This window comes from Kitasatospora sp. NPDC056731 (genome assembly GCF_040687675.1).
GTDB lineage: Bacteria > Actinomycetota > Actinomycetes > Streptomycetales > Streptomycetaceae > Kitasatospora.
This window is the reverse complement of the sequence record NZ_JBFBNR010000051.1, coordinates 1-49958: the sequence shown is the minus strand read 5'-3', so window position 1 is coordinate 49958 and position 49958 is coordinate 1. Positions and strand designations below refer to the sequence as shown.

At 74.0% G+C, this 49958-nt stretch carries 45 protein-coding genes, 2 pseudogenes and 1 riboswitch; of the genes and pseudogenes, 23 read left to right on the top strand and 24 right to left on the bottom strand.

Going from position 1 to position 49958, the window contains the following annotated elements; all coding sequences use genetic code 11:
• Positions 1-79: 79 nt before the first annotated feature.
• Positions 80-1027 carry an ROK family protein gene (locus AB0R04_RS33415; RefSeq protein ID WP_063348236.1) on the bottom strand — a complete coding sequence of 316 codons (948 nt, stop codon included), beginning with the start codon at positions 1025-1027 and terminating at the stop codon, positions 80-82.
• 293 nt (positions 1028-1320) lie between these two features.
• Between AB0R04_RS33415 and AB0R04_RS33410 the strand changes: the two genes are divergently transcribed.
• Complete coding sequence (locus AB0R04_RS33410; RefSeq protein WP_063348235.1) at positions 1321-2601, top strand: extracellular solute-binding protein; 1281 nt, start codon at positions 1321-1323, stop codon at positions 2599-2601.
• 64 nt (positions 2602-2665) lie between these two features.
• Here the strand turns inward: AB0R04_RS33410 and AB0R04_RS33405 are convergent, their stop codons facing one another.
• Complete coding sequence (locus tag AB0R04_RS33405) at positions 2666-3016, bottom strand: cupin domain-containing protein (protein WP_063348234.1); 351 nt, start codon at positions 3014-3016, stop codon at positions 2666-2668.
• 67 nt (positions 3017-3083) lie between these two features.
• Between AB0R04_RS33405 and AB0R04_RS33400 the strand changes: the two genes are divergently transcribed.
• On the top strand, positions 3084-3344 hold the full coding sequence (locus AB0R04_RS33400; protein WP_063348233.1) for a DUF3263 domain-containing protein: 261 nt from the start codon (positions 3084-3086) through the stop codon (positions 3342-3344).
• A gap of 30 nt (positions 3345-3374) precedes the next feature.
• Positions 3375-4214, top strand: a complete 840-nt coding sequence (otsB, locus tag AB0R04_RS33395; RefSeq protein ID WP_363377348.1) for a trehalose-phosphatase — start codon at positions 3375-3377, stop codon at positions 4212-4214.
• 69 nt (positions 4215-4283) lie between these two features.
• Here otsB and AB0R04_RS33390 read toward each other — a convergent pair whose 3' ends face one another.
• On the bottom strand, positions 4284-5750 hold the full coding sequence (locus tag AB0R04_RS33390) for a trehalose-6-phosphate synthase (RefSeq protein WP_363377347.1): 1467 nt from the start codon (positions 5748-5750) through the stop codon (positions 4284-4286).
• Between the two features lie 50 nt (positions 5751-5800).
• Positions 5801-6802 carry a glucosyl-3-phosphoglycerate synthase gene (locus tag AB0R04_RS33385; protein ID WP_244293389.1) on the bottom strand — a complete coding sequence of 334 codons (1002 nt, stop codon included), beginning with the start codon at positions 6800-6802 and terminating at the stop codon, positions 5801-5803.
• Positions 6803-6949: 147 nt separating this feature from the next.
• A riboswitch (SAM riboswitch) is annotated at positions 6950-7086 on the top strand.
• Positions 7087-7103: 17 nt separating this feature from the next.
• Between AB0R04_RS33385 and thrC the strand changes: the two genes are divergently transcribed.
• The 8 genes from thrC (at position 7104) to AB0R04_RS33345 (ending at position 14145) form a co-directional block, all read left to right on the top strand.
• Positions 7104-8384, top strand: a complete 1281-nt coding sequence (gene thrC / locus AB0R04_RS33380) for a threonine synthase (RefSeq protein ID WP_363377346.1) — start codon at positions 7104-7106, stop codon at positions 8382-8384.
• A 41-nt stretch (positions 8385-8425) separates the two neighbouring features.
• Complete coding sequence (locus AB0R04_RS33375) at positions 8426-8704, top strand: MoaD/ThiS family protein (protein WP_063348229.1); 279 nt, start codon at positions 8426-8428, stop codon at positions 8702-8704.
• 589 nt (positions 8705-9293) lie between these two features.
• Positions 9294-9497, top strand: coding sequence for a cold-shock protein (locus AB0R04_RS33370; RefSeq protein ID WP_030289665.1), 204 nt, complete (start codon positions 9294-9296; stop codon positions 9495-9497).
• Between the two features lie 346 nt (positions 9498-9843).
• A complete protein-coding gene (groL, locus tag AB0R04_RS33365; protein ID WP_363377345.1) occupies positions 9844-11466 on the top strand; it encodes a chaperonin GroEL in 1623 nt (540 codons plus the stop codon).
• Positions 11467-11561: 95 nt separating this feature from the next.
• Complete coding sequence (locus AB0R04_RS33360; protein WP_063348227.1) at positions 11562-11918, top strand: hypothetical protein; 357 nt, start codon at positions 11562-11564, stop codon at positions 11916-11918.
• 110 nt (positions 11919-12028) lie between these two features.
• Entirely contained in the window at positions 12029-12412 is a 384-nt protein-coding gene (locus tag AB0R04_RS33355) for a PadR family transcriptional regulator (RefSeq protein ID WP_079135692.1), read from the top strand.
• Complete coding sequence (locus AB0R04_RS33350) at positions 12409-13401, top strand: hypothetical protein (RefSeq protein WP_363377344.1); 993 nt, start codon at positions 12409-12411, stop codon at positions 13399-13401. Before AB0R04_RS33355 ends, AB0R04_RS33350 begins: the two co-directional genes overlap by 4 nt.
• Positions 13402-13458: 57 nt before the next feature.
• On the top strand, positions 13459-14145 hold the full coding sequence (locus AB0R04_RS33345) for a copper homeostasis protein CutC (protein WP_363377343.1): 687 nt from the start codon (positions 13459-13461) through the stop codon (positions 14143-14145).
• 57 nt (positions 14146-14202) lie between these two features.
• Here the strand turns inward: AB0R04_RS33345 and AB0R04_RS33340 are convergent, their stop codons facing one another.
• Positions 14203-16254: an ATP-binding domain-containing protein gene (locus tag AB0R04_RS33340; protein WP_363377342.1), complete on the bottom strand. Its 2052-nt coding sequence runs from the start codon at positions 16252-16254 to the stop codon at positions 14203-14205.
• A 325-nt stretch (positions 16255-16579) separates the two neighbouring features.
• On the bottom strand, positions 16580-18217 hold the full coding sequence (locus AB0R04_RS33335) for a DNA repair helicase XPB (RefSeq protein ID WP_363377341.1): 1638 nt from the start codon (positions 18215-18217) through the stop codon (positions 16580-16582).
• A 213-nt stretch (positions 18218-18430) separates the two neighbouring features.
• Here AB0R04_RS33335 and AB0R04_RS33330 point away from each other — a divergent pair, with 213 nt between their 5' ends.
• Complete coding sequence (locus tag AB0R04_RS33330; protein WP_063348222.1) at positions 18431-18682, top strand: hypothetical protein; 252 nt, start codon at positions 18431-18433, stop codon at positions 18680-18682.
• A 20-nt stretch (positions 18683-18702) separates the two neighbouring features.
• Here the strand turns inward: AB0R04_RS33330 and AB0R04_RS33325 are convergent, their stop codons facing one another.
• Positions 18703-21204 (bottom strand): helicase C-terminal domain-containing protein, encoded by a 2502-nt coding sequence (locus AB0R04_RS33325; protein WP_363377340.1) that lies wholly within the window; start codon positions 21202-21204, stop codon positions 18703-18705.
• A 342-nt stretch (positions 21205-21546) separates the two neighbouring features.
• Here AB0R04_RS33325 and AB0R04_RS33320 point away from each other — a divergent pair, with 342 nt between their 5' ends.
• Positions 21547-22374, top strand: coding sequence for a hypothetical protein (locus tag AB0R04_RS33320; RefSeq protein WP_363377339.1), 828 nt, complete (start codon positions 21547-21549; stop codon positions 22372-22374).
• On the opposite strand, the gene AB0R04_RS33315 is transcribed toward AB0R04_RS33320, so the two are convergent.
• A complete protein-coding gene (locus tag AB0R04_RS33315) occupies positions 22271-23005 on the bottom strand; it encodes a TetR/AcrR family transcriptional regulator (RefSeq protein ID WP_363377338.1) in 735 nt (244 codons plus the stop codon). The two genes, AB0R04_RS33320 and AB0R04_RS33315, sit on opposite strands and share 104 nt — an antisense overlap.
• Before the next feature lie 102 nt (positions 23006-23107).
• Here AB0R04_RS33315 and AB0R04_RS33310 point away from each other — a divergent pair, with 102 nt between their 5' ends.
• The gene (locus tag AB0R04_RS33310) at positions 23108-23758 is read left to right on the top strand and encodes a hypothetical protein (protein WP_363377337.1); all 651 of its coding nucleotides are present in this window, start codon (positions 23108-23110) and stop codon (positions 23756-23758) included.
• Positions 23759-23903: 145 nt separating this feature from the next.
• Here the strand turns inward: AB0R04_RS33310 and AB0R04_RS33305 are convergent, their stop codons facing one another.
• Entirely contained in the window at positions 23904-24266 is a 363-nt protein-coding gene (locus tag AB0R04_RS33305) for a nuclear transport factor 2 family protein (protein WP_363377336.1), read from the bottom strand.
• Positions 24267-24336: 70 nt separating this feature from the next.
• On the opposite strand from AB0R04_RS33305, the gene AB0R04_RS33300 reads away from it, so the two are divergent.
• Positions 24337-25215: a LysR family transcriptional regulator gene (locus AB0R04_RS33300; RefSeq protein WP_363377335.1), complete on the top strand. Its 879-nt coding sequence runs from the start codon at positions 24337-24339 to the stop codon at positions 25213-25215.
• Positions 25216-25259: 44 nt separating this feature from the next.
• On the opposite strand, the pseudogene AB0R04_RS33295 reads toward AB0R04_RS33300, so the two are convergent.
• The 5 genes and pseudogenes from AB0R04_RS33295 to AB0R04_RS33275 form a co-directional block, all read right to left on the bottom strand.
• A pseudogene (locus tag AB0R04_RS33295) lies at positions 25260-25358 on the bottom strand (TIGR03086 family protein); the annotation flags it as partial.
• Between the two features lie 278 nt (positions 25359-25636).
• Entirely contained in the window at positions 25637-26608 is a 972-nt protein-coding gene (locus AB0R04_RS33290) for an iron-siderophore ABC transporter substrate-binding protein (RefSeq protein ID WP_363377334.1), read from the bottom strand.
• A gap of 67 nt (positions 26609-26675) precedes the next feature.
• The gene (locus AB0R04_RS33285) at positions 26676-27482 is read right to left on the bottom strand and encodes an ABC transporter ATP-binding protein (RefSeq protein WP_063348212.1); all 807 of its coding nucleotides are present in this window, start codon (positions 27480-27482) and stop codon (positions 26676-26678) included.
• Positions 27482-28585, bottom strand: a complete 1104-nt coding sequence (locus AB0R04_RS33280; RefSeq protein WP_363377333.1) for an iron ABC transporter permease — start codon at positions 28583-28585, stop codon at positions 27482-27484. Before AB0R04_RS33280 ends, AB0R04_RS33285 begins: the two co-directional genes overlap by 1 nt.
• Positions 28582-29613: an iron ABC transporter permease gene (locus tag AB0R04_RS33275; protein ID WP_363377332.1), complete on the bottom strand. Its 1032-nt coding sequence runs from the start codon at positions 29611-29613 to the stop codon at positions 28582-28584. Before AB0R04_RS33275 ends, AB0R04_RS33280 begins: the two co-directional genes overlap by 4 nt.
• Positions 29614-29713: 100 nt before the next feature.
• Between AB0R04_RS33275 and AB0R04_RS33270 the strand changes: the two genes are divergently transcribed.
• Positions 29714-30340, top strand: a complete 627-nt coding sequence (locus AB0R04_RS33270; protein WP_363377331.1) for an HAD family hydrolase — start codon at positions 29714-29716, stop codon at positions 30338-30340.
• Between the two features lie 47 nt (positions 30341-30387).
• On the opposite strand, the gene AB0R04_RS33265 is transcribed toward AB0R04_RS33270, so the two are convergent.
• Positions 30388-30630 carry a hypothetical protein gene (locus tag AB0R04_RS33265; protein ID WP_063348208.1) on the bottom strand — a complete coding sequence of 81 codons (243 nt, stop codon included), beginning with the start codon at positions 30628-30630 and terminating at the stop codon, positions 30388-30390.
• Between the two features lie 472 nt (positions 30631-31102).
• Here AB0R04_RS33265 and AB0R04_RS33260 point away from each other — a divergent pair, with 472 nt between their 5' ends.
• Positions 31103-31486, top strand: coding sequence for a cold-shock protein (locus AB0R04_RS33260; protein ID WP_063348207.1), 384 nt, complete (start codon positions 31103-31105; stop codon positions 31484-31486).
• A 10-nt stretch (positions 31487-31496) separates the two neighbouring features.
• Here AB0R04_RS33260 and AB0R04_RS33255 read toward each other — a convergent pair whose 3' ends face one another.
• The 4 genes from AB0R04_RS33255 to AB0R04_RS33240 form a co-directional block, all read right to left on the bottom strand.
• Complete coding sequence (locus AB0R04_RS33255; RefSeq protein WP_363377330.1) at positions 31497-32348, bottom strand: 1,4-dihydroxy-6-naphthoate synthase; 852 nt, start codon at positions 32346-32348, stop codon at positions 31497-31499.
• Positions 32341-33105: a futalosine hydrolase gene (locus AB0R04_RS33250; RefSeq protein ID WP_363377329.1), complete on the bottom strand. Its 765-nt coding sequence runs from the start codon at positions 33103-33105 to the stop codon at positions 32341-32343. The genes AB0R04_RS33255 and AB0R04_RS33250 overlap by 8 nt, the downstream gene beginning before the upstream one ends.
• Before the next feature lie 10 nt (positions 33106-33115).
• Complete coding sequence (locus AB0R04_RS33245) at positions 33116-33646, bottom strand: hypothetical protein (protein WP_063348205.1); 531 nt, start codon at positions 33644-33646, stop codon at positions 33116-33118.
• Positions 33647-33718: 72 nt separating this feature from the next.
• Positions 33719-35020 carry an MFS transporter gene (locus AB0R04_RS33240; protein WP_363377349.1) on the bottom strand — a complete coding sequence of 434 codons (1302 nt, stop codon included), beginning with the start codon at positions 35018-35020 and terminating at the stop codon, positions 33719-33721.
• A 624-nt stretch (positions 35021-35644) separates the two neighbouring features.
• Between AB0R04_RS33240 and AB0R04_RS33235 the strand changes: the two genes are divergently transcribed.
• Both AB0R04_RS33235 and AB0R04_RS33230 read left to right on the top strand, forming a co-directional pair.
• A complete protein-coding gene (locus AB0R04_RS33235; protein ID WP_363377328.1) occupies positions 35645-36526 on the top strand; it encodes a DUF3027 domain-containing protein in 882 nt (293 codons plus the stop codon).
• Between the two features lie 169 nt (positions 36527-36695).
• On the top strand, positions 36696-39992 hold the full coding sequence (locus tag AB0R04_RS33230; RefSeq protein ID WP_079135690.1) for a molecular chaperone Hsp90: 3297 nt from the start codon (positions 36696-36698) through the stop codon (positions 39990-39992).
• Positions 39993-39996: 4 nt separating this feature from the next.
• Here AB0R04_RS33230 and AB0R04_RS33225 read toward each other — a convergent pair whose 3' ends face one another.
• The 3 genes from AB0R04_RS33225 to AB0R04_RS33215 all read right to left on the bottom strand — a co-directional run bounded on the left by AB0R04_RS33225 (position 39997) and on the right by AB0R04_RS33215 (position 43169).
• Positions 39997-40254, bottom strand: a complete 258-nt coding sequence (locus AB0R04_RS33225; protein ID WP_363377327.1) for a hypothetical protein — start codon at positions 40252-40254, stop codon at positions 39997-39999.
• An 85-nt stretch (positions 40255-40339) separates the two neighbouring features.
• A complete protein-coding gene (locus AB0R04_RS33220) occupies positions 40340-42814 on the bottom strand; it encodes an HAD-IC family P-type ATPase (RefSeq protein ID WP_363377326.1) in 2475 nt (824 codons plus the stop codon).
• A 52-nt stretch (positions 42815-42866) separates the two neighbouring features.
• On the bottom strand, positions 42867-43169 hold the full coding sequence (locus tag AB0R04_RS33215) for a DUF2530 domain-containing protein (RefSeq protein WP_363377325.1): 303 nt from the start codon (positions 43167-43169) through the stop codon (positions 42867-42869).
• A gap of 164 nt (positions 43170-43333) precedes the next feature.
• On the opposite strand from AB0R04_RS33215, the gene AB0R04_RS33210 reads away from it, so the two are divergent.
• The 3 genes from AB0R04_RS33210 to AB0R04_RS33200 all read left to right on the top strand — a co-directional run bounded on the left by AB0R04_RS33210 (position 43334) and on the right by AB0R04_RS33200 (position 47900).
• Entirely contained in the window at positions 43334-44794 is a 1461-nt protein-coding gene (locus AB0R04_RS33210; protein WP_363377324.1) for an NCS2 family permease, read from the top strand.
• Positions 44795-45003: 209 nt separating this feature from the next.
• Positions 45004-45927, top strand: a complete 924-nt coding sequence (locus tag AB0R04_RS33205; protein ID WP_063348198.1) for a DUF4231 domain-containing protein — start codon at positions 45004-45006, stop codon at positions 45925-45927.
• 260 nt (positions 45928-46187) lie between these two features.
• On the top strand, positions 46188-47900 hold the full coding sequence (locus tag AB0R04_RS33200; protein ID WP_363377323.1) for a hydrogenase maturation protein: 1713 nt from the start codon (positions 46188-46190) through the stop codon (positions 47898-47900).
• A gap of 114 nt (positions 47901-48014) precedes the next feature.
• On the opposite strand, the gene AB0R04_RS33195 is transcribed toward AB0R04_RS33200, so the two are convergent.
• Together AB0R04_RS33195 and AB0R04_RS33190 are read right to left on the bottom strand one after the other, a co-directional pair.
• Positions 48015-48830: an MHYT domain-containing protein gene (locus AB0R04_RS33195; RefSeq protein WP_363377322.1), complete on the bottom strand. Its 816-nt coding sequence runs from the start codon at positions 48828-48830 to the stop codon at positions 48015-48017.
• A gap of 323 nt (positions 48831-49153) precedes the next feature.
• The gene (locus tag AB0R04_RS33190) at positions 49154-49585 is read right to left on the bottom strand and encodes a VOC family protein (protein WP_363377321.1); all 432 of its coding nucleotides are present in this window, start codon (positions 49583-49585) and stop codon (positions 49154-49156) included.
• 151 nt (positions 49586-49736) lie between these two features.
• On the opposite strand from AB0R04_RS33190, the pseudogene AB0R04_RS33185 reads away from it, so the two are divergent.
• A pseudogene (locus AB0R04_RS33185) lies at positions 49737-49958 on the top strand (MarR family transcriptional regulator); the annotation flags it as partial.

The window sequence follows — 49958 nt, the reverse complement described above, 5'->3', positions numbered from 1 at the left end:
AGGCGGCCGCCCTCGACGACGCCGCCGGGCAGGACCAGCCGGGCGCCGGCCAGTGCGGTACGGTCACGGTCCGCGGTGGTCACGCGGTCACCTCCATGGAGAGCAGATCCCAGGCGAGCAGGCCCGCGCCCAGGGACGCGGCGGTGTCTTTGAGCATGGCGGGTACGACCTTCGGGGGCATCTGGAAGGTCAGGCGCTCGGTGACCGCCGTGCGCAGCGGGCCGAAGAGCGTGTCACCGGCCTCGGCCAGCCCGCCGCCGACGATCACCGTGGACGGGTCGAGCAGGCTCTGGGCGAGCACGATCCCGTCGGCGAGGGCGTCGACGGCGCCCTGCCAGACCGCGAGCGCGCGGTCGTCCCCGGCGTCCACCGCGGCGGCGCAGGATGCCGCGTCGGCGTCGGGGTCGCCGCTGGCCGCGGCCCAGGCACGGGACACGGCGGAGGCGGAGGCGAGCGTCTCCAGACAGCCGCGGGCGCCGCAGCCGCACTGCGGTCCGCCCGGGCGGACCACGACGTGGCCGATCTCGCCGCCGTAGCCGTGCGCGCCGGCCTCGATCCGGCCGCCGATGCCGATGGCACCGGCGATGCCGGTGCCCAGCGCGATGAACAGGAAGCGGTCGACGCCCCGGCCGGCGCCGAGCCGGCCCTCGGCCAGGCCGCCCGAGCGCACGTCGTGGCCGAGTGCGACGGGGATGGCGGCTCCGTCGGGCCCGGCCAGGCGCTCGCCCAGCAGCTTGCGCAGCGGGAGGTCCCGCCAGCCGAGGTTGGCCGAGTAGACCGCGATGCCGTTCCTCTCGTCGATCGTGCCCGGGACGGCGACGCCGGCCGCGAGCGGGGCGACGCCGAAGCGGCCCCGGCCCTCGTCCGCCAGGTCGGCGGCGAAGTCGAGGATGGCGGCGACCACGGCGTCCGTGCCGTGCTCCCGCCCGGTCGGTCGGCGTGCTTCGAACAGCACGGAGCCGTCCTGGGCGAGCAGCGCGGCCTTCATGCCGGTGCCGCCTACATCGAGTGCGATGACGTGCTTCACGGAGGACAGTTTCCCTTGGTCGGGTAGAAGAGGTCTAGTCCAGTTGTCGGATTGGTCTGGTCCAAAGTAGGTGAGCTTTGTCGCAGATGGGGTCGGTGTGAGCGGCTTTGCGTCGGGCGCCTTCCGTTCACCTTCTGTTGCGCATCGTGCAATGACGTCCGCACTTCGATAACTACTCGGCGGGCTCGGCACAGTGGTGTGGACCACCGCCCGGTGGGTTTGGCAGTGTTGCGCCTCCCCCCTCCCGGATTCCCCCGTCCGGTCGCAGTTCTCCCCTGAAGGCGGTACCCGCGTTGAACAGGCGCGCCCACGTTCCCACCCGCGTCCTCGGCACCGCGCTGGCCGGAGCACTGGTACTCACCGCCGTCAGCGCCTGCGGCGGGCAGAACGACGGGCCGGTCACCCTCAAACTGGTCGCCGCCGACTACGGGGAGAGCGCCGACACCAGCTCCAAGCTGTACTGGGACGAGATCGCGCACGGCTTCGAAGCCGCCAACCCCGGCATCAAGGTCGACGTCGAGGTGGACAGCTGGACCGACATCGGCAAGAAGGTCGACGACATGATCGCGGCCGGCAAGTCCCCCGACCTGCTGCAGACCGGCGGCTTCGCCGACCAGGTCGCGGCGGACCGGCTGTACCCGGCCGCCGATGTGCTCTCGATGGACACCCAGGCCAACTTCCTGGACACCTTCGCGCACGCCGGGCAGGTGCTCGGCACCCAGTACGGCATCCCGTTCGTCTCTTCCTCCCGGGTGCTCTTCTACAACAAGGCCGTCTTCCGCCAGGCCGGCATCACCCAGCCGCCGGCCACCTGGAACGAACTGCGCCAGGACGCCGAGAAGATCAAGGCCAAGGTGCCGGGCGTGACCCCGTACGGGCTGCCGCTCGGGCCGGAGGAGGCGCCGGCCGAGTCCATGCTGTGGACGCTGAGCGGCGGCGGCAGCCTCTCCGACGACGTCGGCAACTACACCATCGACAGCACCCAGAACCAGGCCACCTTCAGCTGGCTGAAGAACAACCTGGTGGCCACCGGGCTGACCTATCCGGACCCGGGCAAGATGAACCGCACCCCGGTGTTCCAGGACTTCGCGGCCGGGAAGGTCGCGATGCTGAACGGGCACCCGACGCTGCTGCGGATGGCCACCGCCGGGAAGATCGACTTCGGGACGGCGCCGATCCCCAAGAAGGACGGCGTGGGCAAGACCGGCAGCCTCGGCGTCGCGGACTGGATGATGGCGTTCAAGGCCAACGGGCACAAGAACGAGATCAAGAAGTTCCTGTCCTTCGCCTACTCCCGCGAGTTCCAGCTGAAGTTCGACGAGCAGTACAACCTGCTGCCGGTCACCCAGGACGCGTTCAACCAGATGACGTCCGACCCGAAGCACGAGGACCTCAAGCAGTTCGCGGTCGGGCTGACCAACGCCAGCTTCTACCCGTTCGGGGACCCGGCCTGGGGCGACGTCAGCAACCGGATCAAGGCCGGGATCGGGCAGGCCGTCACCGGGGACCCGAAGCAGGCGCTCGCCGGGCTGCAGGACGCGGCGGTCAAGGAGGCGGCCCGGGTCCGCAGGTGAACCCGGGCCGGGGCGCCCTCCAGGGGTGGGGTCGTCAGAGTCGGGCTCGTCAGGGTCGGGCTCGTCAGGGGAGCGTGATGGCGTAGGCCTTGCGGAGCGTCTCGTGGACCGTCCAGGTGGTCCGGTCGCCCTCGCGCAGCACGGCGCAGTCGCCCGGGCCGACCTCCAGGGTCGGGCCGCCCTCGACCTCGATGGTGGCCCGGCCGCTGAGCACCACGAACAGCTCGTCGGCCTCCACGTCGGTGACCACGCCCGGGGTGATCTGCCAGATGCCGCGCAGCTGGCGGCCGTCGGGGGACTCGGAGAGGACCAGGCCGGAGACCTCCGGGGTGCCGGAGACGATCTGGGCCGGGTCGAGCGGGTCGGGTTCGAGGTCGGCGGTGGGGATGTGCACGGCGAAGCTGGGCGTGGTCATACCGCCGACGCTAGCCGGGGCGGCCGGGCGCCGGAGGGCGCACAGTGTGTCCGGCTCACGCGGGAGAATGACACTCCGTAGTGATGGCGGAGGTGTCCTGGTGGGCGAGCTGAGTGAGCGGGACCTGGCGGTGCTGGCCCTGGAGGGGCGGCAGTGGCGGACGGCCGGGGCCAAGGAGCGGGCGATCCGGGAGGAGCTGGGGCTCTCCTCCACCCGGTACTACCAGCTGCTGAACGCGCTGCTGGACCGGCCGGAGGCACTGGCGCACGCCCCGGTGCTGGTGAACCGGCTGCGCCGGATCCGGGAGGCCCGGCGGTCCGCGCGGTAGCGGGAGGGGGCCGCGGGGTAGGGCTCGGGCATGGGCTTTGACGAGAAGTGGGCGCCGGTCACGGCTGCCGGGCGGGACGGGCTGCGGGCGATCCTGGCGGCGCCGGGCGAGGCGGTGATCGCGCTGGACTTCGACGGGACGCTGGCGCCGATCGTGGCGGACCCCGATCGGGCGCGGGCACATCCCGGGGCGGCGGCCGCGCTGCGGGCGCTGGTGCCGGCGGTGCGGGCCGTGGTGGTGGTGACCGGGCGGCCGGCCGCGCTGGCGGCGGAGTACGGCGGCCTGGACGGGCTGCCCGGGGTCGTGGTGCTGGGGCACTACGGCGCCGAGCGCTGGGAGGACGGCGAGGTGACCGCGCCGCCGGTGCACCCCGGGGTGGCCGGGGCGCGGGTGGCGCTGCCGGGCCTGCTGGCGGCGGCGGGGGCGCCCGAGGGGACGTGGCTGGAGGACAAGGGGCGCTCGCTGGCGGTGCACACCCGGCGCACGGCGGCGCCCGAGGAGGCGCTGGAGCTGCTGCGGGCGCCGGTCGGCGAGCTGGCGGCCGGGCACGGGCTGGTGGTGGAGCCCGGGCGGCTGGTGCTGGAGCTGCGGCCGCCGGGGGTGGACAAGGGCGCGGCGCTGACCGGCTTCCTGCGCGAGCGCGGGGCCGGCTCGGTGCTGTACGCGGGGGACGACCTGGGGGACGTGGCGGCCTTCGCGGCGGTGGAGAAGCTGCGCGGCGAGGGGGTGGCGGGGCTGCTGGTGTGCAGCGGCGCGGTGGGGGACGCGCCGGTGCGCGAGCTCGCCGACCGGGCGGACCTGGTGGTCGCGGGCCCGGCCGGCGTGGTGGAACTGCTCGCGGCGCTCGGCGCGGCCGTCGGCGCTGGCTGAGCCGGGCGGCAGCGCGCGGTCGGGCCGGTTCAGCGCGCGTCGAGCCGGCTCAGAGCGCGCCGAGCCGGTTCACAGCGCGTTGAGCTGGTCGAGGAACCACTGCTGCGGTGGCAGCGCGGTGGCCGCCGCCGCGAGGCGCTTGGTGCGGTCGGCGCGCTCCTCCTCGGGCATGGTGAGGCCGGCGTGCAGGGCGTCGGCGGTGGCGATGACGTCGTACGGGTTGACGGTGAGCGCGTCCTCGGCGAGTTCGGCGTACGCGCCGGCCTCGCGGGAGAGCACCAGGGCGCAGCCGTGGTCGGACACCACCGGAACCTCCTTGGCGACCAGGTTCATGCCGTCCCGGATCGGGTTGACCAGGGCCACGTCGGCGAGCCGGTAGGCGGCCAGGGAGCGCGGGAAGTCGTCGTCGACGTGCAGGATCAGCGGCTGCCAGGCGGGGGTGGCGAACTCGGCGTTGATGTCCTCGGCGAGCCGTTGGACCTGGGCGGTGTAGGCGCGGTACTCGGCGAGGTCGGTGCGCGAGGGGTAGGCGAAGGCGATGTGCACCACCCGGTCGTGCCATTCGGGGCGGGTGCGCAGCAGGTGCCGGTAGGCCTGGAGGCCGCGGACGATGTTCTTGCTCAGCTCGGTGCGGTCGACCCGGACGATGGTGCGGCGCCCGCCGACGGCCTCGCGGAGGGCGGCGAGGCGTTCGTCGACGTCCGGGCGGTGGGAGCGTTCGCGCAGGAAGTCGGCGTCGGCGCCGAGCGCGTGCACGCCGAGCCGGGTGGTGCGGCCGGCGTGGGTGACGGTCATGGCGTCCCGGTCGACCTCGGCGCCGAGCAGGTCGGCGCAGCAGTCGGCGAAGGCCAGCGCCCAGCGGCGGGTCAGGAAGCCGGCCCGGTCGGCGCCCAGGATGCCGGTGAGGACGGCCTCGGCGACGTCGTCGGGCAGCAGCCGGAAGTACTCGGGCGGGGCCCACGGGGTGTGCGAGAAGTGGCCGATCCGCAGGTCGGGGCGGGCGGCGCGGAGCAGGGCCGGGGTCAGCGAGAGGTGGTAGTCCTGGACCAGCACGGCGGCCCCGGGGGCGGCCTCGGCGGCCAGCGCCTCGGCGAAGGCGGCGTTGTAGGCGCGGTAGGCGGCCCACTCGGTGCGGAACCCGGCGTCGAAGGCGGGGGCGGTGGGGGTGGCGTAGAGCAGGTGGTGGACGAACCAGAGGGTGGAGTTGGCGACGCCGTTGTAGGCGCGGGCGAAGGTGTCGGGATCGATGTCCAGCATGCGGACGGCCTGGCCGCCCACGTCGTGCCCGGCGAGGTCGAGGCGGCCGTCCGGGGCCTCTCTGGCGGCCTGTCGGTCGGCGGCGCCGAGGGCGGCGCAGACCCAGACGGCGTCGGGGTCGTCGATGGCGGAGAGGCCGGAGACCAGGCCTCCGCCGCCGCGGCGGAGGGTCAGCGTGCCGTCGTCCGCGGTGCTGAACGACACCGGTCCCCGATTGGAGGCCACCAGGACGGGGGCGGTGCCGGTCGCACTCGAACGTTCGGTCGTGAGATCGCCCATATTTGGTACGTTGCCTGGGCTCCGGAGCGGCAAACCCTTTCGGTGGGTGTTCAGTGTCGGGTCGCGTACTCGGGCACGGTGTGCATGGGCGGGCGTTCCAGGGCGGTCACCGGGTGGGTGTGGGCGGTGAACTCCCGGCTCTGCGGGTCGCGGGTGAACTGGGTCAGCAGCGGGTGGACGAGGTCGGCCGAGGCCTTCAGCCGGTGGGTGCGGTCGAGGCGTTCGAGGGCGGTGCGGTAGATGGTGGCGGCCATCCGGCCGAGGGCCTGGCCGTCCTGGTGCCGGTGGTGCCGGACGCCGACGTCCACCTGGGCCAGGGCGTCCAGCCCGACCGTCTCCAGCGCGTCGACCAGCAGTCCGAGTTCGACGCCGTAGCCGGTGGGGAAGGGGAGCCGTTCGAGCAGCGCGCGGCGGGCCGCGTACTCGCCGCCGAGCGGCTGGACGAAACCGGCGAGTTCCGGCCAGTGCAGGTTGAGCAGCGGGCGGGCGACCAGTTCGGTGACCCGGCCGCCGCCGGCCGGGACCACCGCCCCCTCCGTCTCCAGCGGCCGGTCGTACATGGCCTTGACCAGCTGGATGTCCGGTTCGGTGAGCAGCGGGCCGAGGATGCCGGAGACGAAGGCCGGGTCGAACTCGCGCAGGTCGGCGTCGACGAAGCAGACGATGTCGCCGCGGGTGACCAGCAGCGAGCGCCAGAGCACCTCGCCCTTGCCGGGGACGGCGGGCAGCCGGGGCAGGATCGCGTCGCGGTACTCCACCCGGGCGCCGGCCCGGGCGGCGACGGCGGCGGTGGCGTCGGCCGAGCCGGAGTCGATCACGACGAGTTCGTCGACCAGCGGGAGGCGCTCCATCAGCTCGCGGCGGATGGTGCGGACGATGTCGCCGACGGTGGCCTCCTCGTCCAGTGCGGGCAGCACCACGCTGACCGTGTGGCCGGTCCGGCGCTTGGCTTCCAGCAGGGCGTGCACCGGCCGGTCGACCGCGCTCCACGAGCGGCGGCGCAGCCAGGACGCCGCCTGCGGGAGCAGCGCGGGGGTCGGTTCGGCGGGCACGGGACTCTCCTCGGCGGGGTCGGTGGGACGCGCCATCTCGCGTGGCGGACGATCCCGTTCGGGGTTGACGCCTTCGGATACAGTCTTCGTACAGCGGCCGGACCTTTGCACGTCGGGGTCGCCGTTGAGCACCACCACAATTTCACAAGCTCATCCAGAGGGACTGAGGGAACGGCCCGTTGACGTCCCGGCAACCTTCTCGCGCGGCTGTCTGTCGACAGGCCCCGGCGGGACAGGTGCCAATTCCGGCCTGTGGCGCGACCGTGCCACGGGGAAGATGAGGAGAGAGGCCTCCGCCATCATGGCTATCGACACTGTCGCACCCGCATCCGTGGACCTCGGCCCCGCCACCGCGCTGTCCTGTCGGGAGTGCGGCACCCGCTTCCCGCTCGGTCCGAGCTTCGCCTGCCTGGAGTGCTTCGGCCCGCTGGAGATCGCGTACGACTTCGGCAGCGAGGGCGCCGAGGCGCTGCGCCGCCGGATCGAGGCCGGCCCGAGTTCGATCTGGCGCTACGCGCCGCTGCTGCCCGTCCCGGCCGACGTCGCCACCAAGCCCAACCTGAACCCCGGTTGGACCCCGCTGGTCAAGGCGGACAACCTGGGCCGTGAGCTGGGCTTCACCGCGCAGCTGCACATCAAGGACGACTCGGGCAACCCGACCCACTCGTTCAAGGACCGCGTGGTGGCCTGCGCCATCGAGGCCGCGCGGGCCTTCGGCTTCACGACGCTCTCCTGCTCCTCCACCGGCAACCTGGCCGGCGCGGTGGGCGCGGCGGCCGCCCGGGCCGGTTTCAAGTCCTGCGTGTTCATCCCGCACGACCTGGAGCAGGGCAAGGTCGTCATGGCCGGGGTGTACGGCGGCGAGCTGGTCGGCATCGAGGGCAACTACGACGACGTGAACCGCTTCTGCTCGGAGCTGATCGGCGACCCGGCCGGCGAGGGCTGGGGCTTCGTCAACGTCAACCTGCGCCCCTACTACGGCGAGGGCTCCAAGACGCTGGCGTACGAGATCTGCGAGCAGCTCGGCTGGCGGCTGCCGGAGCAGATCGTCATCCCGATCGCCTCCGGCTCCCAGCTGACCAAGATCGACAAGGGGCTGCAGGAGCTGATCAGGCTCGGCCTGGTCGAGGACCGGCCGTACAAGGTGTTCGGCGCCCAGGCGGCGGGCTGCTCGCCGGTGTCGGCGGCGTTCAAGGCCGGCCAGGACGTGATCCGCCCGGTCAAGCCGGACACCATCGCCAAGTCGCTGGCGATCGGCAACCCGGCGGACGGCCCGTACGTGCTGGACATCGCCCGGCGCACCGGCGGCGCGGTCGAGGACGTCACCGACGCCGAGGTGGTGGACGCGATCCGGCTGCTGGCCCGGACCGAGGGCGTCTTCGCCGAGACCGCGGGCGGGGTGACCGTCGGCGTGCTGAAGAAGCTGGTGGAGACCGGCCAGCTGGACCCGTCCAAGGAGACCGTCGCGATCAACACCGGCGACGGCCTGAAGACCCTGGACGCCGTCGCCGGGGCCGGGATGACCGCTGTCATCCGCCCGACCCTGGCGTCCTTCCACGACGCCGGCCTCGCGTCCGCCTGAAACACCCCCCACCCCGCTGGGTCGCACCCGCTAGGAGAACCATGAGCGCCAACGTCCGTATCCCCACCATCCTGCGCACCTACACCGGCGGCGCCGCCGAGGTGGCCGCCGAGGGCGCCACCCTGGGCGAGGTCATCGCCGACCTGGAGAAGAACCACGCGGGGATCGCCGCCCGCATCCTGGACGACGCCGGCAAGCTGCGCCGTTTCGTCAACGTCTACGTGAACGACGACGACGTGCGCTTCGCCGAGGGCCTGGCGACCGGGATCGCGGCCGGCGCGAGCGTCTCGATCATCCCGGCGGTGGCCGGCGGCTGCTGAGCCGCGCCCCGATCCGGGCACCCCGCCCGAGCCGTTCGTCCGACCGGCCGTCCGCGCGTACGGAATTCCGTTCTCCGTACGCACGGACGGCCGGCCGTATTTCGGCGGGAATATGGCGGGGTCAAGTCGGAGTAGAGTGTGGCTCGGTTGGGAACAGGGCTTCCCCTCATCCTCACCCGCGAATCACCCGCGAATCGCCGGACGGTCGTCCGGCCGCTGAGACCGGTCTGGTGCCTGGGCCGTGAAACATGTCAGCCAGATGTCAGAATTCCCGCGGGGATTTGTAGTAATCCGTCCGCTATGTCCGGCGTGAAATGCCGAATTCCTCCCGCTTTCGCCCGTCCTGCCCCTTGGCGCGGTGCCGGAATTCCCCGCAGCTGACCCTGTTGCAGAGGGCGTCGATCCGGATACATTCAGCCGCGGTCGACGTAATCACCCGCTCACAGGGCGCCGTCAGGCACCCCCGGCGGAGGACTGCGGCGTGCACGGCTGCGCCCAGGGGGGGTTCCCCGGGCCGGCCTTCAAACCAGACCCGGGCCCGCGACCTGCGGGCGCGTGAAGGGCCAGCACAGCACTAGGGGAGTTCGGAATGGCTCAGGGCACCGTCAAGTGGTTCAACGCGGAGAAGGGCTACGGCTTCATCGCGGTCGACGGTGGTGCGGACGTCTTCGTCCACTACAGCGCGATCCAGATGGACGGCTACCGCACCCTCGAGGAGGGCCAGCGGGTCGAGTTCGAGATCTCCCAGGGACAGAAGGGCCCGCAGGCGGACATGGTCCGCGCCGCGGTGTGACCCCCTTCCGACCCCAGGAGCTCGGCGCGGCCCACGGCTGGTGACCACTCGCTTCTCGACGGGCCCGTACGACACGCGTCGTGCGGGCCCGTCGGCGTTCCCCGGCGGGGAGTTGCGCGGGTCGGCGGGAGCGCCCCGGACGGCTCGCGGGATCGCGATTGGGCTTGCACTCGACCACCCGGAGTGCTAATCATTGGCGTTAGCACTCACAGCGTGAGAGTGACAGCGGACCGGGTCGGTGAGGCCCCCGGGAGCGGTAGGGGAAAGGACCCCCGCACACCAGGGCCGTCCGTCGCGGGCACCCCTTGGTCCGAGCAGTCGACCGTGTCCCGGAGGACCACTTCTGATGGCCAAGATCATCGCCTTTGATGAGGAAGCTCGCCGCGGCCTTGAGCGTGGCATGAACCAGCTCGCCGACGCAGTGAAGGTCACGCTCGGCCCCAAGGGTCGCAACGTCGTGCTGGAGAAGAAGTGGGGCGCCCCCACGATCACCAACGACGGTGTCTCCATCGCCAAGGAGATCGAGCTCGAGGACCCCTACGAGAAGATCGGCGCGGAGCTCGTCAAGGAGGTCGCCAAGAAGACCGACGACGTCGCGGGTGACGGCACCACCACCGCCACCGTGCTCGCCCAGGCCCTGGTTCGCGAGGGTCTGCGCAACGTCGCCGCCGGCGCCAACCCGATGGCCCTGAAGCGCGGCATCGAGAAGGCCGTCGCCGCCGTCTCCGACCAGCTGCTGGCGCAGGCCAAGGACGTGGAGACCAAGGAGCAGATCGCCTCCACCGCCTCCATCTCGGCCGCCGACACCCAGATCGGCGAGCTCATCGCCGAGGCCATGGACAAGGTCGGCAAGGAAGGCGTCATCACCGTCGAGGAGAGCAACACCTTCGGCCTGGAGCTTGAGCTCACCGAGGGCATGCGCTTCGACAAGGGCTACATCTCCGCCTACTTCGCGACCGACCTGGAGCGCATGGAGGCGACGTTCGAGGACCCGTACATCCTCATCGCCAACTCCAAGATCGGCTCGGTCAAGGACCTGCTGCCGCTGCTGGAGAAGGTCATGCAGAGCGGCAAGCCGCTCGTCATCATCGCCGAGGACGTCGAGGGCGAGGCCCTGTCGACCCTGGTCGTGAACAAGATCCGCGGCACCTTCAAGTCCGTCGCCGTCAAGGCCCCGGGCTTCGGCGACCGCCGCAAGGCCATGCTCGGCGACATCGCCATCCTCACCGGTGGCACCGTGATCTCCGAGGAGGTCGGCCTCAAGCTGGAGAACGCCGGCATCGACCTGCTGGGCACCGCCCGCAAGGTGGTCATCACCAAGGACGAGACCACCATCGTCGACGGTGGCGGTGACAGCGAGCAGGTCGCCGGCCGCGTGAACCAGATCCGCGCCGAGATCGAGAACAGCGACTCGGACTACGACCGCGAGAAGCTCCAGGAGCGCCTCGCCAAGCTGGCCGGCGGCGTGGCCGTCATCAAGGCCGGCGCGGCCACCGAGGTGGAGCTCAAGGAGCGCAAGCACCGCATCGAGGACGCCGTCCGCAACGCGAAGGCCGCCGTCGAGGAGGGCATCGTCGCCGGTGGTGGCGTCGCGCTGCTGCAGGCCTCGGTCGCCTTCGACAAGCTGGAGCTGGAGGGCGACGAGGCCACCGGTGCCAACATCGTCAAGGTCGCGCTGGAGGCCCCGATCAAGCAGATCGCGACCAACGCCGGCCTGGAGGGTGGCGTCGTGGTGGAGAAGGTGCGCAACCTTCCCGCCGGTCACGGCCTGAACGCGGCCACCAACACCTACGTCGACCTGATCGCCGAGGGCATCATCGACCCGGCCAAGGTGACCCGCTCCGCGCTGCAGAACGCCGCCTCCATCGCGGCGCTGTTCCTCACCACCGAGGCCGTCATCGCCGACAAGCCGGAGAAGGCCTCTGCGGCCGCCGGCGGCGGCATGCCGGGCGGTGACATGGACTTCTGATCCTGATCACACCGATCGGATCAGTTGGTTCCTGATCGTGTGGGCGGTCCCCTTCGGGGGGCCGCCCACACGGCGTTCTACCGGAGAATGGACAGATGGCTTCCGACGACATCGAGACCGCGCTGCACAACGCGCGGGCGCTGATCCTGGCCGACCTCACCGCGCGGGACGTGGCGGACGCCGCCGTCGTCTCCCTGGTGGAGCAGGCCGTGACGCACCGCCGCTGGTGGCTGGAGCAGTGGCCGGACGGCACCGAGTACGTGCTCGGGCTGGTCGCCCAGGACGTCCAGGACGCGCTGCTGGAGGCGTACGGGCGCTGGCCGCTGTGCACCGCCTGCGCCGCCGACGGGGACCCGCACGCGCTCGGCGTGGAGCCGGAGCTGGGGCCGGAGCCGCACTGGGTGTGCGGCAAGCAGGGCGCGGTGGTCGCGCCGGTGGGGGAGCTCTCGTAGCCAGCTCCTGGCCCGCTTCTGGTCCGCTCGTAGCGCGCTCGTGGTCCGCGTGGTGGACCGGTCGGCGGGAGTACTGGACCTATAGGTAGGTTGACGATATATGTAGTCGTATGACTGAACGCTCGATGCAGGAGCCGACGCTGCTGCTGCTCACCGCCCTGGCGGACGCCCCGAGACACGGCTACGCCCTCATCCAGGAGATCGCCGCGATCTCCGAGGGCCGGGTCAAGATGCGCACCGGCACCCTGTACGGCGCCCTCGACCGGCTGCTCCAGCAGGGGCTGATCGAGGTCGCCGCGGAGGAGGTCGTGGACGGGCGGGCGCGGCGCAGCTACGCGCTGACCAGCGTCGGCCGGGAGGCGCTGGCCTCCGAGGCGGAGCGGCTGCGGGCCGTCGCCACCGAGGCGGAGCGCCGTCTCGCGAACGTCCTGTCGGCGCTGCAGGGAAAGCCGGAGCCGGAGGGGAAGTCGATGATGAGGGGGTTCTTCGCATGACCACACCCATGACCACGCCGACGATGGGGGCGCCTTCGACCGCGCTGCGGGCGGCGCTGCAGTTCTACCCGCCGCGCTACCGCCGGGAGCGCGGCGAGGAACTGGCCGCGGTGTTCGCCGACACCACGGCGGAGGCCGGCCGCTCGGCCGTCGCCCGCGAGGCGTTCGACCTGGCCGCGTACGGGCTGCGGGTGCGGCTCGGGCTGACCGGCTCCTCGCTGGCCGGGCGGGTGCTCGCGCTGGCCGCGCCGATGGTCGCCGGGGCGCTGGCCGGTGCGGCCCTGGTGCCGTGGGTGAGCGATGCGGAGCGGGCCGCCCATCGGCTGACCTGGGACGACTCGTACCTCACGTACGCCCTGACCATCGCGCCGCCGGTGATCGCGCTGCTGCTCGCGGTGGCCGTCGTGACGGGGCGCTGGACGGCGGTGCGGGTCATCTCGCTGGTCCAGGCCGTCTCCGCGCTGTTCGTGCTGGCGAAGGCCGTCGTGCTGCCGCCGGAATTCGACCTCTGGGGGGTGGGGGACAGCAGCGTGGCCACCATGCCGTTCGTGCTGGGGGCGCTGCTGCTGGCCGCAGCGCCGACGGAGTTGCTGCCCAGGGCCTCCTGGCGTTCCGGCGGGCTGGCGCTGGCCTCGGTCCTCGGGGGCGGGCTGCTGGTGGCGCTCCAGCACTGGGGCGACTCCACCTTCCCGCTGGACATGCAGTGGTTCGCGGCGCTGCTGATCGGGCCGCTGCTGCTGACCTTCACCGCGCTGCGCGGCCGGGTGCTGCCGGCGGCCGTCGGGGTCGCGGTGCTGTCGCTGACGATGTTCGCGGGCCTGTTCAACATCTGGCGCGAGGGCCGCGGGTTCTGGCACGTGCTGCCGATGGCGGCGCCGGTGCTGCTGCTCCTGGTGGCGGCCGCGGTGGCGGTGCGCCGGATCGGGACCGGCGACGGGCTCGGCGGACGGTTCGGCGGGGGCTCCGGGAAGGGGCGCAGCCTGGCGTGACCCGGGGGGTGGGGCGAAGTGCTCGCCGGGCCCGGCCGGATGTGGCAACCTACTGATATGTCTAGACCAATTTTCGAAGTCATCGCGCTGACGCCCCAGGACGCCCAGGCTGCCGAGTCGGGCGGCGCCGACCGGCTCGAACTGGTCACCGACATGGCCGCGGACGGGCTCACCCCGTCCGTCGAGGACTTCGCCCGGATCCGGGCCGCCGTCGACATCCCGCTGCGCGTCATGCTCCGGATCCAGGACGGCTTCGCGCCCGGCGGCCTGGACGAACTGGCCGCCCGGGCCGCCGCGTTGCGGGCCGAGGGCGCCGAGGAGTTCGTCTTCGGCTTCCTCCACGCCGACGGCGCCGTCGACCTGGCCGCCACCGCCGCCGTCGCCGAGGCGGTGGCCGGCTGCCGCTGGACCTTCCACCGGGCGATCGACCACAGCGCCGACCGGGCCGCCCTGCGGGCCGCCGTCGGCGCGCTGCCCGGGCTGGACACCTTCCTCACCTCGGGCGCGGCCGCCGGGGTCGACGCCGGGCACGAGGTGCTGCTGGCGGACCTGGCCCGCGCGGGCGAGCCCGGGTACGGGCAGCGGATCCTGATCGGCGGCGGCCTGCGGGCCGAACACCTGAAGGGGCTGCGGGCCGAGGGCTTCGACGGCTTCCACGTCGGCGGCGCGGTGCGGGTCGACGGCTGGCGGACGCCGGTGGACGCGGCCAAGGTCGCCGAGTGGCGGGCGCTGATCGACGCCTGAGCGCGCGCGGCGGGCGGGGGCCGGTCCCGGTGGGGCCGGCCCCCGCTGCCCGGTTCCTCAGTGCAGCTGCGCGGGCAGCGGCTCGCCGTGCAGCACCGTCAGGCCGGAGACGGCACGGGTGAGCGCCACGTACAGCCGCCGCAGGCCGGTCCGCTCGTCCGGCTCGCCCGCGACCACCGCGGCCGGCTCGTCCAGCACCACGTAGTCGTACTCCAGGCCCTTGGCCAGCGAGGCCGGGACGAGCGTCAGCCGGGCCTCGGCGCTGGTCTCGGCGCCGGGGGACAGGTACGGCAGGCCGGCCGCGGTCAGCGCCTCGGCGAGCGCCGGGATCCGGGCGTCGGCGGCGATCAGCCCGGTCGAGCCCTCGTGCTCCAGCGCCTCGCGGCAGGCCGCCAGGACGGCGGGCACGGCCTCCCCGTCCGGGAGGCGGCGGATCGTCAGCGAGCCGGGGGCGTCGCGCACGGAGGTCGCCGGGGCCAGGCCCGGGGCGATCGCCGGGAGCAGCCGGGAGGCGTACGCGATGACCTCCTCCGGCACCCGGAAGCCCTTGGTCAGCTCCTCGACGTGGGCGTCCGGCTTGCCCAGGTGGCGCAGCGCGTCCGGCCAGCTCGCCGTCGCCCACGGGGTGGTGCCCTGGGCGAGGTCGCCGAGGACGGTCGCCGAGCCGGTCGTGCAGCGGCGGCCGACCGCGCGGTACTGCATCGGGGAGAGGTCCTGCGCCTCGTCCAGCACCACGTGCCCGAGCGAGGGGGTGCGCTGCACCAGGTCCGTCGCCTCGTCGACCAGGACGGCGTCGGCCTGCGTCCAGCGGGCCGTCTTCACCGAGCGGCCCGGCTTGGGCCACAGCACCGCCTGCTGCTCCTCCGGGGTCAGCACGCCCTCCGCGCAGGCGGCCAGGAACTCCGGGTCGGAGAGCAGCCGCAGCACCAGCTTCGCCGGATCGACCGCCGGCCAGCACTCCTTGGCCACCGCCTTGACCGCGGCGTTGCGGGCCACCGCGTCCTGCACCCGGTCGTCGGGGGCCTCGCCGGACTGTTCCATCTTCAGCAGCACGGTGTGCGCGATCCGCTGCGGCAGGGCGTCCCTGGCGGCGCCGTAGCGCACCTCGCGGCCCTTCAGCTCCTCGATGATCGCGGTGAGCTCGTGCGCCTGGACGCGCCAGCGGCGGGAGCCGCGGACCACCACGCAGGGCTCGGTGGGCAGCGCGATGCCCGCGCGCACCGCCCGACGCAGCACCTCGGCCATCCGCGCGTCGCCCTTCAGCCGGGCCGCCTGCGGGTCGTCCTCGCCGCGCACCTCGACGTGCCCGACCAGCTGCTGCACGGTCGCCTGGGCGACGTCCAGCTCGCCCAGGGCCGGGAGCACCTGCTCGATGTAGGAGAGGAAGGCGTTGTTCGGCCCGATCACCAGCGTGCCCGTCCGGGCGAGGCGCTCGCGGTGCGCGTACAGCAGGTACGCGACGCGGTGCAGGCCCACGGCCGTCTTCCCGGTGCCGGGGGCGCCCTGGACGCAGATGGTGCCCGTCACGTCGGAGCGGACGATCTCGTCCTGCTCGGGCTGGATGGTGGCGACGATGTCGCGCATCGGGCCGACGCGGGGCTTCTCGATCTCGGCGGCGAGCAGGGCGGAGGCGCTGTCCGCCTCCGCCGGGTCGCTCAGGTGCTCGTCCTCGTAGGCGGTGAGCTCGCCGGCGGTGTAGCCGAAGCGGCGGCGGCGCTCGACGTCCAGCGGCTCGGTGCGGGTGGCCCGGTAGAACGGCTGGGAGACCGGCGCGCGCCAGTCGATCACCATCGGGTCGCCGTCGGCGTCGTGGACGTGCCGGCGCCCGATGTAGAAGTTCTCGCCCCCTCCTCCTTCGCTCAGCTCCTCGCTGATCGCGTGTAGGTAGTCCAGGCGGCCGAAGAACAGCGGGGTGTGCGAGAGGTCGGCGAGGGCGGCGATCCGGGCCTCGATCTGGTTCTGGAGGACGGCGGCGGACACCCAGGTGCCGGTCACGTCGCGCAGGTCCAGCGACTGGACGTCCTCGCGCATCGCTCGCAGCGCGGACCGGGACGCGGCCAGGTGGTCGCGTTCGCGCTGGAGGGGGTCGGTGGTGGGGGTGGCGGGCACAGCGAACCTTCCCGGCTGCGCCGGAACCGGGCGCAGCGGATCGATGGAGCTCACGGTGGGTACGGCCGACCGGTTGCCGTGCGGTCGGCGCCTCCCCCGGCTGCCTGCGCGACTTCAGCAGGTACCACGGTTCGGGAGGGGGCAGACGGACGATCTTAGACCCGTGCGCCCCGGGGTTCCAGCCCTGCAGGTCCCGGGCCCCGTACGACCCGGAGGGGGTGCGCCACGGCGGCACCGCCCCGGGCACCGCCGCGCGCGTGGTCCTCCTCGGGCGCGACGGTGTCCGGGGCCGGGGCGTGCCCTACCGCAGGTTCTGCCGCACGCCCTACAGCACGTCGTCCGCGTCGATGATGCGGTACGCGTAGCCCTGCTCGGCCAGGAAGCGCTGCCGGTGGGCGGCGAAGTCCTGGTCCACGGTGTCCCGGGCGACCACCGAGTAGAAGTGCGCCGAGTGGCCGTCCGCCTTCGGGCGCAGGACGCGGCCCAGGCGCTGGGCCTCCTCCTGGCGGGAGCCGAACGTCCCGGAGACCTGGATGGCCACGGTGGCCTCGGGCAGGTCGATCGAGAAGTTCGCGACCTTGGAGACCACCAGGACGCCGATCTCCTTGTTGCGGAACGCCTCGAACAGCTTCTCGCGCTGGGCGTTGCTGGTCTCGCCCTTGATCACGGGCGCGTCCAGCACCTCGCCAAGCTCGTCCAGCTGGTCGATGTACTGGCCGATGACCAGCGTCTGGTCCTTCTCGTGCTTCTTCACCAGCGCCTCCACCACCCGCCGCTTGGTCGCCGTGGTGGCGCAGAAGCGGTAGCGCTCCTCGGGCTCGGCGGTGGCGTAGGCCAGGCGCTCCGAGTCGGTCAGGGTGACCCGCACCTCGCAGCAGTCGGCGGGCGCGATGTAGCCCTGCGCCTCGATCTCCTTCCACGGCGCGTCGAAGCGCTTGGGCCCGATCAGGCTGAACACGTCGCCCTCGCGGCCGTCCTCGCGCACCAGCGTCGCGGTCAGGCCCAGGCGGCGGCGGGCCTGGAGGTCGGCGGTGAACTTGAACACCGGCGCCGGCAGCAGGTGCACCTCGTCGTAGACCACCAGGCCCCAGTTGCGGGCGTCGAACAGCTCCAGGTGCGCGTAGGCGCCCTTCCGCTTGGTGGTCATCACCTGGTAGGTGGCGATGGTGACCGGGCGGATCTCCTTGCGCGTCCCGCTGTACTCGCCGATCTCCTCCTCGGTGAGCGAGGTGCGCTTGACCAGCTCGTGCTTCCACTGGCGGGCCGAGACGGTGTTGGTGACCAGGATCAGCGTCGTCGACTTGGCGTGCGCCATCGCGGCGGCGCCGACCAGCGTCTTGCCGGCGCCGCAGGGCAGCACCACGACGCCCGAGCCGCCGTGCCAGAAGCCCTCGACGGCCTGTGCCTGGTACGGGCGCAGCCGCCAGCCGTCCTCGTCCAGCTCGATCGGGTGGGCCTCGCCGTCCACGTACCCGGCGAAGTCCTCGGCCGGCCAGCCGAGCTTGAGCAGCACCTGCTTGATCTGGCCGCGCTCGGAGGGGTGCACCACCACCGTGTCCGGGTCGACCCGGGCGCCGACCAGCGGGGCGATCTTCTTGGAGCGCAGCACCTCCTCCAGCACCGGCCGGTCGGTGCTGGCGAGCACCAGCCCGTGCGTCGGGTGCTTGAGCAGCTGGAGCCGCCCGTAGCGGCCCATGGTGTCCGCCACGTCCACCAGCAGTGCGTGCGGCACCGGGTAGCGCGAGTACGTCACCAGGGCGTCGACCACCTGCTCGGCGTCGTGCCCCGCCGCCCGCGCGTTCCACAGCCCGAGCGGCGTCACCCGGTACGTGTGCACGTGCTCGGGGGCGCGCTCCAACTCGGCGAACGGCGCGATGACGCGGCGGCACTCGGCGGCCTTGGGGTGATCGATCTCCAGGAGAAGAGTTTTGTCGCTCTGGACGATGAGCGGTCCGTCGTTCACGCGGGGAAGCCCTCCACTGGCTGACAGGCTGGATTGACGCAGACCCTCCAGTGTCGCGCATTGCGCGGCGAACGTGAGCGGGCCCCTTCCAAACGTGATCGGGCTTCTTCCATTCGTACGGGTGACCGCGCCCGCGACCGCGACCGCGCCGGTACCCGCGCTCCGGGCGACGGCTCCGGGTGACCACGGTGCGCATCGCTCGTTGAGCCGGGCATGAAGAAGTCGAAGCGCGTTCTCACCGCTCTCGCCCTGATGGGCACGGCCTTCGCGGCCACCGCCTCGTCCGTCGGCTCCGCGCACGCCCTCGCGGGGATCGGGGAGGGGCCCGGCGGGCTGCTCGCCGCGCCCGGATTCCTGATCGCCGACCAGGTCGGCGGCGGCTCGCTGCCGGTCGGGCAGGGGGAGATCGGCAGCCTGGCGGACAAGGCCGTCAAGGAGAAGATGAAGGAGTCGCAGGGGCACTGAGCCCGGCCCTGCCGCCGGGGTTACTCGTCGAGCTCCGCGACGCCGGTGATGCGGTGCAGGGCGAAGGTGCGGAGCTCGTCGGCGTGGTGGTCGAAGGCGGTGACGAAGCCGCCTTCGACCTTGACCGGGTCGATGATCCGCTGGCTGGCGATGCCCTCGGCGTTGAGGTAGCCGATCCACATCCGTTCGCCGAGCAGGACGGCGGTCTGCAGGGCCGCGAGGGTCTCGGCGGCGGCGGTGCGGGGCAGCTGGCGCGGGTCGGGGGTGGAGTCCCGGCGGTTGACGGTGGCGGCGCGGTCGCCGGCCCGGATGGCCTTGATGGCGGCGGCGAGCAGGGTGTCGTCGGGGGTCGGCGGGCCGTCCGGGACGGGCGCGGGGGCGGTGCGGGGCGGGGTGCGGTGGCTGTCCTGGCGGGTGATCAGCACATCGCCCTCGGCGGACTCGGCGGCCGGGGCGTAGCCCATCGTGCGCAGGGCGGCGAGCAGGACGTCCGGGGCGGCCTGGGCGGCGAGGACGGTGGGGGCGAGCAGCCGCAGCCGCAGGTCGGCGGAGCGGCGGTCGGCGAGGACCTCGTTCAGCAGGGACGGGTCGTCGCAGCGCAGGTAGGAGGAGGCGGCGCCGACCCGCAGGATGCCGTGCCGACGGGCGACGTCGTCGATCAGGTAGCCGAGCGGCTGCGGGACGGGCGTCCGGGAGTGCTGCTCCAGGAAGGCCCGCAGGTCGGCGGCGGTGCGTCCGGCGTCGAGGGCGCGGCGCACGGACACCGGGGTGAAGCGGTAGACGGTGGCGCCGCCCTTGGACTCGATGTCGGCGCACAGCGCGAGGGCCTGGGCGAGCGGGGTGAGCAGCGGGCCGGGGGCGATCGCGGTGAGGTCCGGTTGCAGGATCACGTGGTCGAGCGGCTGCGGCAGCAGCGGGGCGAGCACCTCGGCGGGGTCGGATTCGGCGGTGAGCAGGGCGCGGGCGGGGGCGGCGAGGGCGCCGCGGCCGGTGACGCCGAGGAGTTCGGCCTCGGCGAGGGTCCAGGCGGTGAGGTCGTCGCGCAGCTCGTGGCCGTCCGGGCCGGTCGGGCCGCCGCGCAGCGGGCGCTGCCAGCGCAGGGTGGGCAGGAGCTCGGCGGCGGTGGCGGGGGTGCCGGGCGGGAGTTCGGCGAGCAGCGCGAGGGTGGCGCGGCGGACGGACGGGGCGAGGGTGCGGTCGAGCTCGGGCCCGAGGGCGGCGCGCGGCTTGCCCTTGCCGTCCGGGGTGCCGGTGAGGGCGGGGACGCGGGTGGCGGCGAGCCAGGCGGCGGCGAGGACGGACCAGCGTTCGGCGGTGTCCCGCTGGAGCCAGCCGTCGTAGGCCGGGGTCGGGGCCCAGCGTTCGTCGGCCTCGCCGTCGGGGGCCAGCAGCCCGGCGGTGTAGGCGAGTTCGAGCCAGAAGGCGGCCTGCTGCTCGGTGGTCTCCAGGGCCTGCGCGGTGCGCTTGAGGTCGCGGATGCCGAGGCCGCCGGCGCGCAGCGTGGGCGGCGGGGTGAGGCCCCAGGTGTCGAGGAGTTCCTCGACGGTCTTGACGGCGGTGTGGGCCTGGCCGGCCGCCGCGCCGTCCACAGCCTGTGGATCGCGCGGGGCGGCGGCCGGGGCGGGCTCGGGCTGGACCGGCTCGACGGCGCGGTGGGTGCGGCCGCCGCGCAGGTGCAGGGCCAGTTCGCGCGGCAGGACGACGCTGCCCGGCCCGCTGGGCAGCAGCAGCCCGCGGGCGAGCAGCCACTCGACGGGGCTCTGCGCGTCCTCGGCGGTGACCGGGCGGGTGGCGTCCGGGACGGTGCCGGTCGGCGGCCCCCAGACCAGCCGCTCCAGCAGCCGCAGCGCGGCTTCGGGGGCGGTGTCGAGCAGCGCCGCGCAGCGGGCGCGGTCGTTCAACAGGGCGGTGAGCGCGTCGACGGCGGTGACCGGGTCCGGGGTGGCGGGCTGCCCGGCGGAGGCGAGCAGCTGCTGCAGCCGGGCCGGGGACATGCCGACGGTCGCGTCGGAGAGGGTCGGGCCGAGGCCGGTGCGGCCGGGGTTGGCGGCCGTCGGGGCGAGTGCCTCGCGGACGGCGAGGACCAGCCGCAGGCCGTTGTCCGGGCCCCAGAGCAGGGACCGGTCGCGCAGGGTGGCGATGGCCCGGGGGAGGGCGGCGGCGACGGCGGACCGGTCGGCGGGCGTCAGCGGGGTCGCGCCGGGGTGCGGCTTGACCTTGGCCGGGCCGGTCAGCAGGGTGCGGACGGTGGCCAGGCCGGTGCCGTCCGGGGCGGTGGCCAGGACCTCGGCGACCTGCAGGGTGAAGCGGTCCAGGCGCTCCAGGGCGCGCAGCGCCGAGGCGCGGGAGGAGAGCCGGGCGGACAGCTGGGTGAGGTCGCCGGGGACGGGGTTGAGCAGGTCGGGGCGGGAGCGGAGCAGGGCGGCGAGCGCGTCGTCGGGGCGGGCGCGCAACTCCTCGGCGAGGGTGCGGGGGCCGGCGGCGGACCTGCCCTGGCGTTGAGGGCCCTGCTGTGTGGTCATTCGACCTAGGTTAGTCGGGCGGGCGGACGGCGGGGTGTCCGTGCGGCGGCCCGTGGTGGACCGGTCCTTGGACTCGCGCGCGCGGGGGCGGGGTGGGTAGCGTCACGGCCGAGGGTGGTTCGGTGGGCCGGGGTTCGGGCGCGAGGCGGGGTGTCGGTGATGACGGACGGCGAGTGGTGGCGCAGGAGCGGGCCGTGGAGCGGCCGTTCGGGGGGCGGGGCGGGGGCCTCCGGCGGGTCTGCCGGGGCCGGTGCTGCCGGTGACAGGGGCGGTTCGGGCGGCCCGGGTGCGTCGGGTGGGTCCGGGGCCTCCGGTCCGTCCGGCGCCTCCGACGGGGACAGCGTGTACGACACGGCGGCGCCGGGCGGCGGGACCCCTTCGGTGCCGCTGGATCCGCCCCGGACGCCGCGCGCCCCGGGGGCCGGGGCGCCGCCCGTACAGCTGGACAAGTCGCGTTTCGACGGGCCCGAGGACGATCCGGACTCCATCCCGCCGCCCCAGGTGTACAGCTCCGGCGCGAACGGCTGGGATCTGGTGCTGCTCAACTTCTCGGACTCGCCGCAGGCTCCGCCGAAGCCGATCCCTGAGCAGCGCGCCGGGGGCGGGGCGGGTGCGGCGGGCGCGCAGGCTGCCGATCCGGCGGGAGCTGCGGCGGGGGCGGCTGCGGCGGCTTCGGGGAAGGGGAAGAAACAGCGGAAGGCCAAGGCGAGGGCGGCCGCCGCGGGGAAGGCGAAGGCGCAGCCGGCCGCCCCCGCCGGCCAGGCCGGTGCCGATGCGGGCGCAAGTGCCGGTGCGGGTGCGGGTGTCGGGGCCCGGCGGCCGTCCCTGCTGGTCCTGCTCTCCTGCGGGCTGCTGATCGGCGGCGCCGCCATGAGCTTCTTCCCGGCCATGCTGGTGGGCTGGGCCCTCGGCTACCTGTCCCGCCAACTCTCCGATCTGATGCGCAAGTTCGTCATCCTCGGGATCCCGCTGATCACGATGAGCGCGGCCACCCTGCACGCCATGCAGGCCAAGCCGGGCGCCCAGGGCGGCGCGGGCGTGCAGGCCGGTGCGCAGTTCAGCCAGATCAGCTGGTCGGCGGCCCCGGGCGTGCTGCGCCTGTCGGCGGTGCTGTCGGCGGTGGTGCTGCTGCTGTTGAGCCTGCGCCGTCGCCCGCCGCAGCAGGGCTGAGGCCCGGGACGAGGGCGGCGAAGCCGGTGCAGAGCAGTCGGATGCTCTGGGTGAACTTCTCGTCCTGGCTGATCCGGGGGATCAACTCGCCCATGATCAGCGGGAACTGCACGCACAGGTCGGCGTAGAGCTCGGCGCTGACGGGTGGTGGGGCCGGTGGCTGGTTCTGTTCCTGGAGGACGAAGCCGGTGACGTGGCTGAGCAGGATGTCGGCGGCGATGCCGCAGTGGGCGGTGGGCAGGCCGGCGTCGAGGAGGGTGCGCAGCAGGCGTTCCATCAGGGAGAGGCCGCCGGAGCTGAGGACGCCGGGGCTCTCGGCGAGGAGCAGTGCGCCGCCGGGGTGTTGCTGGATGCTGCGGCGCAGGGTGGCGGCCTGGGCCTCGACCCGGTCCCGCCAGGTGGCGTCGGGGTCGAGGGCGGCGAGGGCTCCGGTGCCGGTGTCGTAGGCCTGCCGGCAGACGCGGTCGGCCATCAGGGTGAGCAACTCGTCCTTGCCGCGCACGTGGTAGTAGAGGCTGCCGGCGTGGGCGTCGAGGCGGTCGGCGACCTGGCGCATGGACAGGTTGTGGTAGCCGACCTCCGCGAAGACGGCCATGCCCGCATCGACGATGCGCTCCTTGGTGAGCTTCATGGCTCCACCGTACAACGTTTTCCAACGCCGTTCGAAAACTGTGCTAGCTTTGCCCTGCCCGGTTTTCGAACGGTGTTGGAATGTGATGGGGGAGGGGCAGTCATGGGGGCGATCCTGTTCAACGTGACCACGGCCGCGCTGATGGTCATGATGGTCAACTGCGGGCTCGGCGTGGTCGGCCGGGACACGCTGCGGGGGCGGCCGATCCCGTGGGCGGCGGTCGCCCTGACCACGCTCGCCGTCGGCGGCGTGCTGCTCCAGCTGCTCTGGTCCGGCGCCATGGACGCGCTCGACGCCGACCCCGCCAAGTCCGGCTGGTGGCGCGAGTTCACCTCGGTCTTCCTGCAGAACGGCGGCCTCGGCGGCGGCCTGTGGAACCTCGCCACCCTCGCCGCCGTCGCCGCGCTCGCCCAGTGGTACTGGGGCGGCCCGCTCACCCTCGCCTTCTTCCTCGCGGGCATCCTGCTGCCCGGCCGGATCGACGACCTGCTCGGCTTCGGCGACGGCCCCAGCACCGACCCCCGCAACTTCGCCGGCAGCTCCGGCGCCACCTACTTCCTCGGCGCCACCCTGGCCCTCGCCTTCCTCACCCGCACCCGTCTGCCCAAGGAGCGCGCCCTGGCCGTCGGCGTCCCGGTGCTGGGCCTCGCCATGTGGCTCGCCCAGGACAACGGGCACGGCCTGGTGGCGGTCTACGGCTTCGCCCTCGGCACAGCGGCCTGGGCGGTTCGCGGCCGGCTGGCGCGACGGTAGTCGGGGCCGTCGCGATCCGACCCGCCGGGCTGGGCGATCCGGCCCGGCGGGTCGGATCGCTTGGCCCCGCTTGGTCCGGCGGCGGATCGCCCAGCCCCTCGGCCCCTCAGTCCCTCAGCCCGGCGGCGCGGTGCGCCCCAGCCGCTCAGCGGGCGAAGCCCGCCAGCAGCTCCCGCGGGTCGAAGGTCACCCGGATCCGGGTGATCCGCCCGTTCTCCACGTGGCTCCAGTTCGCCGTCGGCGCCGGCGGCGCGATGCTCGTGTGCAGGTCGAACCAGGTGATCAGGTCGTCCCCCTCGACCACCCGGGCGTGCACCTCGATCTTCTCCAGGACCTGCCCGAGCCCCTTCAGCCCGGCCAGGGCGTTCTCCACCCCCGACACCGTGGCCAGCGGCCCCACGAAGTCGACGTCCTCCGCCAGCAGCCCCCGCAGCGTCTCGAAGTCGCCCGCCTGCCAGGCCGCGAAGTAGGTCTCGGAAATCTCACGCGCAGTCTTCGTCGTCGTCATGCCTCCATCCTCCCGAGCGCTCAACCATCCGTCCAACAGATGGATCAGATCCCAGATATCATTGCTGGTTATGGAGATGCACCAGCTGCGCTACTTCGCGGCCGTCGTCGACGAGGGCTCCTTCACCGCCGCCGCGACCCGCCTGCACGTGAGCCAGTCCGGCATCAGCACCCAGGTCGGCAAGCTGGAACGCGAGTTGGGCCAGCTGCTCCTCGACCGTTCCGGCCGCCGGGTCCGCCTCACCCCCGCCGGCGAGGCCGTCCTGCCGCTGGCCAAGGACGCCCTCGCCACGCTCGAAGCCATCCAGCACACCGCCGCCGAGTTCGCCGACGCCGTCCGCGGCCGCGTCCGGCTCGGGATGATCATGGGGTGCGCGATCCCGCCGTTCCTCGACGTCGTCGCCGACCTCGGCCGCACCCACCCCGGCATCGAACTGAGCCTGCACGAGGGCCACTCCGAGCTGCTCCAGGCGCAGGTCCTCTCCGGCGCCCTCGACCTGGCGCTGATCGGTTTCGCCAAGGAGGCCGGCCCCGGCCTGGACGTCACTGTCGTCGTCGACGAGCCGATCGCCGCCATCGTCCCCGCCGGCCACCGCCTGGACCGCCCCTCCCTCCGGCTCGCCGACCTCGCGTCCGAGAAGATCCTCTGCCTCTCCCCGGGCACCGGCATCCGCGCCGCCTACGAGCACTCCTGCCTGCAACTCGGCCTCGAACCGCGGGTGGACATCGACGCCAGCTCCCCGGCCACGCTGTTCCGGCTCGCCCAGCGCGGGGCCGGCGTCGCCGTCCTCAGCCCCTCCTCCGCCGCCGGCGAGGGCCTCCGGACCGTCCCCGTCGCCGATGCGCCGGTCCGGGCCCGCCTCGGCCTGGTCGCCCGACCCGGCCAGCACTCGCCGGCCGTGCGCCTGCTGCACGCCCGGCTCCGCGCGTCCCTGCGGGCGACGGGCTGAGGGCCTGACCGGCTGACCGGCTGAGCGCTCAGCCGCTCAGGCGCTCACGCGTTCCAGCGCGGATCGCGCCCGGAGGCGGCCAGCGCGCGGTCCAGCGCCGGGGCGCCGTCCGGCACCGCCACCGGGGCGGCGAACCCGCCGAATAGGCAGGCAGGTCACCTCGGCCAGCCACGCCTCCCGCGCCGCCGGGATCCGCTCGCACAGGTCGGCTCCGGCCGGGGTCGCGCTGAAGAGGGACTTGCGCCCGTCGTTCGGGTCCTTGGCGGCGCTGACCAGGCCGCCGGCCCGCAGCGCGGCCACGGTCTCCGCCATGGACTGGCGGCGCACGTGCTCGGCCTGGGCGAGTTCGGTCACGGTTCGCTGGGCCCTCCCGCACGACGCGGTGCAAGGTGGTCAGGTGCGACCAGTTGGACGCGGCGGGTCACGCCTCCAGGAAGCGCTGCAGCTCGGCCAGCATGAAGTTGGCGCCGGTGTACCCGATCCCCTGGAACCACAGCTGGTCGTCCACCGGGAACGCCCGGTGCGCTTTGACCGCCCCCAGCGCCTGCCAGCCCGGGCTCTCCAGTGCGGCGTCGGTGCCGGCCAGGGCCGGGTCGCCGGAGGTGGCGTACAGCAGCAGGTCGCCGTCCGCCTTCGCGATCTGGTCCAGTGGGATCTCGACGTCGGACTGGTCGATGTTCTGTGCGTCCGGCCGCCCCACCTGGGCGTCCGACAGCACGATCCCGGGGAAGCTCTGCTTCCCGAACAGCCGGATCCCGCCGCCCTCCACGAACCGCACCAGGCTCACCTTCCGGCCGGACGTTTTCGCCGCCGACAGGGCCTGCACCACCTGGTTGGCGTGCCGCTGGTACGAGGAGACGAAGGCCGCCGCCGCGGCCTCCCGGCTCAACGCCTGGGCGTGCACCTGGAAGTCGGCCTTCCATGGCGCGCCGGTGGTCTGGGTGAGTACGGTCGGCGCGATCTCCCGCAGTTGGTCGTAGCGGTCGCCGTCGCGCGCCTGGTTGGAGAGGATCAGGTCCGGCCGCAGCGCCCGGATCGCGACCAGGTCCGGGGCGCCGGCCAGGCCGACCCGGTGGATCCCGGCGACCCGGGAGGCCGGCCAGTAGCTCGGGAACCGGATGTCGGCGGCCGGCAGCGCGGCGCCGACCGGGGTGATGCCGAGGGTCAGTGCCGAGTCCAGCACGTCCGTGTCGAGGACGACCACCCGCAGCGGCTCGCCCGGCACCAGCACCGGCCCGGTGGCCGCGTCCACCGTGACCGGTGGTACCGGGGTGGGCGAGGCGGCCGCGCCCAGGCCGTCGGCGGTCGGCGGCGCCGGCCGCCGGGTGGTGCAGGCCGCGAGCGCGGCCCCGCCGAGACCGGCGAGGAACGAACGGCGGGCGATCCGGTGCATCGGCGGTCCTCAGGCGGTGAGGCTTCGGGGGCGCGCCGATTATGTCCGGTTTGGTGTGGAATTGCCGTCAGGCGTCCACGGCCGCCGCCCACGGGGCCCCCGGAACGACCAACGGCGTGCCCGTCACCGGGTCCGGCACCACCACCGACTCCAGCCCGAACACCTCCCGCACCAGCTCCGCCGTCACCACCTCGGTCGGCGCGCCCTGCGCCACCACCCGGCCGTCCCGCATCGCCACCAGGTGGTCCGCGTACCGGGCCGCCTGGTTGAGGTCGTGCAGCACCGCCACCACCGTGCGGCCGCGCTCGACGTTCAGCCGGCGGACCAGGTCCAGCACCTCCACCTGGTGCGCGATGTCCAGGTAGGTGGTCGGCTCGTCCAGCAGCAGGATGTCCGTGCCCTGCGCCAGCGCCATCGCGATCCACGCCCGCTGCCGCTGGCCGCCGGACAGCTCGTCCATGCTGCGCTCGGCCAGCTCCGCCGTGGACGTCCGCTCCAGGGCCTCCGTCACCGCCGCCTCGTCCTCCGGCGACCACTGCTGCCACCAGCTCTGGTGCGGCTGGCGGCCCCGCGAGACCAGGTCCGCCACCGAGATGCCCTCCGGCGCCGTCGGCGACTGCGGCAGCAGCCCCAGCCGCTGGGCGATCCGCTTCGTCGGGATCCGCGCCAGTTCCTCGCCGTCCAGCAGCACCGCGCCCCGGACCGGCTTCAGCAGGCGCCCCAGGGCCCGCAGCAGCGTCGACTTGCCGCAGGCGTTCGGGCCGACGATCACCGTCACCCGCCCGTCCGGGATGCCGACGTCCAGGCCCTCGACGACCGTGCGCGCCTCGTAGGCCAGGGTGAGGCCCCGGGCCTCCAGTCGGTGAGCGGACATCAGGAACCTCCACGACGGATGGGGGTACCCCCGAACGGAGTTCGGGGGAGGATCAGCAGCCACATCAAGTACGGCGCGCCGACCATGCCGGTCACCACGCCCACCGGCAGCTCGGTCGGCGCCATCAGCCGCCGGGCGATCAGATCGGCCAGCACGACCACCAGCGCGCCCGTCAGCGCCGAGCAGAACAGCGGGACCTGCGCGGACCGGACCAGCCGCAGCGCGATCTGCGGCGCCATCAGCGCCACGAAGTCCACCGGCCCGGCGGCGCCCGCCGCGCACGAGGCCAGCACGATGCCCAGCAGCGCCATGCCGAGGCGGATCCGGTCCAGCCGCAGGCCCAGACCGACGGCCGTCGCGTCGTCGAAGGAGATCGAGCGCTGAGCCCGCGCCGCCCACAGGACGACGGGCACGGCGGCGAGCAGCACCCAGGCCAGCCAGCCGGCCTGGTCGTAGTCGGCGCCGTTCAGGCTGCCCGTCATCCAGACCTTCGCGGCCTGCGCCTGGAAGCCGTCGCCCTTGGTCAGGAACACGGAGGTCAGCGAGGACAGGGCCACGCTGATCCCGATCCCGATCAGCACGAAGCGCTGCGCGTGCAGGCCGCGCCGCCATGCCAGCGCGTACACCAGCAGCCCGGCCACCAGCCCGCCCGCGACCGCCGCGTACGGGGCCTGACCGGTCGAGCCGACCACGCCGTACGCCATCAGCCCGACGACGGTGGCGGTCGCGCCCCAGGTCACGCCCACCACGTCGGGGCTGGCCAGCGGATTGCGGGCGACGGTCTGGATCAGTGCCCCGGCCAGCCCCAGCGCCGTGCCGACCAGCAGGCCCACGACCACCCGGGGCAGCCGGAACTCGCCGACCACCAGCTCGTGCGGGCTCGGCTGCCCGAGCACCACCTTCACCACCTCGACCGGCGACACGGCCGACTCGCCCAGGCAGAGCGAGGCGACGACCGTCCCGGCCAGCGCGACCAGCAGGCCCAGCGCCATCACCGCCGACCGGCGGTGCAGCAGCACGGACGCCCGCCCGGCCCGCAGCACGGCGTACCCACGCGGGGAGGCGGCGCCGCGCCCGACGGTTCGCCCGCCCTGCGCGCTCATGACGCGACCACCTTCCGGCGGCGCACCAGCGCGACCAGGACGGGGACGCCGACGAGCGCCGTCATCACGCCCGCCGGGACCTCCGACGGCGGGAAGAGGACCCGCCCCAGGGTGTCGGCGAGCAGCAGCAGGGCCGGGCCGAGGACGGCGGAGAAGGCGAGCACCCAGCGGTGGTCCGCGCCGGCGACGGCCCGCGCCGCATGCGGGACGGCGAGGCCGACGAAGGCGATCGGCCCGGCGGCCGCGACGGCCGAGCCGGTCAGCACCGTCGCGCCGAGCGCGCCGACCGCCCGGACCAGGCCGGTCTTGGCGCCGAGGCCCTTGGCGGTGTCCTCGCCGAGCGCGAGCGCGTCCAGGCCGCGGGCCACCGCGACCACCAGCACCGTGCCGACGGCGAGGAACGGCAGCAGCTGCCAGGCCACGTCCGAGGTCCGCCCGGAGAGCGAGCCGACGTGCCAGAAGCGGAACTGGTCCATGGTGGCCGCGTCGGTCGTCAGCACCATGGTGTTGAGCGAGGCGATGAACGCGGACATCGCCGAGCCGGCCAGCGCCAGCTTGATCGGCGTGGCCCCGCCCCGGCCGCGCCCGGCCAGGCCGTACACGAGCACGGTGGCGATCACGGCCCCCGCGAAGCCGAACCAGACGTAGCCGGTGAGGGTGGAGACGCCGAAGCCGGAGATGGCGAGGACCACGCCGGCCGCCGCGCCCTGGGAGACGCCGAGGATGCCGGGGTCGGCGATCGGGTTGCGGGTGAGGCCCTGCATGACGGCCCCGGCGAGGCCGAGCGCCGCGCCGACGGCGAGCCCGACGACGGTGCGCGGCACCCGCAGCTCGCGGACGACGACGGCGTTGGCCGTGTCGCCGCCGTGCAGCAGGGCGTCGAGGGTGTCGCCGAAGGGGATGGTGCGGCTGCCGACTGCCAGGCTCAGCAGTACCGCGGCGGCCAGGACGGCCAGCGCGGCGGCGAGCCACAGTATTCGGCGGCGCGCTGTCCGTCGCGCGCCGGGTGGCGCGGTGGTGTCGGTCATGGGCCCTCTCCACAGACAACTCAGGTAAACCTAAGTTCCCGTCGGAAGCCGGGGCAAATTGCCCCGGCCCCCCGAACCGCCCGTTGGATAGCCTGGCGGCATGCCCGAGACCCGCACCGCCCCGCTCACCGTCGGCTTCGACCTCGACATGACGCTGCTGGACACCCGGCCGGGGATCCACGCCACCTACCTGGCGCTCGCGGCCGAGACCGGCGCCCGCATCGACGCCGATCTGGTGGTCACCCGGCTCGGCCCGCCGCTGCTGGACGAGATCCGCAACTGGTTCCCGGAGGACGAGGTGGAGCGCGCCGCGACCCGCTACCGCGAGCTCTACCGCGACCTCGCCTTCGCCCCGACCGTCGCCCTCCCCGGCGCGCACGCCGCCGTCGAGGCGGTCCGCGACCACGGCGGCCGGGTCGCGGTGATCACCGGCAAGTACGAGCCGAACGCCCGCCTGCACCTGGAGCACGCCGGGCTGCACGCGGACGCGCTGGTCGGCGACCTCTGGGCGGAGACCAAGGGCGAGGCGCTGCGCGAGTACGGCGCGAGCGTCTACGTCGGCGACCACCTCGGCGACATCCGGGGCGCCCGGCACGCGGACGCCGTCGCGGTGTGCGTGGCCACCGGCCCGTACAGCGCGGACGAACTGCGCGCGGCCGGGGCGGACGTGGTGCTGGCGGACCTCACCGGGTTCCCGGCCTGGCTCGACGCCCACCTGGCCGGCTGAGCCGCGGCCCCGGGGCACGCCCTGGGGCCGGGTCCCGGGGCCGCGTTCTAGGACGCGGCCGCGGACTCCACCCGGCGGCGCTGGGCCCGCGCGTTCAGGAACAGCCCGGTCAGCGCGGCCAGGAAGCCCGCCGGCATCAGCATGCTCAGCCAGTACGCGGCCGTCGGCAGCGGCGTCAGGTGCAGGAACAGCGGGACGAAGGTGACCAGGGTGGCGAGCGCGCCCAGACCGAAGACGATTGTCCCGGCCTTGACGTACACGTCGCCGGGGTCGGCGCTCTGGCTGCTCACGTCTGCTCGCTCCTCGGGGCTGGTCGGGCGGTCGGTCCAGTCTGGCAGAGCGGCCGCCGGCCCCCGCCACCGGAGCGGTCCGGTCACGTTGCGCAGTTTCTCGGAAGCTGAACGTTTTGATCCCTGCTGGGCGGGGGTATGCAGGGGGTGCCGAGGGGTGCGACACGTGCGCCCCGTTTCCTCAGACCCGGGGGTGTGAGCCGATGGACCGTGCTGAGCCGCGCCCCGGCTGTGCCAGTACCGGGTCGCCCGTGATCGCGAGAACGCCGCGCCCGTACCGCCCCCAACGGGCCTTGGAACGCGGATCTTTCGCGGAACGCGGATGAGGCAGTGACGGACCGTTAGTCTGCTCCTGACAGCGTGCTGACCATGAGCGCCCGCGGGCGCCGAGCCGAGGTCGGCTGCCTTCCCCACCACCCAGTGATCCCCGGCCAGGGCCGGGATCCCTCACACCCATTCGAGGACTGTCGAGATGCCCACCGGCCAGGTCAAGTGGTTCAACGAGACGAAGGGCTTCGGCTTCCTGTCACGCGACGACGGCGGCGACGTCTTCGTCCACACCAAGGCGCTGCCCGCCGGTGTCACCGTGCTGAAGCCGGGCCAGCGGGTCGAGTTCGGCGTGGTCGCCGGCCACCGCGGCGACCAGGCGATGGCCGTGCAACTGCTGGACGCACTGCCGTCGGTGGCCGCCGCCCAGCGCAAGAGCGCCGACGACATGGCGCCGATCGTCCAGGACCTGATCACCACGCTGGACGCGGTGCTGCCGGGCCTCCAGCACGGTCGCTACCCGGCCAAGGCGACCGGCCAGAAGCTGGCCGGCCTGCTGCGCGCGGTGGCCGACCAGTTCGACGTCTGACCGAGGGGGATCAGAGCGCCAGCGCACCCGGGTCGAGCGGGGGCACCAGCCCCTCCGCGGCGGCCCGGGTGAGCAGCGCGCGGACGGCCGCATAGCCCTCCTCGCCGAGGTCCGCGGTGAACTCGTTCACGTACAGGGCGATGTGCTGGTCGGCGACGGCCGGGTCCATCTCCTGGGCGTGCGCCAGCACGTACTCCCGGCTGGCGCCCGGGTCCGCCCAGGCCTGCCGGACGGAGGCGCGGACGGCGTCGGTGAGCGCGCGCAGCCGTTCGGCGCCGAGCGAGCGCCGGGCGACGATCGCGCCGAGCGGGATCGGCAGGCCGGTCTCCTGCTCCCAGGCCTCGCCCATGTCGGCCAGGCTGTGCAGGCCGTACTGCCGGTACGTGAACCGGGCCTCGTGGATCACCAGGCCGGCGTCCACCCGGCCGTCCCGGACGGCGGGCATGATCTCGTGGAACGGCAGGACGACGATCTCGCCGAAGCCGCCCGGCACCGCCTTCGCGGCCCAGAGCCGGAACAGCAGGTAGGCGGTGGAGCGCTCGGACGGCACCGCCACCGTCTTCCCGGTGAGGTCCGCGGGGGCGTCCGTGCCCGGCCGGGTGAGCACCAGCGGGCCGCAGCCGCGCCCGAGCGCGCCGCCGCAGGGCAGCAGGGTGTACTCGTCCAGGACCCAGGGCAGCGCGCCGTAGCTGATCTTCAGGACGTCCAGTTCGCCGCGCTCGGCCAGGCCGTTGGTGACGTCGATGTCCGCGAAGGTCACCTCGGGGGCGTCCGCCCCGGGCACCAGGCCGTGCGCCCAGGCGTGGAAGACGAAGGTGTCGTTCGGGCAGGGCGAGTACGCGATGCTCAGCCGTTCAGCCACGGCCGGCCTCCTCGATCAGTTCGTGGACGGGCAGCGCGGCGAAGGCCCGCTCCAGGGCGGCCAGCGCCTCGCCGATCCGCCAGGCGGCCCGGTCGCGCGGGCCGACCGGGTTGGAGACGGTCCGTAGTTCGAGCACCGGCACGCCGTACCGGGCGGCGGCCTCGGCCACGCCGAAGCCCTCCATCGCCTCGGCCAGGGCGCCCGGGTGGCGGGCGGCCAGTGCGGCGGCCCGTTCGGCGCTGCCGGTGACGGTGGAGACGGTCAGCACCGGGCCGGTGGCGGCGCCCAGGGCCCGGGCGGCCAGCGCGACGGCGGCCGGGGGAGGGGTGTGCCGGACGGTGCCGAAGCCCAGTTCGGTGACGTCGGCGAAGCCCTCGGGGGTCTCGGCGCCGAGGTCGGCGGTGACGATCGCGTCGGCCAGCACGGTGGTGCCGACCGGGGCGTGCGGGGCGAACCCGCCGGCGATCCCGGCCGAGACGACCAGGCCGTAGCGGCCCCCCGAGGCCGGCTGCGCGCCCAGCGCGGCGGAGGCGGCGGCCGCGGCGGCCGCCGGGCCGACCCCGCCCGCCAGGACGTCCACCGGGGCGCCCGCGGCCCGGTGCAGCGCACCGCCGGGCAGCGGCAGCACGGTGACCGGGCCGGGCAGGCCGCGCAGGACGGCCTCGGCCTCGGCGGGCACCGCGACGACGACGAGCAGTCGGGCCCGGTCGGGGCCCGACTGCTCGCTGCGCTCGTCCGCGACGGCGTGTGCGGTCATCGCGGGAACGTCAGCTGTCCTGGGTGTTCAGCTGGAAGTACCAGACGGCGACCGGGTTGTCCGAGTTCTTGTCGCCCTCGACCACGGTGACCAGGGTCTTGCCGGAGGCGTTCAGCACCTGGCTCGCCGGCTGGGAGCCGGAGAAGGTCGGGCCCTTGGCGTAGGAGAACAGGCTGAAGCGCCCGCCCTGGCCCTGCGAGCCGCCGTTGGTGAAGGCCCACCAGCCCTTGTCGGCCACGTTCGGGGAGACGCCGACGCCGACCCGGTCGCTCACCACGACGTCGGAGGTCGGGAGGGTGCCCTCCGCGAGGGCCTGGGTGGCCTTCTGCTGGCACTCCTGCTGCAGGTCCTCCGTGATCGGGCTGCCGCCGTTGAAGCACAGCGGGTCCGCGACGATCGAGGAGTTGCCGACCGTGAGGGTCGCGCGGTGGGAGCTGTGCTCGGTCTGGCCGCTCGCGATGGCGACGGACGTGCCGACCGTGGCAGCACCGACCACGACGACGGCGCCGAGGGCGGCGATGGCACGGGTATTGAGGCTCATGCGTCAGAATCTACCGGGCTTCGCCGATCACGCTACGCGGGGGTCGGCCACCGCGTGTTGCCCGTGGCCGGTTCAGGCCACCCTGGGCGCCGCCGGGCGCCGCCGCAGGCCCACCCGGAACAGCGTGCGGACCGTCCACAGCAGCATCAGGCCCACCACCCCGGCGGCCACCGACAGACCCAGCACGCCGTTCAGCGGCAGCAGGATGCCGACCGCGCCGCCGGCCACCCAGGACAGCTGGAGCAGCGTCTCCGACCGCGCGAACGCCGAGGTCCGCACCGCCTCCGGGACGTCCCGCTGGATCAGCGCGTCCAGCGACAGCTTGCCCAGCGAGGCCGCAACCCCGGCCACGCCGGCGACCAGGACCACCGTCACCACGCCGTACCAGAGCGCGGCCGCAGCCGTCGCGCCGGTCGCCAGCAGCAGCATCGCGGTGACCGTCGCCTCCGGGCCCCGGGTGCGCAGCCAGGAGCCCAGCACCGAACCCAGCGCGTTGCCCGTCCCCGCCGCCAGCGCCACCAGGCCCAGTGCCAGCGTCGGCCGCAGGCCCCCGATCGGCTCGTCGCGCAGCAGGAACGCCAGGAACATCACCAGGAAGCCGACCAGCCAGCGCAGCGCCGACATCGCCCGCAGCGCCAGGATCACCGACGGGCCGACGGTGCGCAGCGAGGCCTTCGGGGCCCTGGCGTCCTCCGGCGCCCGCTCGCCGTGCATCTCGGCGTGCAGCAGTGCGCGCTGTTCGCCCTTGGCGGAGTCCACCGCGTGCGGCAGGTGGAAGGCCATCAGGGTGCCGATCACGAAGACCAGGAACGCGCCGCGCAGCGGCCAGCCCGGCCCGATCAGGTGCAGCAGACCGCCCACCCCGGCCGCCACCCCGGTGGCCAGCAGCCCGGCCAGGGTGACCCGGGAGTTCGCCTTCACCAGCGACAGCCGGCTCGGCAGCAGCCGCGGCACCACCACGCTGCGCACCACCCCGTACGCCTTGGACGCCACCAGCACGCCCAGCGCCTCCGGGTACAGTGCCAGACCGCCGCCGGTGATCACCCCGGCCATCGTCCAGGCCAGCACCGCCCGGGCCAGCATCGACATCGCCATCGCCGCCCGGCGGCCGTGCGGCAGCCGGTCCAGCAGCGGGCCGATCACCGGGGCCAGCAGGGCGAACGGGGCCATCGTGATCAGCAGGTACAGCGACACTCGGCCGCGGGCCTCGCCGGTGGGCACGGAGAAGAAGATGGTCGAGGCCAGCGCGACGGTGATCAGCATGTCGCCGAAGGAGTTCAGCGCGTGCAGTTCGATCAGTTTCGCCAGGCCGGACTCGCCCGCGCCCTCCGCGGAGGTGGCCTTGCGGATCCGGCGGCCGGTGCCGTGCACCACCCGGCCGGTGCGGGCGCCGGCGGCGGAGGCGGTCCGGACCAGGAGGTTGCGGCTCGGCTCGGGGTCCTCCTCGCCAGGGCCCCCGTCCAGGACGGTGAGCTGCCGGGCGTGGACGGCCGGGTCCGCGCCGGTGCCGGCCACGGTGGCGGTCGCGGCGCCGGTCTTGACGAGGCTCACGGGGGCGGCGGGCGACTCGAAATCGCCCCCCGGCTGCGGTTCGCCCGCAGCGGGGGCCGGAGACTGCTGTCGCGGCACGGCGTCCGCCTGGTCGGGGCTGCCGGCCTGCGAGGCGTGCAGTGCGTGCTGCGACGGGTCCTCGTCCGCCACATGCCCATCCTGCCCCAGAATCGCCGCAGTGACGCGGGAATCCACCCCCCTCGGCGCGGCCCCGGAACGGCCGCCACCGCCCCGGACTGTGCTGGGGCGCCGACCGGCGGGTAGCCTGCCCAAGGGCCGCGCGCCGAGCGCCGGGGCGCCGGCAGGCCCGGACGAGCGGCGCGGCCGGTATCCGCGGCGGCCCCTGGTCGCGCAGAATGGACAAGGGACTATCGAGCCGCGACGGAACAGGCAACACGCCGTGGGCGACAGAAGAACTGGGAGAGAATCGACGCCGTGAGTGCTGCGATGCGAAGCCGTACCCCCGATCGGCTCTGTGCCGAGGCCGTCGAACTCGCCCGGAAGGCGGCCGAGGAGGCCGTCGGCCCGGAGACCGTCGGACCACATCTCGGCGCCCAGGCGGACGCCGACCGCGTCGTCACCCACACCTTCGAGTGCCTGGACGCCGCCTACCGTGGCTGGCATTGGGCGGTCACCGTCGCCCGCGCCCCGCGGGCGAAGAACGTCACCCTCGACGAGGTCGTCCTGCTGCCCGGCGCCGACGCCGTCCTCGCCCCCCAGTGGGTGCCGTGGAGCGAGCGGCTGCGCCCCGGTGACATGGGCCCGGGCGACCTGCTGCCCACCGACGCCGACGACGCGCGCCTGGAGCCCGGCTGGAGCGGCGAGGACGAGCCCGCCCCGAACTCCGCGGTCGCCCTCGCGGCCGAGGAGGACGTGGTCATCACCGACCCGGGCATCCAGCCCGCCCCGGCCCGGGCCCGGATCAACGCCGTCGCCGAGGAGCTCGGCATGGGCCGCAGCCGGGTGCTCTCCCGGCTCGGCCTGCACCTGGCCGCCGACCGCTGGGAGAAGGCGCACGGCTCGCAGACGCCGATGGCGCAGGCCGCGCCCGCCGCGTGCGGCAGCTGCGGCTTCCTGATCCCGATCGGCGGCTCGCTCGGACAGGCCTTCGGCGTGTGCGGCAACGAGTTCGGGCCGGCGGACGGGCAGATCGTCTCCTTCGCGTACGGCTGCGGCGGGCACTCCGAGGCGGCCGTCATCCCGGCCCCGCCGGCGCCGTCCGAGCTGATCCTGGACGAGCTGGTGGTCGAGCCGATGCAGCTGCACCCGGACCGCACCTCCGGCTCGGTCGAGCCGGACACCCCGGCGGAGGAGCTCGGGCACTCCTGACGAAGTGTGTTGCGGCCCGCTCCACCGAACCGGTGGGGCGGGCCGTGGCGTTCGTGCGGGTGGGGGCCCTGCGGGCGCCCGGCGGCGGGGGCGCGGTCCGGAGCAGCGGCCGGGGCGGGGGAGAATGCCCCCCGTACGAAGTACAGGGCGGCGGAAGGCGGCAGGTCCAGTGGAACCTCGGATCATCGGCAGCAGCACGGACGAGCACCTCGCGGACCCCTTCGGGAGCGCCGCGCTGCGCCGGCGGGTGCTGGACGCCTGGGCCGCCTCGCCGGCCCGGTTCCGGGAGGACGCCAACGCCGAGGAGGAACTCGCGCTCGGCGGCTACCGCGACCGCCTGGTCGTCGAGTTGGCGCAGAACGCGGCCGACGCCGCGGTCCGGGCCGGGCACGGTCCCGGCCGGCTGCGGCTCACCCTCGCCGACGGCGTGCTCGCCGCCGCCAACACCGGGGCCCCGCTGGACGCGGCCGCCGTCGAGTCGCTGTCCACCCTGCGCGCCTCCTCCAAGCGCGGTGAGACGCCCGCCGTCGGCCGGTTCGGCGTCGGCTTCGCCGCCGTGCTCGCCGTCACCGACGAGCCCGCCGTGCTCGGCGCCGCCGGCGGGGTGCGCTGGTCGCTCGGCGAGGCCCGCTCGCTGGCCCAGGCGCAGCCCGCGCTGGCCGAGGAACTGCGCCGCCGGGACGGCCACGTGCCGCTGCTGCGGCTGCCGTTCGCCGCCGAGGGCCCGGCCCCCGAGGGCTACGACACGGTGGTCGTGCTGCCGCTGCGGGACGCCGCCGCCGAGGACCTGACCCGCCGTCTGCTCGCCGGCATCGACGACGCGCTGCTGCTCACCCTGCCCGGCCTCGCCGAGGTCGTGGTGGAGACCCCGGAGGGCACCCGGACGCTCACCCGCGCCGCCGCCGAGCCCCGCCCGGACGGCGTCACCGAGGTCACCGTCACCGACGACGCGGACGGCCGGCCGCGGCGGACCCGCTGGCAGACCGCCGGCGCCACCGGCACCCTGGCCGCCGAGCTGCTCGCCGACCGCCCCACCGAGGAGCGCGCCCGCCCGTACTGGACGGTCACCTGGGCCGTCCCGGTCGCCGCCGACGGCACCCCGCAGGCGCCCGGCATCGCGCCGGTGCTGCACGCGCCCACCCCCAGCGACGAGCCGATCGGCCTGCCCGCGCTGCTCATCGCCTCCTACCCGCTGGACTCCACCCGCCGGCACGTCGCCCCCGGCGCGCTCGCCGACTTCCTCACCGAGCGCGCCGCCGACAGCTACGCCGACCTGCTGCGCGCCCGCGGCGCCGACCTCGGCTCGCTCGGTCTCGTCCCCGGCCCGCTCGGCCAGGGCGCGCTCGACAACGCGCTCCGCGCGGCCGTCCTCTCCCGGCTGCCCGGCACGCCGTTCCTGCCGCACCCGGCGCCGGTCGAGGCGGGCACGCCCGCGCTGCGCCCCCGGGACGCCACCCTGCTGGAGGGGGCGGACGGCTCGGTGGTCGAGGCGCTGGCGCCGATCTTCCCCGGGCTGTTGCCGGCCGGGCTGGAGCGCCGCACCGAGCTGCGGGTGCTGAACGTGCGCCGGGTGCCGCTGGCCGACGTGGTCGACCAGCTCGGCGGCCTGGACCGCGAGCCCGCCTGGTGGCGCAACCTGTACGCGGCGCTCGGCGCCGCCGACCCGGAGGCGCTCGGCGCGCTGCCCGTCCCGCTCGCCGACGGCCGGACCATCACCGGGCCCCGGCGCGTCCTGCTGCCCTCCGAGGACGCCGACTGGGCGGCCTTCCCCGGCTACCCCGAGTCGCTGGCCGACGCGCTCGCCGCCCTCGACCTGCGGCTCGCCCACCCCGAGGCGGCCCACCCGCTGCTCGCCAAGCTCGGCGCCGGCACCGCCACCCCGGCCGGGGTGCTCGACACCCCCGAGGTGCGGGCCGCCGTCGCCCGCTCCTACCAGGTGGCCGAGGACGACGTCGAGGCCGCGCTCGAACTGGCGGACGCCGTCCTGGCGTTGGTCAAGGTCGCCGGCCCGGCCGCCGGCGAGCACCGCTGGCTGGCCCGGCTGGCCCTGCTCGACGACGAGGGCGAGCCCGCCCGCGCCGGTGAACTCGTTCTGCCCGGCAGCCCGTTCGCGGCCCTCGCCCGCGAGGAGGACGCCGGCTGGGTGGACGACGAGCTGCTGGAGCGCTGGGGCCCGGAGGTGCTCACCGCCGTCGGCGTGCTCGCCGACTTCGTCCTCGTCCGCGCCGAGGACGTGGTGCTCGACCCGGACGACCTGGAACGGCTCGACCCCACCGCGCCCGCCGACCGCGCGGCCGGCGGCCACCCCACCGGGCTGCTCGACGAGGCGCCCGACGGCCTCGCCGACTGGGCCGAGGACGCCCTCGAAGCCCTGCAGGCCGACGACGTCGCGGGCGTCCCGCCGGTGGCCGCCGAACTGCTGGCCGTCCGCGACCTCGACCTGGTCGACGACGACGCCTGGCCCGAGGCGCTCGCCGCGCTCTCCCGCCCGCCGTACCGGGACGCCGTCGTCAACCCCGTCCGCACCCTGCTGCCGGACGGCTCCTACACCGACCTGCCGCCGTACACCGCCTGGTGGCTGCGCGACCACCCGGTGCTGGACGGCCGCGAGCCCGCCGGACTGCGCGCCGCCGGTGCCGACCCGCTGCTGCGCGGCCTCTACGACGAGGCCCGGACGACCCTGGACGAGCAGTTCCTGCACGCGCTCGGGGTGCGCACCACGCTGGCCGCGCTGCTCGCCGAACCGCACGGCCCGGACGAGGTGCTGGACCGGCTCACCGATCCGGCCTCCGACCTCGGCCACCGCCAACTGCACGGCCTGCACAGCGCGTTGGCCCGGGTCGAGATCGAGCGGATCGAACCGGTCGACGTGGTGCGGGCGCTGCCGCCGCTCGACCCGGACACCGGCCGCCGGCCGGCCCACACGGTGGTCGTCGACTCCTCCAGGGCGGTCGTCGCCGACGCACCCGACCTCGTCCAGCTCCTGCACCCGTACCCGCTGGTGCCGGTCGCCCCGGCGCTCGCCGCCGACCTCGCCGAGCGGCTGCACGTCTCGCTCGCCAGCGAGGTGGCGGGCGGGCGGGTGCTCTCCGAGGGCGTGCTGCACCGGGTCCCCGCCGTGGTGCGGGAGCTGCTGCCCGGCTGCCCGGTCGCCTACGAGGAGCACGAGGAGCTGCTGGTGGTCGGCCCGGACGGCGACGACGCCGCCGTGGACTGGCGTTGGGACGTCGAGGCGGACGCCCCGGAGGCGCCCTACGACCCGGACGCGGCCGAGGCCGCCGACGAGGACGACGAGTTCGAGCTCCCGCCGGTGCCCGGACTGCTGCACGCGGCCACCCCGGAGGGCCTGGCGGCCGGGCTCGCCTGGTCGGTCGGGCAGTGGCACCGGCGGTTCGAGGTGCTGGCCGTGCTCACCGATCCGGACCGGGCGTACGAGCTGTCCGCGGCGCGGGACTTCGAGGGCTGAGCGCTCAGCGGGCCCGCCCACGGCGCTTGAGCCGCAGGTAGACGACGGTGGTGGTGGCCAGCCAGACGGCCGCCACCAGGGCCTTCACGGCCGTCGGCACCCACGGCAGCGCCGGGGCGGTCACCTCGCCGGCGTTCGTCAGCCAGCGGCCGCCCACCAGGGCCAGGACCGTCAGTCCGGCGGCCAGCAGGCCGGCCAGGAAGGCGGTGAACGCCTCCACCTGTCCGGTCTCGCGCTCGGTTTCCCCACCCGTGTGGGCCATGTCGGCACCCCCGTTCCTGCTGGCCATCATGCAGGCCGGGAGGGCGGACCGCCAGAGGTGTCTGCGGCCGGGGCACCGCCCCCGGTCAGGAGTCGACGCGGCGCTTCATGAAGCGCCAGGCGATCTCCAGGGCCAGGCCGCAGACCACCGCGATGCCGACGCCGACCAGGGGGTCGCGGGTGCCGACCAGCGAGAGCTGGAAGAACTCCGCCAGCCAGGGCACCAGCAGGACCAGGGCGAAGGCGCCGCCCATGGTGCCGATCAGCAGCAGGCGCCACCAGTTGTAGGGGCGGGCGACGATGGCGAGCACCCAGATGGCGATCAGGAAGAGCGTCAGGGTGGCCACGCTGGTGTCGGCCTTGAGGTCGGTCGCGTGGTCGGAGCGGGCCAGCGCGTAGGCGACGAAGGTGCCGGTGCCGGCGATGACGCCGCCCGGCACGGCGAGCCGCAGGACGCGCTTCACGAAGCCGGTGCGGGCCCGCTCGTTGTTGGGGGCGAGGGCGAGGAAGAAGGCCGGGATGCCGATGGTGAGGGTGGAGAGCACGGTGGAGTGCCGGGGCAGGAACGGGTACGGCGAGTGGGTGAAGATCACCAGCAGGGCCAGCAGGACCGAGTAGACCGTCTTCACCAGGAACAGGCCCGCGACCCGCTCGATGTTGCCGATCACCCGGCGGCCCTCGGCGACCACCGAGGGCAGGGTGGCGAAGGAGTCGTTGAGCAGCACGATCTGGGCGACCGCCTTGGTGGCGTCGCTGCCGGTGCCCATCGCCACGCCGATGTCGGCGTCCTTGAGCGCGAGCACGTCGTTGACGCCGTCGCCGGTCATCGCCACGGTGTGTCCGCGGGACTGCAGGGCGGCGACCAGCTGGCGCTTCTGCTGCGGGGTGACCCGGCCGAAGACGGTGGTCCGTTCGGCCGTGTCGGCGAGGGCGTCCGGTTCGGCGGGCAGCGTCCGGGCGTCCAGCGGGTGGTCGGCGCCGGGCAGACCGAGATGACTGGCGACCGCGCCGACCGAGACCGCGGCGTCGCCGGAGATGACCTTGGCCTGCACCTGCTGGCCCTCGAAGTAGCGCAGGGTGGCGGCGGCGTCGTGGCGCAGCCGCTGCTGGAGCACCACCAGGGCGAGCGGGGCGAGCCCGTCGGCCGGGTCGGGGGAGTCCAGCGGGGTGGGGGTGCGGCCGAGCAGCAGCACCCGCAGGCCCTTGGCGCCCAGCTCGTCGACCTCGGTGAGCGCCGGGTGCCCGGCGGGCAGCAGCACGTCGGGGGCGCCGAGCAGCCAGCTGGCCTCGCCGCCCTGCGGCTCCAGCAGCTGCACGCCGCTCCACTTGCGGGCGGAGGAGAACGGCATCGCCTCGATCACCCGCCAGCCGTCGGCGGCCGGGGAGCCGCCGGCCCCCGGGGCGCCGCCGTCGCCGCGCCCGTAGGCGTCGATGACCGCCTGCATGGAGGGGTTGGGGCGGGCGTCGGCGCCGGCCATCACGCCGAGCGCGTGCTTGATGGTGTCCGGGTCGGGGTCGCCGGGCTCGCCGTCGGAGAGGACCCGCAGGTCGACGACGTCCATGCCGCCCTCGGTGAGGGTGCCGGTCTTGTCCAGGCAGACGGTGTCGACCCGGGCCAGGCCCTCGATCGCCGGGAGCTCCTGGACCAGGCACTGCTTGCGGCCCAGCCGGATCACGCCGATCGCGAAGGCGACCGAGGTCAGCAGGACCAGTCCCTCGGGGACCATCGGTACGATCCCGGCCACCATCCGGCGCACGGCCTCGCGCCAGTCGCGGCCCTCGACGGCCAGCTGGCTGATGATCAGGCCGATGGCGGTGGGGATCAGCAGGTAGGTGATGAAGCGCAGGATGCTGTTGATGCCGCTGCGCAGCTCCGACTTCACCAGGGTGAACCGGCTGGCCTCCTCGGCGAGCTGCGCCGCGTACGCCTCGCGGCCGACCCTGGTGGCGGTGAATGCGCCCGCGCCGGCCACCACGAAGCTGCCGGACATGACCTGGTCGCCGGGCTGCTTGAGGACGGGGTCGGGCTCGCCGGTGAGCAGCGACTCGTCGATCTCCAGGCCGTCCGCCTCGGTGACCTCGCCGTCGACGATCACCTTGTCGCCGATGCCGAGCAGCACCGTGTCGTCGAGCACGATCTCGGCGACGGAGATCTGTTCGACGGTGCCGTCCCGGCGGACCTCGGGGCGGGCCTCGCCGATCAGGGCCAGGCTGTCCAGGGTCTTCTTGGCGCGCAGCTCCTGGATGATGCCGATCGCCGTGTTGGCGACGATGACCAGGCCGAACAGGCCGTCCTGGAGCGGGCCGACGATCAGGATGATCCCGAACATCACGCCGATGATCGCGTTGAAGCGGGTGAAGACGTTGGCCCGGACGATCTCCTTGGCGGAGCGGCTGGACCGTACGGGGACGTCGTTGACCTGTCCGCGCGCGACGCGTTCGGCCACCTCGGCGGAGGTCAGCCCGCCGCGTCGGCCGGGCAGCAGGCCGAGGGGGTGCGCACCGTCGGGGCGGTCGGCGTCGCCGGGCTGCTCTTCCGCGGGGTGGGCAGGCTGCGTCATGGCACCGACTCTACGGGTGCCTTATGTCCGGTGCGTGCTACTAAAGGACTATTCAGTCCGACTGGGTGGCCGGGTCCTGGCCGTCGTCTCCGGCCGCCCGGTTCGCGGCCTCGGCGGCGCGGTCGCGGGCGATGGCGTCCCGTCGGGCGCGGCAGTACCAGAGGCCGATCAGGCCGAGCAGGCCGCCGGAGAGGCAGATCCACGGCCAGGTGCCGTGGCCGTGGTCGGAGAGGGTGCTCTGGAAGGGGAGCAGGGCCAGAAAGGCGACGAACCACAGCACCGTGCCGCCGCCGACGATGGCGACGTCGTTGGCCTCCAGCGGAGGGGGCGAGGGGTGCAGCGGCGTCTTGGGCATGGGGCCTAGCGTACGGTGCGGCGGCAGACCCGTAGGGGCCCTCTGGTTTCTACGCGCGAAGATAGCGCGTGTGCGATCGGGAAACCATACTGAAAGTTCCCCGCCCGGCCACCGTCGCCCCGGGCGTTCCCCCCCTCCTCAGCTCCCCCACAGAGGACGCACGCATGCCTGTGGTCCAGCCGACCACCGAGTCGCCCGAACCCGCCTCCAGCGCCCCCAAGCCCCCCGCCGGCGCCCTGGACCGCTACTTCCGGATCAGCGAGCGCGGCTCCACCCTGCCGCGCGAGATCCGCGGCGGCGTCGCCACCTTCTTCACCATGGCGTACATCCTGGTGCTCAACCCGATCATCCTGGGCAGCGCCACGGACATGACCGGGGCCCACCTGGACAGCGCCCAGCTGGTCACCGCCACCGCCCTCACCGCGGGTCTCACCACCCTGCTGATGGGCGTGATCGGCAACGTCCCGATCGGCCTGGCCGCCGGCCTCGGCGTCAACACCATCGTGGCGCTCCAGCTCGCCCCCAAGATGACCTGGCCGGACGCCATGGGCATGGTCGTGCTGGCCGGCTTCGCGATCATGCTGCTGGTCGCCACCGGCCTGCGCGAGCGGGTCATGAACGCCGTGCCGCTCGGGCTGCGCAAGGCCATCGCGATCGGTATCGGCCTGTTCATCGCCCTCGTCGGCCTGGTCGACTCCGGCTTCGTCAGCCGCATGCCGGACGCGGCGCACACCACCGTCCCGCTGCAGCTCGGCGGCAGCGGGCACCTGCTCGGCTGGCCGGTGCTGATCTTCGTGTTCGGCCTGCTGCTCACCCTCGTCCTGCTGATCCGCAAGGTGCCCGGCGCCATCCTGATCAGCATCGTGGTCAGCACCGCGCTCGCCGTGGTGATCGACAAGCTCGTCGACGTCCCGGCGCTCAAGTGGGGCCTGACCGTCCCGGCCTGGCCGGGCAACCCGGTCGCCGCCCCGGACTTCGGCCTGGTCGGCAAGGTCAGCCTGTTCGGCGGCTTCGAGAAGGTCGGCGTGCTGACCGGCGTGCTGTTCGTCTTCACCGTGCTGATGTCCTGCTTCTTCGACGCGATGGGCACCATCCTCGGCGTCGCCGACGAGGCCCACCTGCTCGACGAGAACGGCGACCTGCCCGGCATCAACAAGATCCTGATGGTCGACGGCATCGCCACCGCGGCCGGCGGCGCCACCTCCGCCTCCGCGAACACCTGCTTCGTCGAGTCCACCGCCGGTGTCGGCGAGGGCGCCCGGACCGGCTTCGCCTCGATCGTCACCGGCCTGCTCTTCGTGGTCGCGCTCTTCCTCACGCCGCTCGCCACCATGGTCCCGGCCCAGGCCGCGACCCCGGCCCTGGTCACCGTCGGCTTCCTGATCCTGGCGGGCTCGATCAAGGAGATCGACTGGTCGGACCACACCATCGCGATCCCGGCCTTCCTGACGATCGTGATGATGCCGTTCACCTACAGCATCACCAACGGCATCGGCTTCGGCTTCATCGCCTTCTGCGTCCTGCGCCTGGCCGCCGGGCGCGGGCGCAGCGTGCCCGTCCCGCTGTACCTGGTGGCGGGCGTCTTCGCCTTCTACTACCTGATGCCGGCCCTCGGCCTGCTCTGACGCCGTACCGCTGCACCGGCGGCCCCGTCCTCTCCCCCCGGGGAAGGGCGGGGCCGCCGTCGTTGCCCGGGGCCCGGTGGACGCGGAGCCCGTTGCCCTCGGGGCCGGTCGAACGCCGGCCGGGCGGGAAAAATGTCAAAAAGGGGCCTGTGTAGCGAAGTTGACGGAGGGAATACTGCCTGGACGGACACGGGGAGGGGGCTCGACTGATGGTGCAACAGGATCCGCCCGGGGGAGACGAGGCGAAGCTGCTGCCGGAGCTGTTCTGGACGGCGGACAAGGCCTCGCTGGACGGCCAGCGCGAGACGCTGCGCTGGTACCGCGGACTGATCGCCATGCTGGTGATCGCCGCCGTGATCGGCTCGTTCCCCGGGCCGAAGGACCGCGGCTCCTTCGACAGCGTGCCGCTGTACTCGGTGGGCGCCTTCCTGATCGCCGGCTACTTCTGGTCCCGGCTGCGCCGCAGCAACCCGCAGGGGCGCTGGTACGAGGCCCGGGCGGCGGCCGAGTCGGTCAAGACGCTGGCCTGGAAGTACACCGTCCGGGCCCGGCCGTTCGACGGCGAGGCGGAGTCCGCGGACGTGGACCGCGGCTACCTGCTCCAGGTCGAGGACGTGCTGCGGGCCTTCGAGGACCCGGAGATCGTGCCGCCCGGCACCGTCCCCGAGATCACCCCGGAGATGCGGCGGATGCGGGCCGGCAGCCTGACCACCCGCCGCATGCTCTACCTGCGCACCCGGGTCGAGGGCCAGCGCACCTGGTACCGCGCCCGGGCCGAGGCGTGCGAGACGCAGGCGGTGTCCTGGGGGCTCGGCATCGCGGCGCTGATCATCATCGGCGCGGCGGCGGCCGTCGCCCAGGCCACCGGCGCCCTCCAGGTGCACGTCTTCGGCGCCAGCTCGGCCGCGGCCGCCGCCGTCATCGCCTGGACCCAGCTCAAGCAGCTGCGCCCGCTGGCCGCCGCCTACCAGCTGGCCGCGCGCGAACTGGAGAACGTCGGCAACCAGCTCTCCGACCTCGACCTCAAGACGCCGGACGCCGAGGCGCGCTGGGCCCGGATGGCCGCCGAGGCGGAGGACGCGGTGTCCCGCGAGCACACCACCTGGCGGGCCCGCCGGGCGTTTCCGCGGTAGCGGCCGGGGCCGTCGACGCCGGGGAGCGGCCGGGGCCGTCAATGCCGGGGAGCGGCCGGGCCTGTCGATGTCGGCGGGCGGTCGCTGCCGTCAACTCCGGGGAGGGGCTGGGGAGATCCGGCGAAGCGGACGCCACGCCGGGCGCACAGGTGTGCGGAGTGCGTGAGGGTCGGGCGGGAAGGCGTAGAACGTAATCATTACGTGTCCATGCCCTGGTTTCATCGCCTGCGCGCGACCCCAGTCCCTGTCCGGAGGCCCTCTTGCGCATTCTCCTGATCGCCAGCGCGTTCAACAGCCTGACCCAGCGCGTCCACACCGAGCTGCGCGGGCGCGGCCACCAGGTCGCCGTCCAACTCGCCCTCGGCGACGAGGCGATGAGGACGGCGGTGGACCGTACCGACCCCGAACTGATCATCTGTCCGATGCTCACCAAGGCCGTCCCGCAGGACATCTGGTCCACCCGGACCGTCCTGATCGTGCACCCCGGGCCCCAGGGCGACCGCGGCCCCTCCTCGCTCGACTGGGCGATCACCGAGGGGGTGGACCGCTGGGGCGTGACCGTCCTCCAGGCCGTCGAGGAGATGGACGCCGGCGACATCTGGGCGTCCGTCGAGTTCCCCGTCACCGACTGCGGCAAGAGCGAGCTGTACCGGGGCGAGGTCGCCGACGCCGCCGTCGAGGCCGTCCTGCTCGCCGTCCAGCGCTTCGAAGGCGGGCTGTTCACCCCCGAACCGCTCGACTACGACCGGCCGGACGTCCACGGCAGGCTGCGGCCCCTCCTGCGGCAGGACGCGCGCCGGATCGACTGGGCCGCCGACGACACCGCCACCGTGCTGCGCAAGCTCCGCGCCGCCGACTCCCAACCCGGCGTGCTCGACGAGCTGTTCGGGCGCGAGTACTTCCTGCACGGCGGCCACCCCGAGGACGAGCTGCGCGGCCCGGTGCCCGGCGCCGTGCTCGCCACCCGCGACGGCGCGATCTGCCGCGCCACCGTGGACGGCGCGGTCTGGATCCCCCAGCTGCGCCCGCGCCGCACCCCGGGCGGGCCCGCCACCTTCAAGCAGCCGGCCGCGACGGTGCTCGCCGGCCTGCTGCACCGGGTCCGCGAAGTCCCGGTGACGCCGACCTCGGCGGCCCGCCGGGACACCTGGTCGGAGCTGCGCTACCGCGAGGAGGGCGACGTCGGCTACCTCGAATTCGCCTACGCGGGCGGGGCGATGAGCACCGGGCAGTGCCGCCGGCTGCTCGCCGCCTACCGCGAGGCCGCCGACCGGCCCACCTCGGTGCTGGTGCTCGGGGCGCCCCGGGACTTCTACTCCAACGGGATCCACCTCAACGTCATCGAGGGCGCGGCCTTCCCCGCGCTGGAGTCCTGGGAGAACATCAACGCGATGGACGACCTGGTCCACGCGGTCCTCACCACGACCGACAAGCTCACCGTCGCCGCCCTGGCCGGGAACGCGGCGGCCGGCGGCCTGATGGCGGCCCTCGCCGCCGACGAGGTGTGGTGCCGGGAGTCGGCGGTGCTCAACCCGCACTACCGGCTGATGGGCCTCTACGGCTCCGAGTACTGGACGTACACCCTGCCGCGCCGGGTCGGTGACGAGCAGGCCGCGCGGCTGACCACCGAGGCGCTGCCGGTCGGCGCCGAACACGCCCGCCGGATCGGCCTGGTGGACCGCACCTGCGGCGGGGACGCGGCCGCCTTCCGGCGCTGGGTGGTCCGGGAGGCCGCCGCGCTCGGCGCCTCGCCCGAACTCACCGGGCGGCTGGTCGACAAGAAGCGCCGCCGGTCCGTCGACGAGGAGGCGAAGCCGCTGGCCGAGTACCGGGCGGAGGAACTGCGGCGGATGCACGCCAACTTCTACCGGGCGGGCGAGCCGTACCACGCGCTGCGGCGGGACTTCGTGCACAAGGTCTGCCCGGTGGCCACGCCCGCGCACCTGACCGGGCTGCTGGGGCGGCCGGAGTGAGCGGGCGGCGTCGACCGGAGTGAGCCGAGGGCGTCCGGCCGGGGTGGGGGACCCGGGCGGACGCCCTCGGGGACTGGGGGGGTTGGGGGCTGGGGCCTTGGGGCCCCGCCCGGCTCAGCGCCTGGCGCCGGTCTCGTCCCGCTGCCGCCGCTGGCGCCGCTGGCGCGGGACCAGCGGGGCCGCCGGGCCGAGCAGGAGCGGCTGCGTGGTGCTGCGGCTCGGCGAGACCGCGAAGGCCAGCGAGCCGAAGAAGACGTAGCAGCCGAGCCCGACTCCGAGCGGGAAGATGAACTGCAGCGCCATCACGCCGCCTTGGGTGGAGTGCGAGAAGTCGAGCCGCACCGAGAGCGCCGCCATACCGGTGTAGTGCATCGCGCACACCGCCACGCCCATGACCGGCGCGGCCGCCAGGACGGCGAGCGTGCCGCGGATGTTCAGGGTGGCCCAGAGCGCGGCGGTGGCCGCGAACACGGCGATGGCGACGGACAGCCAGACCGTGAGCCGGTCGTAGTCGAGGTGGCCGGGCAGGACCATCGCGGCCATCCCGAGGTAGTGCATCGCCGCGACCCCGAGGCCGGTGGTCAGCCCGCCGGCCAGCAGGGACAGGACGGGGCGGCGGCTGTACCCGACGGTGAACAGGCCGATGCCGACGACGGCGATGGCGACCAGCAGGCTGAGCACGGTCAGCCCGGGCCGGTAGCTGATCTCGACCCCGGTGACGGAGAAGCCGAGCATCGCGATGAAGTGCATGGACCAGATCCCGGCGCCGAGCGAGGTCGAGGCGAAGAGCAGCCAGACCGCCCTGGTCCGGCCCTGCGAGACGAGTGCCCAGCGGGCGCTGCGCAGGGCGACGAAGGCGCCGAGGCAGGCGACGAAGTACGAGACCGCCGGTGTCACCCAGCCGTGGTCGGCATGATGGATCTCACCCAAGAGAGCTCCCAGGACGGATGCGGGGGAGGAAGGGCGCCAGGCCTCGGGCGGACACGGATGGTCGGGAAGGAACGCGGCAACGGGCGCGGGAACGGCGCCGCCGAAGGGAGACCTGGCGTGTGGTGCCCCTGACAACGGGGGACAGTAGTCACTACCGGACGGTCGCACAAGGTTCGCGCTTTTCGTGAAGTCCCAGGTCAGGATGGACCTTTACGCGGCCTGCATGATCTTGGCACCAACTCCTGACACCGCCTGCGCACGGCGCCCGGTCGGTTCGTCCGTTACTCCGGGTTCGTCACCTCGGGCTCGTCGCTCCGGGTTCGTCACTCCAGCGGGGCTAGCCCGAACGGGTGGCCGGCCGGGTCGATCAGCACCTTGAGCGTCCGGCCGTGCTGGTACGTCGGCTCGGTCGCGCCGAGTGCGAGCGCCTTCGCGATGGCCTCGTCCAGGTCGTCCACGTAGAAGTCCAGGTGGAAGTGCTTGCCGCCGTCCGGCTCCGTCCACGGCTCCGGCCGGTAGCCCGAGACCCGGCCGAAGCCCAGCGGGCTGCCGCCCTCCGGGTTGTCCAGGATCGCGAACTGCTCGTCCAGGTGGCGGCTCTCCCAGCCCAGCAGCTCGCCGTAGAACCCGGCCAGCGCGATCGGGTCGGCGCAGTCGATGGTGACCATGGCGAGGCGAGCGAAGCCGGTGTCGTCCGGCGCGGCGGTGAGGCCGGAGGCGAGGCCGGAGGCGGGGTCGGCGGCGAGGTCGGACATGTCTGGTCGGCCCTTCCAGTCGAGATCATTCGAGACCCAGCACCAGCATCGCACCGAGCCGATCTTCCGGCGCGCGGTGAACGGACGGGGCCGGCGGGGTGGAATGGGAACGCATTTTCCTTAGCGAGAGTAATGACGTAAGCTAAAGAACATGCCCGAGATGTCCGAGCAGGACCTCGCAGCGATCAATCAGCTGCGATCGTCCACGATGCGCCTCTCCCGTCGACTCAAACACCAGCGGGTCGAGGAGTCGCTGAGCCCCACCGAGATGGGGGTGCTCGGCACCCTCGCCAGATGCGGAAAGGCGACACCGGGTGAGCTCGCCCGGAAGGAGCACGTGCAGCCGCCCTCCATGACCAGGATCGTCGCGATG

Excerpts from the sequence above, each read along its gene's own strand:
- AB0R04_RS33270 (WP_363377331.1), top strand. The coding sequence starts at position 29,714 with ATGCCCGAGACCCGCACCGCCCCGCTCACCGTCGGCTTCGACCTCGAC.
- AB0R04_RS33245 (WP_063348205.1), bottom strand. The coding sequence starts at position 33,646 with ATGAGCCTCAATACCCGTGCCATCGCCGCCCTCGGCGCCGTCGTCGTG.
- otsB (WP_363377348.1), top strand. The coding sequence starts at position 3,375 with ATGGGCTTTGACGAGAAGTGGGCGCCGGTCACGGCTGCCGGGCGGGAC.
- AB0R04_RS33300 (WP_363377335.1), top strand. The coding sequence starts at position 24,337 with ATGGAGATGCACCAGCTGCGCTACTTCGCGGCCGTCGTCGACGAGGGC.
- AB0R04_RS33370 (WP_030289665.1), top strand. The coding sequence starts at position 9,294 with ATGGCTCAGGGCACCGTCAAGTGGTTCAACGCGGAGAAGGGCTACGGC.
- AB0R04_RS33210 (WP_363377324.1), top strand. The coding sequence starts at position 43,334 with ATGCCTGTGGTCCAGCCGACCACCGAGTCGCCCGAACCCGCCTCCAGC.
- AB0R04_RS33250 (WP_363377329.1), bottom strand. The coding sequence starts at position 33,105 with ATGACCGCACACGCCGTCGCGGACGAGCGCAGCGAGCAGTCGGGCCCC.
- AB0R04_RS33260 (WP_063348207.1), top strand. The coding sequence starts at position 31,103 with ATGCCCACCGGCCAGGTCAAGTGGTTCAACGAGACGAAGGGCTTCGGC.
- AB0R04_RS33325 (WP_363377340.1), bottom strand. The coding sequence starts at position 21,204 with ATGACCACACAGCAGGGCCCTCAACGCCAGGGCAGGTCCGCCGCCGGC.
- AB0R04_RS33390 (WP_363377347.1), bottom strand. The coding sequence starts at position 5,750 with ATGGGCGATCTCACGACCGAACGTTCGAGTGCGACCGGCACCGCCCCC.
- AB0R04_RS33405 (WP_063348234.1), bottom strand. The coding sequence starts at position 3,016 with ATGACCACGCCCAGCTTCGCCGTGCACATCCCCACCGCCGACCTCGAA.
- AB0R04_RS33225 (WP_363377327.1), bottom strand. The coding sequence starts at position 40,254 with ATGGCCCACACGGGTGGGGAAACCGAGCGCGAGACCGGACAGGTGGAG.
- AB0R04_RS33215 (WP_363377325.1), bottom strand. The coding sequence starts at position 43,169 with ATGCCCAAGACGCCGCTGCACCCCTCGCCCCCTCCGCTGGAGGCCAAC.
- AB0R04_RS33190 (WP_363377321.1), bottom strand. The coding sequence starts at position 49,585 with ATGTCCGACCTCGCCGCCGACCCCGCCTCCGGCCTCGCCTCCGGCCTC.
- AB0R04_RS33205 (WP_063348198.1), top strand. The coding sequence starts at position 45,004 with ATGGTGCAACAGGATCCGCCCGGGGGAGACGAGGCGAAGCTGCTGCCG.
- AB0R04_RS33220 (WP_363377326.1), bottom strand. The coding sequence starts at position 42,814 with ATGACGCAGCCTGCCCACCCCGCGGAAGAGCAGCCCGGCGACGCCGAC.
- AB0R04_RS33345 (WP_363377343.1), top strand. The coding sequence starts at position 13,459 with ATGTCTAGACCAATTTTCGAAGTCATCGCGCTGACGCCCCAGGACGCC.
- groL (WP_363377345.1), top strand. The coding sequence starts at position 9,844 with ATGGCCAAGATCATCGCCTTTGATGAGGAAGCTCGCCGCGGCCTTGAG.
- AB0R04_RS33330 (WP_063348222.1), top strand. The coding sequence starts at position 18,431 with ATGAAGAAGTCGAAGCGCGTTCTCACCGCTCTCGCCCTGATGGGCACG.
- AB0R04_RS33400 (WP_063348233.1), top strand. The coding sequence starts at position 3,084 with ATGACACTCCGTAGTGATGGCGGAGGTGTCCTGGTGGGCGAGCTGAGT.
- AB0R04_RS33280 (WP_363377333.1), bottom strand. The coding sequence starts at position 28,585 with ATGAGCGCGCAGGGCGGGCGAACCGTCGGGCGCGGCGCCGCCTCCCCG.
- thrC (WP_363377346.1), top strand. The coding sequence starts at position 7,104 with ATGGCTATCGACACTGTCGCACCCGCATCCGTGGACCTCGGCCCCGCC.
- AB0R04_RS33235 (WP_363377328.1), top strand. The coding sequence starts at position 35,645 with ATGCGAAGCCGTACCCCCGATCGGCTCTGTGCCGAGGCCGTCGAACTC.
- AB0R04_RS33350 (WP_363377344.1), top strand. The coding sequence starts at position 12,409 with ATGACCACACCCATGACCACGCCGACGATGGGGGCGCCTTCGACCGCG.
- AB0R04_RS33285 (WP_063348212.1), bottom strand. The coding sequence starts at position 27,482 with ATGTCCGCTCACCGACTGGAGGCCCGGGGCCTCACCCTGGCCTACGAG.
- AB0R04_RS33360 (WP_063348227.1), top strand. The coding sequence starts at position 11,562 with ATGGCTTCCGACGACATCGAGACCGCGCTGCACAACGCGCGGGCGCTG.
- AB0R04_RS33310 (WP_363377337.1), top strand. The coding sequence starts at position 23,108 with ATGGGGGCGATCCTGTTCAACGTGACCACGGCCGCGCTGATGGTCATG.
- AB0R04_RS33315 (WP_363377338.1), bottom strand. The coding sequence starts at position 23,005 with ATGAAGCTCACCAAGGAGCGCATCGTCGATGCGGGCATGGCCGTCTTC.
- AB0R04_RS33375 (WP_063348229.1), top strand. The coding sequence starts at position 8,426 with ATGAGCGCCAACGTCCGTATCCCCACCATCCTGCGCACCTACACCGGC.
- AB0R04_RS33355 (WP_079135692.1), top strand. The coding sequence starts at position 12,029 with ATGACTGAACGCTCGATGCAGGAGCCGACGCTGCTGCTGCTCACCGCC.
- AB0R04_RS33275 (WP_363377332.1), bottom strand. The coding sequence starts at position 29,613 with ATGACCGACACCACCGCGCCACCCGGCGCGCGACGGACAGCGCGCCGC.
- AB0R04_RS33305 (WP_363377336.1), bottom strand. The coding sequence starts at position 24,266 with ATGACGACGACGAAGACTGCGCGTGAGATTTCCGAGACCTACTTCGCG.
- AB0R04_RS33290 (WP_363377334.1), bottom strand. The coding sequence starts at position 26,608 with ATGCACCGGATCGCCCGCCGTTCGTTCCTCGCCGGTCTCGGCGGGGCC.